The 55,509-nt window shown below is 63.2% G+C and carries 56 protein-coding genes, 5 tRNA genes and 1 pseudogene (1 of these 62 only partly in view); 29 read left to right on the forward strand and 33 right to left on the reverse strand.

Features of this window, described 5'->3' with window-relative positions:
• On the reverse strand, positions 1-216 hold a 216-nt coding region (locus AC5Y5C_RS23805), incomplete at its 3' end, for an acyl-ACP desaturase (RefSeq protein ID WP_499977053.1).
• Positions 217-431: 215 nt separating this feature from the next.
• On the opposite strand from AC5Y5C_RS23805, the gene AC5Y5C_RS23810 reads away from it, so the two are divergent.
• On the forward strand, positions 432-779 hold the full coding sequence (locus AC5Y5C_RS23810; protein WP_499977055.1) for a hypothetical protein: 348 nt from the start codon (positions 432-434) through the stop codon (positions 777-779).
• On the opposite strand, the gene AC5Y5C_RS23815 is transcribed toward AC5Y5C_RS23810, so the two are convergent.
• Positions 736-1,404 (reverse strand): TetR/AcrR family transcriptional regulator, encoded by a 669-nt coding sequence (locus AC5Y5C_RS23815; protein WP_499977057.1) that lies wholly within the window; start codon positions 1,402-1,404, stop codon positions 736-738. The two genes, AC5Y5C_RS23810 and AC5Y5C_RS23815, sit on opposite strands and share 44 nt — an antisense overlap.
• A 74-nt stretch (positions 1,405-1,478) precedes the next feature.
• Here AC5Y5C_RS23815 and AC5Y5C_RS23820 point away from each other — a divergent pair, with 74 nt between their 5' ends.
• The 3 genes from AC5Y5C_RS23820 (at position 1,479) to AC5Y5C_RS23830 (ending at position 4,336) form a co-directional block, all read left to right on the forward strand.
• On the forward strand, positions 1,479-2,495 hold the full coding sequence (locus tag AC5Y5C_RS23820; RefSeq protein ID WP_499977059.1) for an oxygenase MpaB family protein: 1,017 nt from the start codon (positions 1,479-1,481) through the stop codon (positions 2,493-2,495).
• 104 nt (positions 2,496-2,599) lie between these two features.
• On the forward strand, positions 2,600-3,583 hold the full coding sequence (locus AC5Y5C_RS23825) for an oxygenase MpaB family protein (RefSeq protein ID WP_499977060.1): 984 nt from the start codon (positions 2,600-2,602) through the stop codon (positions 3,581-3,583).
• 78 nt (positions 3,584-3,661) lie between these two features.
• Positions 3,662-4,336: a GAP family protein gene (locus tag AC5Y5C_RS23830; protein ID WP_499977062.1), complete on the forward strand. Its 675-nt coding sequence runs from the start codon at positions 3,662-3,664 to the stop codon at positions 4,334-4,336.
• Between the two features lie 24 nt (positions 4,337-4,360).
• Here AC5Y5C_RS23830 and AC5Y5C_RS23835 read toward each other — a convergent pair whose 3' ends face one another.
• Genes AC5Y5C_RS23835 through AC5Y5C_RS23845 form a run of 3 tightly spaced genes read right to left on the reverse strand, consistent with a single transcriptional unit; the run spans position 4,361 to position 7,105 of the window.
• Complete coding sequence (locus AC5Y5C_RS23835) at positions 4,361-5,230, reverse strand: 3-hydroxyacyl-CoA dehydrogenase family protein (RefSeq protein ID WP_499977063.1); 870 nt, start codon at positions 5,228-5,230, stop codon at positions 4,361-4,363.
• Between the two features lie 39 nt (positions 5,231-5,269).
• On the reverse strand, positions 5,270-6,190 hold the full coding sequence (locus tag AC5Y5C_RS23840; protein ID WP_499977065.1) for a hypothetical protein: 921 nt from the start codon (positions 6,188-6,190) through the stop codon (positions 5,270-5,272).
• Positions 6,191-6,211: 21 nt separating this feature from the next.
• Positions 6,212-7,105: a 3-hydroxyacyl-CoA dehydrogenase NAD-binding domain-containing protein gene (locus AC5Y5C_RS23845; protein WP_499977067.1), complete on the reverse strand. Its 894-nt coding sequence runs from the start codon at positions 7,103-7,105 to the stop codon at positions 6,212-6,214.
• A 261-nt stretch (positions 7,106-7,366) separates the two neighbouring features.
• On the opposite strand from AC5Y5C_RS23845, the gene AC5Y5C_RS23850 reads away from it, so the two are divergent.
• On the forward strand, positions 7,367-8,518 hold the full coding sequence (locus tag AC5Y5C_RS23850; RefSeq protein WP_499977261.1) for a PucR family transcriptional regulator: 1,152 nt from the start codon (positions 7,367-7,369) through the stop codon (positions 8,516-8,518).
• Positions 8,519-8,550: 32 nt separating this feature from the next.
• Here the strand turns inward: AC5Y5C_RS23850 and AC5Y5C_RS23855 are convergent, their stop codons facing one another.
• Together AC5Y5C_RS23855 and AC5Y5C_RS23860 are read right to left on the reverse strand one after the other, a co-directional pair.
• Positions 8,551-9,408, reverse strand: coding sequence for an SDR family NAD(P)-dependent oxidoreductase (locus AC5Y5C_RS23855; RefSeq protein WP_499977069.1), 858 nt, complete (start codon positions 9,406-9,408; stop codon positions 8,551-8,553).
• A 40-nt stretch (positions 9,409-9,448) separates the two neighbouring features.
• Positions 9,449-9,946 carry an anthrone oxygenase family protein gene (locus AC5Y5C_RS23860; RefSeq protein ID WP_499977071.1) on the reverse strand — a complete coding sequence of 166 codons (498 nt, stop codon included), beginning with the start codon at positions 9,944-9,946 and terminating at the stop codon, positions 9,449-9,451.
• Between the two features lie 102 nt (positions 9,947-10,048).
• On the opposite strand from AC5Y5C_RS23860, the gene AC5Y5C_RS23865 reads away from it, so the two are divergent.
• Entirely contained in the window at positions 10,049-10,513 is a 465-nt protein-coding gene (locus AC5Y5C_RS23865; RefSeq protein ID WP_499977073.1) for a hypothetical protein, read from the forward strand.
• A gap of 50 nt (positions 10,514-10,563) precedes the next feature.
• A complete protein-coding gene (locus AC5Y5C_RS23870; protein ID WP_499977075.1) occupies positions 10,564-11,466 on the forward strand; it encodes a DMT family transporter in 903 nt (300 codons plus the stop codon).
• Between the two features lie 10 nt (positions 11,467-11,476).
• Here the strand turns inward: AC5Y5C_RS23870 and AC5Y5C_RS23875 are convergent, their stop codons facing one another.
• Entirely contained in the window at positions 11,477-12,439 is a 963-nt protein-coding gene (locus tag AC5Y5C_RS23875; RefSeq protein WP_499977077.1) for an AraC family transcriptional regulator, read from the reverse strand.
• A gap of 111 nt (positions 12,440-12,550) precedes the next feature.
• Here AC5Y5C_RS23875 and AC5Y5C_RS23880 point away from each other — a divergent pair, with 111 nt between their 5' ends.
• On the forward strand, positions 12,551-13,246 hold the full coding sequence (locus tag AC5Y5C_RS23880) for an alpha/beta hydrolase (protein ID WP_499977079.1): 696 nt from the start codon (positions 12,551-12,553) through the stop codon (positions 13,244-13,246).
• Here AC5Y5C_RS23880 and AC5Y5C_RS23885 read toward each other — a convergent pair.
• Together AC5Y5C_RS23885 and AC5Y5C_RS23890 are read right to left on the reverse strand one after the other, a co-directional pair.
• Complete coding sequence (locus tag AC5Y5C_RS23885) at positions 13,243-14,589, reverse strand: MFS transporter (protein WP_499977082.1); 1,347 nt, start codon at positions 14,587-14,589, stop codon at positions 13,243-13,245. The two genes, AC5Y5C_RS23880 and AC5Y5C_RS23885, sit on opposite strands and share 4 nt — an antisense overlap.
• Positions 14,590-14,657: 68 nt before the next feature.
• Positions 14,658-14,733, reverse strand: a tRNA-Lys gene (locus tag AC5Y5C_RS23890).
• A gap of 140 nt (positions 14,734-14,873) precedes the next feature.
• On the opposite strand from AC5Y5C_RS23890, the gene AC5Y5C_RS23895 reads away from it, so the two are divergent.
• The 3 genes from AC5Y5C_RS23895 to AC5Y5C_RS23905 all read left to right on the forward strand — a co-directional run bounded on the left by AC5Y5C_RS23895 (position 14,874) and on the right by AC5Y5C_RS23905 (position 15,163).
• Positions 14,874-14,946, forward strand: a tRNA-Glu gene (locus AC5Y5C_RS23895).
• A 29-nt stretch (positions 14,947-14,975) separates the two neighbouring features.
• Positions 14,976-15,052 (forward strand) — tRNA-Asp (locus AC5Y5C_RS23900).
• 34 nt (positions 15,053-15,086) lie between these two features.
• Positions 15,087-15,163: transfer RNA gene (locus AC5Y5C_RS23905), tRNA-Phe, on the forward strand.
• Positions 15,164-15,201: 38 nt separating this feature from the next.
• Here the strand turns inward: AC5Y5C_RS23905 and AC5Y5C_RS23910 are convergent.
• From AC5Y5C_RS23910 to AC5Y5C_RS23945, 8 genes are all read right to left on the reverse strand, one after another.
• Positions 15,202-16,356, reverse strand: coding sequence for a site-specific integrase (locus AC5Y5C_RS23910; RefSeq protein ID WP_499977083.1), 1,155 nt, complete (start codon positions 16,354-16,356; stop codon positions 15,202-15,204).
• Positions 16,356-16,592 carry a helix-turn-helix transcriptional regulator gene (locus AC5Y5C_RS23915; protein ID WP_046362286.1) on the reverse strand — a complete coding sequence of 79 codons (237 nt, stop codon included), beginning with the start codon at positions 16,590-16,592 and terminating at the stop codon, positions 16,356-16,358. Before AC5Y5C_RS23915 ends, AC5Y5C_RS23910 begins: the two co-directional genes overlap by 1 nt.
• A gap of 4 nt (positions 16,593-16,596) precedes the next feature.
• Positions 16,597-16,953, reverse strand: a complete 357-nt coding sequence (locus tag AC5Y5C_RS23920; protein ID WP_499977085.1) for a hypothetical protein — start codon at positions 16,951-16,953, stop codon at positions 16,597-16,599.
• Complete coding sequence (locus AC5Y5C_RS23925) at positions 16,946-18,109, reverse strand: FtsK/SpoIIIE domain-containing protein (protein ID WP_499977086.1); 1,164 nt, start codon at positions 18,107-18,109, stop codon at positions 16,946-16,948. Before AC5Y5C_RS23925 ends, AC5Y5C_RS23920 begins: the two co-directional genes overlap by 8 nt.
• A 400-nt stretch (positions 18,110-18,509) precedes the next feature.
• The gene (locus tag AC5Y5C_RS23930; RefSeq protein ID WP_499977088.1) at positions 18,510-18,839 is read right to left on the reverse strand and encodes a M48 metallopeptidase family protein; all 330 of its coding nucleotides are present in this window, start codon (positions 18,837-18,839) and stop codon (positions 18,510-18,512) included.
• On the reverse strand, positions 18,839-21,784 hold the full coding sequence (locus AC5Y5C_RS23935) for a type I restriction endonuclease subunit R (protein ID WP_499977089.1): 2,946 nt from the start codon (positions 21,782-21,784) through the stop codon (positions 18,839-18,841). The genes AC5Y5C_RS23930 and AC5Y5C_RS23935 overlap by 1 nt, the downstream gene beginning before the upstream one ends.
• Positions 21,781-22,995: a restriction endonuclease subunit S gene (locus AC5Y5C_RS23940; protein WP_499977090.1), complete on the reverse strand. Its 1,215-nt coding sequence runs from the start codon at positions 22,993-22,995 to the stop codon at positions 21,781-21,783. The genes AC5Y5C_RS23935 and AC5Y5C_RS23940 overlap by 4 nt, the downstream gene beginning before the upstream one ends.
• Positions 22,992-24,833 (reverse strand): N-6 DNA methylase, encoded by a 1,842-nt coding sequence (locus AC5Y5C_RS23945; protein ID WP_499977092.1) that lies wholly within the window; start codon positions 24,831-24,833, stop codon positions 22,992-22,994. Before AC5Y5C_RS23945 ends, AC5Y5C_RS23940 begins: the two co-directional genes overlap by 4 nt.
• A gap of 117 nt (positions 24,834-24,950) precedes the next feature.
• On the opposite strand from AC5Y5C_RS23945, the gene AC5Y5C_RS23950 reads away from it, so the two are divergent.
• Together AC5Y5C_RS23950 and AC5Y5C_RS23955 are read left to right on the forward strand one after the other, a co-directional pair.
• Complete coding sequence (locus tag AC5Y5C_RS23950) at positions 24,951-25,568, forward strand: SLATT domain-containing protein (protein ID WP_499977093.1); 618 nt, start codon at positions 24,951-24,953, stop codon at positions 25,566-25,568.
• Positions 25,555-26,841, forward strand: coding sequence for a nucleotide-binding domain-containing protein (locus AC5Y5C_RS23955; RefSeq protein WP_499977095.1), 1,287 nt, complete (start codon positions 25,555-25,557; stop codon positions 26,839-26,841). Before AC5Y5C_RS23950 ends, AC5Y5C_RS23955 begins: the two co-directional genes overlap by 14 nt.
• A gap of 3 nt (positions 26,842-26,844) precedes the next feature.
• On the opposite strand, the gene AC5Y5C_RS23960 is transcribed toward AC5Y5C_RS23955, so the two are convergent.
• The 3 genes and pseudogenes from AC5Y5C_RS23960 to AC5Y5C_RS23970 form a co-directional block, all read right to left on the reverse strand.
• Positions 26,845-27,444 (reverse strand): PIN domain-containing protein, encoded by a 600-nt coding sequence (locus tag AC5Y5C_RS23960; protein WP_499977097.1) that lies wholly within the window; start codon positions 27,442-27,444, stop codon positions 26,845-26,847.
• 30 nt (positions 27,445-27,474) lie between these two features.
• Positions 27,475-27,978, reverse strand: a complete 504-nt coding sequence (locus tag AC5Y5C_RS23965) for a helix-turn-helix domain-containing protein (protein ID WP_499977099.1) — start codon at positions 27,976-27,978, stop codon at positions 27,475-27,477.
• Positions 27,979-27,993: 15 nt separating this feature from the next.
• Positions 27,994-29,582, reverse strand: a pseudogene (locus tag AC5Y5C_RS23970) (rolling circle replication-associated protein).
• Between the two features lie 174 nt (positions 29,583-29,756).
• Between AC5Y5C_RS23970 and AC5Y5C_RS23975 the strand changes: the two are divergent.
• A tRNA-Phe gene (locus AC5Y5C_RS23975) sits at positions 29,757-29,821 on the forward strand.
• Between the two features lie 92 nt (positions 29,822-29,913).
• Here the strand turns inward: AC5Y5C_RS23975 and AC5Y5C_RS23980 are convergent.
• Positions 29,914-30,777 (reverse strand): site-specific integrase, encoded by an 864-nt coding sequence (locus AC5Y5C_RS23980; RefSeq protein ID WP_499977101.1) that lies wholly within the window; start codon positions 30,775-30,777, stop codon positions 29,914-29,916.
• 507 nt (positions 30,778-31,284) lie between these two features.
• Here AC5Y5C_RS23980 and AC5Y5C_RS23985 point away from each other — a divergent pair.
• The 4 genes from AC5Y5C_RS23985 to AC5Y5C_RS24000 all read left to right on the forward strand — a co-directional run bounded on the left by AC5Y5C_RS23985 (position 31,285) and on the right by AC5Y5C_RS24000 (position 35,815).
• Entirely contained in the window at positions 31,285-31,428 is a 144-nt protein-coding gene (locus tag AC5Y5C_RS23985; protein WP_499977102.1) for a hypothetical protein, read from the forward strand.
• A gap of 572 nt (positions 31,429-32,000) precedes the next feature.
• On the forward strand, positions 32,001-33,092 hold the full coding sequence (locus AC5Y5C_RS23990; protein WP_499977263.1) for a hypothetical protein: 1,092 nt from the start codon (positions 32,001-32,003) through the stop codon (positions 33,090-33,092).
• A 44-nt stretch (positions 33,093-33,136) separates the two neighbouring features.
• Positions 33,137-35,221, forward strand: coding sequence for a hypothetical protein (locus AC5Y5C_RS23995; protein ID WP_499977104.1), 2,085 nt, complete (start codon positions 33,137-33,139; stop codon positions 35,219-35,221).
• A gap of 264 nt (positions 35,222-35,485) precedes the next feature.
• Positions 35,486-35,815: a hypothetical protein gene (locus AC5Y5C_RS24000; RefSeq protein ID WP_499977105.1), complete on the forward strand. Its 330-nt coding sequence runs from the start codon at positions 35,486-35,488 to the stop codon at positions 35,813-35,815.
• 198 nt (positions 35,816-36,013) lie between these two features.
• Here the strand turns inward: AC5Y5C_RS24000 and AC5Y5C_RS24005 are convergent, their stop codons facing one another.
• Positions 36,014-37,483: a PPE family protein gene (locus AC5Y5C_RS24005; RefSeq protein WP_499977106.1), complete on the reverse strand. Its 1,470-nt coding sequence runs from the start codon at positions 37,481-37,483 to the stop codon at positions 36,014-36,016.
• Positions 37,484-37,697: 214 nt separating this feature from the next.
• Positions 37,698-38,588, reverse strand: coding sequence for an alpha/beta hydrolase (locus AC5Y5C_RS24010; RefSeq protein ID WP_499977108.1), 891 nt, complete (start codon positions 38,586-38,588; stop codon positions 37,698-37,700).
• A 107-nt stretch (positions 38,589-38,695) separates the two neighbouring features.
• Here AC5Y5C_RS24010 and AC5Y5C_RS24015 point away from each other — a divergent pair, with 107 nt between their 5' ends.
• From AC5Y5C_RS24015 to AC5Y5C_RS24035, 5 genes are all read left to right on the forward strand, one after another.
• Positions 38,696-39,439: an SDR family NAD(P)-dependent oxidoreductase gene (locus AC5Y5C_RS24015; protein WP_499977109.1), complete on the forward strand. Its 744-nt coding sequence runs from the start codon at positions 38,696-38,698 to the stop codon at positions 39,437-39,439.
• A gap of 29 nt (positions 39,440-39,468) precedes the next feature.
• Positions 39,469-39,906: an SRPBCC family protein gene (locus AC5Y5C_RS24020; protein WP_499977111.1), complete on the forward strand. Its 438-nt coding sequence runs from the start codon at positions 39,469-39,471 to the stop codon at positions 39,904-39,906.
• 69 nt (positions 39,907-39,975) lie between these two features.
• On the forward strand, positions 39,976-40,575 hold the full coding sequence (locus tag AC5Y5C_RS24025) for a TetR/AcrR family transcriptional regulator (RefSeq protein WP_499977112.1): 600 nt from the start codon (positions 39,976-39,978) through the stop codon (positions 40,573-40,575).
• Complete coding sequence (locus AC5Y5C_RS24030; protein ID WP_499977114.1) at positions 40,572-41,342, forward strand: SDR family NAD(P)-dependent oxidoreductase; 771 nt, start codon at positions 40,572-40,574, stop codon at positions 41,340-41,342. The genes AC5Y5C_RS24025 and AC5Y5C_RS24030 overlap by 4 nt, the downstream gene beginning before the upstream one ends.
• Entirely contained in the window at positions 41,339-42,151 is an 813-nt protein-coding gene (locus AC5Y5C_RS24035; RefSeq protein ID WP_499977117.1) for an enoyl-CoA hydratase/isomerase family protein, read from the forward strand. Before AC5Y5C_RS24030 ends, AC5Y5C_RS24035 begins: the two co-directional genes overlap by 4 nt.
• Here the strand turns inward: AC5Y5C_RS24035 and AC5Y5C_RS24040 are convergent.
• The 7 genes from AC5Y5C_RS24040 to AC5Y5C_RS24070 form a co-directional block, all read right to left on the reverse strand.
• The gene (locus tag AC5Y5C_RS24040) at positions 42,148-42,792 is read right to left on the reverse strand and encodes a TetR/AcrR family transcriptional regulator (RefSeq protein WP_499977119.1); all 645 of its coding nucleotides are present in this window, start codon (positions 42,790-42,792) and stop codon (positions 42,148-42,150) included. The two genes, AC5Y5C_RS24035 and AC5Y5C_RS24040, sit on opposite strands and share 4 nt — an antisense overlap.
• A complete protein-coding gene (locus tag AC5Y5C_RS24045) occupies positions 42,789-43,574 on the reverse strand; it encodes an enoyl-CoA hydratase-related protein (RefSeq protein WP_499977121.1) in 786 nt (261 codons plus the stop codon). Before AC5Y5C_RS24045 ends, AC5Y5C_RS24040 begins: the two co-directional genes overlap by 4 nt.
• The gene (locus tag AC5Y5C_RS24050) at positions 43,571-44,725 is read right to left on the reverse strand and encodes a thiolase family protein (protein WP_499977122.1); all 1,155 of its coding nucleotides are present in this window, start codon (positions 44,723-44,725) and stop codon (positions 43,571-43,573) included. The genes AC5Y5C_RS24045 and AC5Y5C_RS24050 overlap by 4 nt, the downstream gene beginning before the upstream one ends.
• Entirely contained in the window at positions 44,722-45,792 is a 1,071-nt protein-coding gene (locus AC5Y5C_RS24055; protein WP_499977123.1) for a thiolase family protein, read from the reverse strand. Before AC5Y5C_RS24055 ends, AC5Y5C_RS24050 begins: the two co-directional genes overlap by 4 nt.
• Positions 45,785-46,261: a Zn-ribbon domain-containing OB-fold protein gene (locus AC5Y5C_RS24060; RefSeq protein WP_499977124.1), complete on the reverse strand. Its 477-nt coding sequence runs from the start codon at positions 46,259-46,261 to the stop codon at positions 45,785-45,787. Before AC5Y5C_RS24060 ends, AC5Y5C_RS24055 begins: the two co-directional genes overlap by 8 nt.
• On the reverse strand, positions 46,258-46,713 hold the full coding sequence (locus AC5Y5C_RS24065; protein WP_499977126.1) for a Zn-ribbon domain-containing OB-fold protein: 456 nt from the start codon (positions 46,711-46,713) through the stop codon (positions 46,258-46,260). Before AC5Y5C_RS24065 ends, AC5Y5C_RS24060 begins: the two co-directional genes overlap by 4 nt.
• A 114-nt stretch (positions 46,714-46,827) precedes the next feature.
• On the reverse strand, positions 46,828-47,793 hold the full coding sequence (locus AC5Y5C_RS24070; protein ID WP_499977127.1) for an ABC transporter substrate-binding protein: 966 nt from the start codon (positions 47,791-47,793) through the stop codon (positions 46,828-46,830).
• Between the two features lie 246 nt (positions 47,794-48,039).
• Here AC5Y5C_RS24070 and AC5Y5C_RS24075 point away from each other — a divergent pair, with 246 nt between their 5' ends.
• The 6 genes from AC5Y5C_RS24075 to AC5Y5C_RS24100 all read left to right on the forward strand — a co-directional run bounded on the left by AC5Y5C_RS24075 (position 48,040) and on the right by AC5Y5C_RS24100 (position 54,132).
• Entirely contained in the window at positions 48,040-49,023 is a 984-nt protein-coding gene (locus AC5Y5C_RS24075; protein ID WP_499977129.1) for a hypothetical protein, read from the forward strand.
• A complete protein-coding gene (locus AC5Y5C_RS24080; protein WP_499977130.1) occupies positions 49,013-50,062 on the forward strand; it encodes a hypothetical protein in 1,050 nt (349 codons plus the stop codon). The genes AC5Y5C_RS24075 and AC5Y5C_RS24080 overlap by 11 nt, the downstream gene beginning before the upstream one ends.
• Positions 50,059-50,823, forward strand: a complete 765-nt coding sequence (locus tag AC5Y5C_RS24085) for a hypothetical protein (RefSeq protein WP_499977264.1) — start codon at positions 50,059-50,061, stop codon at positions 50,821-50,823. The genes AC5Y5C_RS24080 and AC5Y5C_RS24085 overlap by 4 nt, the downstream gene beginning before the upstream one ends.
• Positions 50,820-51,854 carry a hypothetical protein gene (locus AC5Y5C_RS24090; RefSeq protein WP_499977132.1) on the forward strand — a complete coding sequence of 345 codons (1,035 nt, stop codon included), beginning with the start codon at positions 50,820-50,822 and terminating at the stop codon, positions 51,852-51,854. Before AC5Y5C_RS24085 ends, AC5Y5C_RS24090 begins: the two co-directional genes overlap by 4 nt.
• 43 nt (positions 51,855-51,897) lie before the next feature.
• Positions 51,898-52,989: a CaiB/BaiF CoA transferase family protein gene (locus tag AC5Y5C_RS24095; RefSeq protein WP_499977134.1), complete on the forward strand. Its 1,092-nt coding sequence runs from the start codon at positions 51,898-51,900 to the stop codon at positions 52,987-52,989.
• 72 nt (positions 52,990-53,061) lie between these two features.
• On the forward strand, positions 53,062-54,132 hold the full coding sequence (locus AC5Y5C_RS24100; protein WP_499977135.1) for an alpha/beta hydrolase: 1,071 nt from the start codon (positions 53,062-53,064) through the stop codon (positions 54,130-54,132).
• Here the strand turns inward: AC5Y5C_RS24100 and AC5Y5C_RS24105 are convergent.
• Positions 54,121-55,299 carry a pyridoxal phosphate-dependent aminotransferase gene (locus AC5Y5C_RS24105; RefSeq protein ID WP_499977136.1) on the reverse strand — a complete coding sequence of 393 codons (1,179 nt, stop codon included), beginning with the start codon at positions 55,297-55,299 and terminating at the stop codon, positions 54,121-54,123. The genes AC5Y5C_RS24100 and AC5Y5C_RS24105 overlap by 12 nt on opposite strands.
• 54 nt (positions 55,300-55,353) lie before the next feature.
• Positions 55,354-55,509 carry the 3' portion of a hypothetical protein gene (locus AC5Y5C_RS24110; protein ID WP_499977138.1) on the reverse strand. 252 nt of this gene lie beyond the right edge of the window, so the window shows 156 of its 408 coding nt (coding positions 253-408); the start codon falls outside the window, past its right edge — the gene reads right to left on this strand; the stop codon is at positions 55,354-55,356.

The raw sequence follows: 55,509 nt of genomic DNA on the forward strand, positions 1-55,509 counted from the left end.
GTTGGTGATCATCGCGACCCTGGCGACCTCGGAGAGCTTGGACTGCTCCGGATCCCAGTCCTGTCCACCCAATGCCTTGTAATTCTTGCCCTCCGACCACGGAACGTAGTCGTGGGGATTCCAGTCCTTGGTGACCCCCAGGTGGCGATGGACATTCTCCTCAACCACGGGCTCAAGCTCATGGAGCAACTCAAGGTCGGTGAATTCCTTCTGCATGGACACGTTCCTCAGGTCTCGACAGAGTTATCTGTATCTGGAAGTTGCAGTCAATATATCTGTAAACGGCGGTTGCATACAAGTGGACGGATCATGGCGCACAAATACCCTTCCGCGCACCGTCCGACGTGCGGATCAACGCCTTTCTCGCTCGGGCTGCGAGGTCGCTATACCCGCAGTATGATTGCCGACATCCCAAGGTGGAGGTGTATCCAGTGAAGTCGGTAGTCAACGCGACCATCGTGACGGTTGCGGGTGCGGGTTTCTCGTTGATGATGGCCGGGCTGGCTCATGCTGGTGGTCCGACCGATACGACCGGACAGTTCTATGGCGATGCCTCCTCCACTCTTAAGGGTGAGGGCTACACGGTCGTCGTCGCGGGCCGTTCCGGTGATCAAGTGGGCCTCGATAATTGCCTGGTTGCGCATCAGGAAGCGTTCACCGTCAAGAAGGGGCAGGACGACCGCGGAAAGATGGTCCATGTGACCTTGCGCTGCTACAAGGCTGAGGTCGCGGCCGCTAAGAAGGCTGCTGAGGAGAAGGCGAAGTCCGCAGCGACGTAAGGGGCCCAGCTGACCCAGTCAGCCCGGTTGTTGACGGCGTCGAGGTTGCACCCTGTAGCAGTATCTGCACGCAGTAGTCCACGAACCGCTGTCGGCCCACGTTCAGCTCCTCGTTCAGGTATGCCCTGAAAAGGCTTGTCAGCGCGCCCACCAGGCTGGTTGCCACCAATTGTTGCTGCACCTCGTCGGCGAGGTTGGTGCTGAGCTTTCCCTGTAACAACGCGACGAATCGCGGCAGCCAGTCATAACCGGATTCCGAAAGCGTCGGCTCAAATGTCGGCGCTATCAGGAGGACTCGCCCCATGGTGGGTTCGTCCACCATCAGTCGGACAAAAGCGTCGACACCCTCATGCGCGGATCGCGCGCCGCTGAGTGCTTCGATCGCGCGAAAGCCCACGTGGTCGTAGACCGCTCGGACAAAGGTGTCGCGGTCGGAGAAGTTCTCGTAGAAATACCGCTCAGTCATGCCCGCGGATCGGCACACCGCACGGACTGTGACGGCCGGCCGGGGGCTGAGTCCCAGCAGTCGTACGCCAGCCGCCATGAGCTCGCGCCGCCGCTCATCCGCACGTTCGGCCGCCGAGACACCCGCCCAGCTACGTCGCTGCGCTTGACCGTTCGCCACGGGCCTCCTAATCTGATGTCAAAGTTGACAACCTTGATTGTCACTATACGTCGAACTGCAACGGAGCGTTCCGAATGGTCAACGATATGTCCGAGCTCGCCCAGACGCAGCCTGTCGCCGCATCCGGCACCTTCATGACGGGCTGCCCGGTGAGCCATGGAGCGGGTCCGGCGATGCCTGTGCCGCTGGGCCCGGAGTCGTTGACCTGGAAGTACTTCGGAGACTGGCGGGGAGTGCTGCAGGGCCCGTATGCCGGGTCCATGCAGAACATGCATCCGCAGTTGGGCGCTGCGGTAGAGGAGCATTCGTTGTTCTTCCGGGAGCGCTGGCAGCGTCTCCTGCGCTCGCTGTACCCGATCGGTGGCGTGGTGTTCGACGGGGACAGGGCGCCCAGGACGGGCGCGGAGGTGCGCGACTATCACATCGGGATCAAGGGTGTAGATGCTCAGGGGCGGCGGTACAGCGCACTCAATCCCGATGTCTTCTATTGGGCACACGCCACCTTCTTCATGGGCACGATCATCGTGGCGGACTGGCTCAGCGGTGGCATCGGCGAGGCGGAAAAGCGACAGTTGTTCGACGAGCACGTGCAGTGGTACCGCATGTACGGCATGAGCATGCGGCCCGTTCCGGAAACCTGGGAGGACTTCCAGGTGTACTGGGAGCACATGTGCACCAACGTCTTAGAGGACAACAAGGCCTCGCGAGATGTGCTCGACCTGACCACTTTGGCGGTGCCGCCGTTTGCGCCCTGGATTCCTGAGGGTCTGTGGAGATTCCAGCGACGTTTGGTGGCACCGATGTTCGTGTGGCTGACTGTTGGGCTGTATCACCCCTCGGTCCGAGACCGGTTTGGGTACACATGGTCTGCGCGTGATGAGTGGTTGCACCGCAAGTTCGGTCAGGGTGTCAATCTGCTGTTCAAGTTTGTGCCCGAACGCAAGCGGCGCCACCCGCGGGCCCGGGCCGGCTGGGACCGTGCCACGGGCAGGATTACCGCCGACGCCCCGCTGGTGCAGACCCCGGATCGCAACCTGCCGCCGTTGGATGCCTGGGGCAGTTCCAAGCACTACAACCCGAAGGTCTCCTGACCCTGGCTATTTCGGTGCTTGACGTCACCACATAGGCGTCCTAGTGTCGCCTTGTAACTGAATCTAAATTCAGTTTCTGGCGATGGGCGACAACGGAGCGGCTTATGATCGACGGCGAGGTCGATTCTCTGACGGCCGGGTGTCCGGTCACCCCCGGTTCGGATCGATCCATGCCCGTGCCATTGGGGCCGGAGTCGTTGACGTGGAAGCTCACCGCGGACTGGTCCGGAATGCTGATGGGCTCGTACGCCACCGCGATGCAGAACATGCACCCCAAGCTCGGTGCCGCCGTCGAGGAGCACTCCACGTTTCTGCGTGAGCGATGGGAACGCCTACTGCGGTCGCTGTATCCGATCACCGGCGTGGTCTTCGACGGGGATCGTGCCCCGGTGACCGGCGCCGAGGTACGCGGCTATCACGTCGGTATCAAAGGTGTTGACAGTCAAGGGCGCCGCTACAGCGCACTCGACCCCGACGTCTTCTATTGGGCGCACGCAACCTTCTTCAAATCACTGTTGCTATCGGTGGAGCGATTCGGTGGCGGGCTTACCGAGGCGCAGAAACGGCAACTCTTCGACGAGCACATCGTGTGGTATCAGATGTACGGGATGAGCATGCGGCCCGTGCCCAAGACCTGGGAGGAATTCCAGGCGTACTGGGATGATATGTGCGCCAATGTCTTAGAGGACAACAAGGCGACGCGCGACTTGCTCGACTTCGCGAAGTTGCCCAAGCCGCCGTTCCTGCCGCTGATGCCGACCTGGATGTGGCGATTAGCGCTTCCCCTCTTCACCCGGTTCTCCGAGTGGGTGATGGTTGGGATGTTCGACGATCCAGTGCGAAAACGCCTGGGGTATACGTGGACCGACCGCGACGAGCGGCGTCTTGAGCGACTGGGCCGGGTAAACGCCGCGATCTTCCGCCTGGTGCCCTTCCGATGGAGGAAACATCCACGCGCACGCGCAGGGTGGGACCGGGCGGCCGGGCGGATGCCTGCCGACGCGCCGTTGCCGCAGACGTCGGCCCGCTACCTGCCGCCGGTGCCGCTGCGCGAGAGCCCCCATCACTACAGCCCCAAAGTGTCCTAGACCCCGCTCACCGGCGGCTGGCTGCCCTTCTCCACTTTTCGGCGGTGACATCGTGTTCATGGTGCGAAGATGCTGCTCATGGCAGGAAGTTGGGGCTCTGTCCTCACCGGGCTTGTTCCGCTCGGACTGGTTATCGCGCTGTCGCCGATCACGGTCATCCCGGCGGTGTTGGTTTTGCATGCGCCGAGGCCACGGCCGAGCGGTCTCGCCTTCCTCGCCGGGTGGGTGTTCGGCCTGGCCGCGCTCACGGCGGTGTGTGTCGCGGCCACCGGCCTACTCGGCGGGCTACACCGCTCGGCACCGAATTGGGCCTCGTGGGTGCGGGTGGTTCTTGGATCGGCGCTTATCCTGTTCGGCATCTACCGGTGGCTGACCCGGCATCGTCACTCCGAGTCGCCGGGCTGGATGCGATCCTTCTCCAGGATCAGCCCGGCGCGGGCGGCGATAACGGGGACGGCTTTGGTGGTGGTACGTCCCGATGTCCTGTTCATTTGCATTCCTGCGGGATTGGCGATCGGCGCCAGCGGGCTGGACGTCGCAGATCGCTGGACGGCCGCGGCATTCTTCGTCGCTCTCGCCGCGTCTTCGGTCGCCGTACCGATACTGGCCTACGCGGCCGCGGGACACCGCCTTGACGACGTGATGCGGCGACTCAAGGACTGGATGGAGAAGAACAACGCGTCCTTGATGGCAGTAATCCTGGTCGTGATCGGTGTGATGGTGCTGTACAACGGAATTCACGCCTTGAGGTGAGAAGGTCTGCTAGCCGTGTGTTCGCTACTTGTAGTCGTTGTAGAAACCTTCGCCGGACTTCACGCCCAGCTTGCCCTCGTCTACGTATTTCTTGAGAAGGTCCCGGGATCTGGCGGGGATGTAGGGGAAGTGCTTGATGTAGTTCTCTTCGATGTCGAGCGCGACGTCGAGCCCCACTCGATCGATAGCCCGGAACACACCCACTGGGCTCATACCGGATGCGAGCCAGATGCGGTCGAACTCGGGCGGTGTCGAAACGCCCTCGGCGACAACGGCTAGGGCTTCGCGCTTGATCGCGGCCCACACCCGGTTGATGATGAAGCCGACACTTTCCTTGCGGGCGACGGCGGTGACGAAGCCGTGTTTGGGCAGCTCCTCGCTGAGGATGTCGAAGATCCGTTCGTCGGTGTGTCCGTCGGTGACCAGCTCGGCCTGTGGCGCCTCGGGTGGCTGCCCGTAATGGGTGTTCAGGAATCTTTCCGGGTGCTTGACCTTGCCGATGAGCTCACTGCTCATGAAGGACGACGAGTTGGTGCCGATAATCGCATCAGGCGCAGCGATTTCGTCAAGCTGGCCGAGGATATCGATCTTGAGTGCCTGCACCTCGGGGACCGACTCGACGACATACCAAGCGTCTTTCACCGCGCTGGGCAGGTCCGTGAAGTACTCGACTGTCGCCGGTGTAGCGCCCGCATCGCTGCGGGTTTTGACCAATTCCGGGATCCGCTGATCGAGGAATCCCTTGGCTGACTTCAGCGAATCCTCGGAGACGTCGTAGAGATGCACTATGCCGCCACGTGTCGCGAAGGTGAGGGCGATGCGGCGGCCCAGTGTCCCTGCGCCCAACACGGCGACCGGGCGATTGGCGATGTTTATCGGGGGTGAGTACGTCATGTTTGGCCCCTATTCCCATTGACGATTGATGAGTTACGTTCAGATTCCAATGATTCCGGTGAAGTTTCCGTCAATCTTGGCTAACGTGCGCTCGCCACTACCGTCGAGATTGACGGCCCGAATTTCGCCTGCCATATCACTGACGTAGGCGATCCCGGCTTCCTTGTCCACCGCCAGACCGATCGCTTCCGCGAACCCGGAGGCCAGGACCGTGACGTCTCTGCCTGCCTGTCCCTGGGCGGGGATCTGCGCGCGGTTCAACGTATTTCCCGACGGGGGAGCTCCACGGTCGGTCCAGTAGATCACTTCGCCGTCAAGGTCCAGTTCGATGTCAATCGGCTCGGGCAGTCCGGACCACAACACTTCGATATCACGATTCGCCGGAGTCTGTCCCTTGGGAATTTCCAAGGAGGCCCGGAAGATTCGGCCATCTCCACCCTTGGATGGGCCTTTTTGCGTCCAGTACAGAAACCCGTTCTGCTCGTCAACAGTCAGTCCGACGCACTGATTGCGAACAATGTGACGGTCGTTGTCATTCGTGGCGACCACCACCTCGTCGCGCAGGTCGCTGCCGTCGAGCTGCACGCTGCGGATGGCCGCTCCTTCGCGATCGGACCAATACAGGCGACCGAGCGACCATGCGGCCGAAAGCTGTTTTCCGGTAACGAAACTTCCCGGCGGAAGGAGGTAGGAACGCCCACTGCCGTCGATTGCGGCTCGTTCGATGGAGCCGTTTTTAGTGTAGAAGTCGAGGTTGTCCTCGGTGGGTGGTTCGCCGGGGTGTGCGAGTGTGGGTATGCCCATGTTCGTCCAGTAAATGTGCTTCCGCGCGGGATCGACGACTATGCCATCTGGCAGTTCGTGAAGTCCGGCAACCAGTTCCGTGAATCCTTCACCCGACACGGGGAACTTCAGGATGGCTCTCTTGATCTGGTTCAGAGCCAGCAGGTATTGAAACATTATGTTCTCCTTGAGGAGTCGTTAGGTATCCAGGCTGCGGAGCGCGGCCAGGACGGCGCAGGTACGCGCGTCTCGCCGGGATAGCAGTCGTTGGTAGCTCTTTTCGCCGGTGCCGTAGACGGCGTCAATATCTTTGATCAGGTGTTCGATCACCTGCGGGTCCGCCGACGGAGTCCCGAGGGCGATCTTGCCCACTTCCGCTCCAAGCCCCTCGTAGAGGTGTCGTGCGCCCGCTGGGCCGCCTCCCAGTGCATTTCCCTCGAATAATCCCGTTGCGGCCCAGCGCAAGCCAAGTGAATTCTGCAGAGCGATGTCGAGGTCCGCGACGCTGACCACACCCTCCTCGACGAGGTACTGCGCTTCACGTGTCAGTGCGACTTGGAGGCGGTTGGCGACAAACCCGGGGACCTCCTTGCGGATCACGATCGGTGCTCGACCGAGTGCCCGATACAGCTCAAGGGCGTTCTGCAGTGTGGATTCACTCGTGTGCGCTCCGGGAACCACCTCAACCAGCGGCATCAATTCGGGCGGATTGAAAGGATGACCGACAATGACCCGGTCGCCGGCACTCAGGCCGTCTGCAATGAGGGTTGCCCCGATGGAGGAACTCGACGTGGCCAGGACCGCGTGCCCGGGTGCCGAATCGAGAATCTGGCCGAACAGTTCATGTTTGATGGCCAGGCGCTCGGGGCCGTTCTCCTGAACCAGATCGGCTTCTGCGACCACATCTGCCAGCGTGTGGCTCACGAACACGTCGGGATCCTCAGTGCCGAAGGCCGCTTCGGCCACCGCGTCGAGATCGTCTCGGGGATCGGTGATCCCGACTCGCCACCCATGGTCGCGGGCCAGCCGTGCCCAGGAGAGTCCGATGACGCCGGCCCCGACGACTGCCATGGTCTTCTGTCGATCGCTCATTGCCCTCTGCTTCCTGCGTGATTTCTTAGCAACGTCATTGCCCGACCCGATACCGCGTGGGCTACGTCCCGTGGTTGCGATATCCCGCGAGGCATAAGTTCTGGATTAATAAACAACATAGCCACTTCGAATCCGCACGTCGATGGCTGTATAGCCAACATTTCAGGTTTCTAGATTGTCCATTTGAACAATTAGGCGGGTGGAACTCGAGTTATCCTGGTACTCGTGAGCGGAGCACAATCAGGCAACGCGGGCGCAAATCTGCAGTCGGTCGGCCGCCAGCTGCTCGCCCGGGTGGACGAGCTCTGCCTCGAACAGTGCCGAATCATTCGTGAACGCGTCGCGGCATACCGAGACCCGGCGCTGGTCACCGAGGAGGACCTGTTCGCGGTGGGCCGTGACCAGACGGTGTTCCTGCTGGAGTCAATGGGCTCGGGTGCCCCTGAGGTGGGCGCAGCGGCCCGGGTCGGCAGACTTCGTGCCGAACAAGGAGTTCCGCTGGCAGACGTGATGTCGGCATATCGATCGGCAAGCCAGTTTTTGTGGGATCAACTTTCGCAGGCGATTGACGACGCCGGGCTGTCTCGGCAGGAGCTGCGGGCCGCTGCCACGCAGGCCTGGCAGAACCAAGACAGATATACCGATGCGATGGCTGAGGGATACCGCGATGTGGTCACCGAGCAGCTCATCCAACGGGATCAGGAACGTGCCGCGCTGGTGGGTGGGCTCATCGATGGCCGCCTACCTCCGGGAACGACCGCGTGGGATGCGGTGCATCTACTCGGGTTGCCAGAGTCCGGGTGTTTCGTCGTGGTCGCCATTGACTCGGCATCGCTCGACTACCGTGCGTTGCGGGCCACGGAAAGAGCCCTCCGTGACCGTGGTTTCGCTTCAGCATGGAGGGTTGAACCCGACATGCAGGTTGGTGTGGTCGCACTGGTTACGCGCTCGCGTCTCGTCGAGTTGGGGGAGGCGTTACGCGATCTCGTCCCGCAGCGGATCGGTATCAGCCCCGTGTATGAGGGTTATCCCCCGCCGGGTTCCCCACTCAACTACGCGAAGGCGGCTTTGCTTGCGGCTTCCGAGGATGAGGCGGTTGTCGCGTTCGATACGAATCCCTATGCCGTGGCGGCTGTTACCGATCCGCAAACGATGGAGCGTTACTGCAACCTGGTGTTGGGCGGCCTCGCTGACATTGGTGCCGCGGATCGGGAATTGCTCGTAAGCACGTTTCAGCAGTGGGTGCTCTGCGACGGTTCCATCCCGGCCACCGCGGGGGCGTTGTTCTGTCATCCGAACACCGTGCGATACCGGCTGCGCAGGCTGAAGCAATTGACAGGACGTGATACTGCCCGTCCCCGGGACATCGCTGAGCTCCATCTCGCTATCGAAGCCGAGCGTCGCCTGCATTGACCGTATGTGCGCTTGTCCGGCTTCAGCGTGTCCTACCTGCGCACCGGCAGCGGCTCGACACCGACGAGCTCGCAGCTCTTGGCGTAGAGATCATCCTGCGCCGCTACATTTTTTGTGTAGCGCCGCACCGGGCTCGGCTTTTGTGCGGTGAGGTAGTCCCCATTGCGCCCGTGGTGTTCCTCCGCCACTGCCATGTCCGTGATCAGCTGGCTGGGCCGCTCGGGTGTGATCAGCGCCAGCATTACCAGCGGCCGGATGGGCTGCGGTATCTCACGCCAGATCTCGGATCTGACGTTGCCCGGATGTAGCGCGTTCGACGTGACTCCAGCGGGGAGGCGGCGGGCAAGGGCATTGCTGAACATGAGATTGCCCATCTTCGACTGCGCATAGGCGGAGAAGGTGAAGTAGAAATGCCTGCCGCGCCAGGTCTTTTCATTGATCCTGCCCACGCTGTGGGCGACGGAGGCCAGGTGGATGACGCGGGCATCGCCGGTTCGGGCGGCCTGCAGCTGCGGAAGTAGCAGGTGTGTCAGCAGGAAGGGGCCCAGATAGTTGGCACCCCACTGCAGTTCGAATCCGTCCTCGGTTCTGGACTGGCGCATCGGTGAGGCGCCGGCATTGTTGATCAACACATCGACCTGGGGATGCTGTGCGGCCAGCTCGCCGGCGAAACGGCGGATGTGCTCGAACGAGGACAGATCCAGCGACATGACGTCGACCTGAGCGCCCGGCGTTGCGGCCAGGATTTCATCGCGCGCTGCCTGGGCCTTCTGCTGATTGCGGCAGGCCATCACGACGGTGTGCCCATCGGCGGCCAGCCGGTGCGCCGTGGCCAGGCCGATTCCGGCGTTCGCGCCGGTGATGACCACCGTTCTCGGGGTGCTGGGCATGTTGATCTCCTCGTCGAGACGTCCGGAACAGGGGGAAGTCTCACACGGGGGTGGCCGGGTGTCGACCGGCGGACTGCCAGACAAGGCGCAGGGCTCTCAGTGTGAACAGCAGGGCAATGGCGGTGAGGACCACCCGGATGAGGTTCAGCACATTCCACTGCAGGGCGAGCTGACGCAGCTCACTGGGTGTTTCGCCGAGGGATCCGAAGAAGAGCGTCATGTTGAGTGTGACGATGATGTAGACGGACAGGACCACGGCTGCGATCTCGACGAGGCAGGCCAAGAGCAGTGAGAGTTTCTCGGGGGCCCTGCGCGGGGTGCGCACGAACCAGACGATCAGGGTGACGGCGGCGATCTGGGTGAGGGGGATGTAGTAGTACACGGGATTGGTCACCTCGGTGAACTGCTGAAAGGCCTTCAGCTGCTCCTTGGTGTCACCGGCGATGTTCGGTCCTATCACGATGGCCTCGTAGAGGTTTCCGAAGAACCACATCGCGATCCCGAACACGGTGAAATACATCAGTATTCGACGGCCCATCGGCACATGATCCCAAGATTGTGGAGCGATACGGCCGAAAGTCGTCGAAATATGGCCAGTGCCGGACTTTCGGCACCGCGGCGGGACCGATACCGTCTGCGCGTGACCAAGGTATTGCTCTCGATTCACGTGCTGGCGGTGATTCTCGCGGTGGGCCCAATCGCCGTGGCAGCCAGCATGTTTCCGGCGTTCGCACGTCGCGCCGCGGCCTCGCCCGACGGCACTGGCGAGTTAGGAAGCCTGCGCACCCTGCATCGGGTCTGCCGGGTGTACGCGGCGGTAGGGATCGCGATTCCGATGTTCGGGCTGCCGCTGGCCGATCTGATGGGAGTCCTGGGCACTCCCTGGCTGATCGCATCGCTGGTGCTCACAGGGGCGGCAGCGGTGGTGCTGGTGTTTGTGGTGTTGCCGCGGCAGCAGCGGGTATTGGCCCAGCTGGGCCAAGGCGAGTCGCTCGATGGACGGGTGTTCGCGCGGTTGGCGATGTTCACCGGCATCTTCAACCTGCTGTGGGCGGTGGTGACCGTACTCATGATCGTGCGCCCGGGATCCAGCACCGGGGCGTAACGGCGGAAAACCGCTAGCGCCGGCGGTCGATGGTCCTGTCCAATCGATAGGTGGATACCGCGACCGTCGCCCCGGCCCGTAATCGCTGGCTTCCCTTTCAGTTCGCCGCCCTTGCCCTGGTGTGGGGTGCGAGCTTCCTGTTCATCAAGATCGGACTGCAGGGCCTGTCGGCGCTGCAGGTGGCGGTTGCACGCCTGGATTTCGGTGCCCTTACTCTCGTTTCCCTGATTCTGTTGCTACGAGTTCCGCTGCCGCGCCAAGCCAAGACATGGGGGCATATCGCCGTCGTCTCGCTGACGCTGTGCGTCATCCCGTTCGTGCTGTACCCGTGGGCCGAGCAGAGCATCGACTCCGGGTTGGCGAGCATCTACAACGCGGCAACCCCGTTGATGACCACGATGGTGACGTTCGTCGCGCTGCGCGCTGAGCGTCCCGGCCGGATGCAGCAGCTCGGATTGGCGTTGGGCTTCCTGGGTGTCTGTGTGGTCCTGGCTCCGTGGCAGTTGATCGGCCACGGCGGCCCGGTGCTCGCACAATTCGCCTGCCTCGGGGCCACGCTGAGCTACGGAATCGGCTTTGTCTACATGCGCAAATACGTCACACCGCTGAGCCTGCCCGCGCTGGCGGTCGCCGGAATCCAGGTGGGCGTGGGGGCGGTGCTGATGACCGTCGTGGTGACGCTGGCCGACCGCCACCGCGTCGACGCGACACCCGCGGTGGTGCTGAGCATGCTCGCCCTCGGGGTGCTGGGGACCGGATTGGCCTACGTCTGGAATACCCGCATCATCAACGGATGGGGTGCCACCGCGGCCTCGTCGGTCACCTATCTGACCCCGGTCATCGGGGTGCTGCTGGGTGCGGTGTTGTTGGGTGAGCACATCGGCTGGCACGAACCACTGGGCGGGGCGATTGTGATCGCCGGAATTGTGCTGAGCCGCAGGGGCAGTGGCTGACCAGTGCAGGTCATTGAGGCCGGTGTCTCATGCGCCAACGCAGCGGAGGCTCGCCGAACCGGCGCTGGAATGCCCGGCTGAAGGCGGCATCTGAGGTGTAACCCACAGCCCTGCCGACCTGACTCACCGCATCGGTACTGAAGCGCAGAAGATGCGCCGCCCGATCGAGCCGTCGTTCGGTGATGTAACTGGCGGGCGGCTGCCCCAGCAGCGCGGTGAACCGCTGCGTGAAGGCCGAGCGTGACTGCTGCGCGTGCTTGGAGAGCTCTGCGATGGACCAGGGGTGCTCCAGGTTGTTGTGTATCGCGGTGAGCACGGGGGCCAGGCGCGGGTCCATGGCCGCGGTGAGCCAGCCGGGTTCGGCGCGATCGGATGTCGACCACTCCCGCAGCGCATGGATGAACAGCAGGTCCAGGATCCGCGACAGCATCACCCAGGATCCAGGGCTGGGCGTGACGACCTCGGCCAGTACGAGCTGAAGAGACAGGGAGAGCCATTCATGGCCGGGCTGGTCGGCCCGAACGACGATGGCCGGCGGCAAGACCGACAGCAGCGGGTCGGCGGCTGTCTTCTCCGCGGTGAACCGCCCACTGACCCAACGCGTTGCGGTCGAGGTGTTGCGCGCATCGACGTGCCGATCCGCCGCAGACAGGCTTCGCACGCAGCAGGGCTCGCCCTTGGCGAGGCGGTGTGCGGTACCGCGTGCCAGGAGCACCATGTCTCCTGCGCCGAGGGTGTACTCAAGATCTCCGTCGATATGTACCCGGAGCCCGGGGGTCTCTGCGATGTGGAGTACGCGATCGCTGGACGGAAGGGCGATATCGAAGGGCGGCTCGGAGGAGCAACGCATCACAGTTTCGCCCCTCAACCCTATGGCGGCGAGGACGCTGGAGAAGGCGTCGATATCTGTCGAGTCTGAGAACCAGCTGTGCGATTTTGGCCGATCGGCAAAATATTCAGGATGATCGGTCATACCACTTGCTCCATAGTCCAAATATGTTGGAGGAGCCCCGGTAAGTCAACAGTGCCGCCGACGGCGGACACGACGGGGTTGAGCTCGTCCAACATCTACTGAGAGGCAGATATGTCCAGCAAACCGGCCATCGTCCTGGTCCACGGATTCTGGGGTGGCGCCGCACATTGGGGGAACGTGATCGTCGAGCTGCATAAGCGCGGCTACGAGGAGCTCTACGCGGTCGAGAACCCGTTGACGTCACTGGCCGATGACGCTGCCCGCACGCGGCAGATGGTCCAGCAGATCGACGGGCCGGTGCTCCTTGTCGGGCACTCGTACGGCGGCGCCGTGATCACCGAGGCGGGCGATCTTCCGAATGTGATCGGCTTGGTCTACGTCGCGGCGTTCGCCCCCGATGCGGGCGAGAGCCCCGGACAGCTGACCGAGCAGCTGCCGCCCGCCGCAGCCGCCAATCTGGCCCCCGACAGCGATGGCTATCTGTGGATCAAGCAGGACAAGTTCCGTGAGAGCTTCGCCCAGGACCTGCCCGACGAGGCGGCCCTCGTCATGGCCGTCACTCAGAAGGCGCCGCTGGCATCGACATTCGGGGACGCCATCACCGCGCCCGCGTGGAAGGCCAAGCCCTCCTGGTATCAGGTATCCACGCAAGACCGGATGATCAACCCGGAGAACGAACGCAAGATGGCGCAGCGGATCAACCCCCGCAAGACCATCGAACTGGATGCCAGCCACGCCTCGCTGGCGTCGCAGCCCGTCGCGGTTGCCGACCTCATCTCCGAGGCGGCACAGGACGTTACCGGCTAAGGGACACGTCGGATGGGGGCATCGGCAGGTGCTGCCGATGCCCCCATCGGCGTGAGTTGGCGCGCCAAGTCTTCAGTAAAGGCCTCGTCGGCAAGGTCTTCGAGCTCCTTGCCCTTGGTTTCTGGGCCCAGCAGGTATCCGACAATCGTCAGAATCCACAGGCCGCTGAGCGCCAGATAGGGCGTTTGGATTCCGTAATGCGTTATGGCCCAGCCCACCAGGGTTGGCGCGGCAATGGAGACGACGCGGCCGCCGCCGACCGCGATGCCGAATCCGGTGCCGCGCAACACGGTCGGGAAGAGTTCGGCGACATAGGTATCGCCGACCCCCCACAGCCAGCCGAGCGTGGCGATGGAGATGGCGCCGAACACCAAATACTGCGAGAGCGAGTCTGAGGTGGCTCCCAATGCGGTGGAAGCGATTTCGATGACTGCGGCGAGGATGGCCGAGGGGCGTCGCCCTATCCAGTCGGCGAGCGCGGTGCCGATGAAGACGAAAACGGCCTGCAGCAGAAAGAAGATCAGCGCATAGCGGATCGCTTCTACCGAGGTGGCGTGGAATTTCTTGACGATGTAGGTGGTCAGGAACAGTGTCATGCCCCAGTAGCCGACCGCATTGGCGGTGTAGACGAGCCAGCCGACGATGAGGCGCCGTCGCACGCCAGGCAGATGCCACAGCCTGGGTTTGGGGGCTCCGCGTTCGACCTTGGCCTGCGTCGCTGTGTAGCGGTGTGATTCCTTGATGCCTTGCCGGGCAAGGAAAAGCACGACCGCCGGGACGATCGCGACGATGAAGGCCGCTTGCCAGCCGAAACGGGGAACCAGCACCAAGGCAACTCCGGCGGCCAGGACGTATCCCAGCGAGAAGAGTGAAAAGATCACGCCACCAACGCCTATGGCTCGGGTCTTGGCCGGCCATACCTCGGCGGTGTAAGGGGCCCCCACCGCGAGTTCACCGGCCCCGCCGACACCCGTGAGGAACCGCAGCCCGGTGAAGGCGGCGACGTTCGTGGTGAGACCTGCCAGGGCGGTCGTGATGCCGTACAGCAGGATCGAGGCCCCGAGTGTTGTTTTGCGGCCCCATCGGTCGGCGGCGAGGCCGAATCCGATGGTGCCGATCGTGTAGCCGAGGAGAAAGATCGAGCCGATGTATCCGGCTTGAGCCTCGGTGATGTGCAGGGTCTTCTTGATCTCGGGCAGCACCAGACCGTAGATGTTCACCGCGTACGAGTCGAAGCCGTACCCCAGGCCCGCCGTCACGGCGACGAAGAACGCCTGCCGGAACGTCACGGGCTGGGACTGGGGCGCTGCGGTCTCGGTGGTGCTCTGGGCCGTGGACGTCATTTCCGAACGGTATGCAGCGATGGAGGGCCTGATAAGGCTCCTGCTCCCGCTGATCGCAACCGGCGCGCTGGTGCCCCCACCAGGGCTCGAACCTGGGACCTGCGGATTAAAAGTCCGTAGCTCTACCAACTGAGCTATAGGGGCGTGCCGAGACAGAATACTGGTCGCGCCGGTGAGCCAGCACCGAGGTAATCCGGTTTGGGTTCTGGGGAGGTTGTGCCCTAAGCTAGGCGAGCTCCCAACGTGACCACGTTGACGAGTACCCCGGAGTGATTCGGACATGGGCCCCCATCGTCTAGTGGCCTAGGACGCCGCCCTTTCACGGCGGTAGCACGGGTTCGAATCCCGTTGGGGGTACGCAACCAGGCATACTGGGAGCAGAGTAAGGCCCTGTGGCGCAGTTGGTTAGCGCGCCGCCCTGTCACGGCGGAGGTCGCGGGTTCGAGTCCCGTCAGGGTCGCCAGTACGGCGAGGCAGTTTCTGTGGATCTGCCGTCCGGCCAGGTAGCTCAGTTGGTACGAGCGTCCGCCTGAAAAGCGGAAGGTCGCCGGTTCGATCCCGGCCCTGGCCACCATTCTTCACCTGCATCGACACGGGTCTTGCACTCGGTTGTCAGTTGGACTCGTCCGGTTCTTGTCCGGTCGTCGTTGTGTGAACCTCATTCGCGTGAAGCTGATCGAGGTTGGTAGCCACCTGGTCCAGTTCGTCGGAATAGAGGTCGCTGTAGATATTCGCGGTCACGGTCGGCGTCGAATGGCCCATCGTTTTCTGCACATAGCGCAGGTCTGCACCGGACTTCCTGGCCAGGCTGGCGTAGCTATGCCGCAGCTCGTGAATGGTCAGCGGTGCGAGGTGCGTCTTCTTGAGGGCTGTGTTCCAGTGTGTGTGCCTGGGCCAGTTGTTGGATCGCAGCATTGCCCCATTGGGTGACGTGACGGCGGGCTCGTCCGGAGCACGGCCGCTGATTCGATGTTTCAGGATGTCGACCACGACCAGCGGGAGCGGGACGGTTCGGATGCCGGCCCGGGTCTTCGGCGGTCCGATCACGATGCGGCCCTCGACTTCTGGTGCCGCCCTTCTGACGTAGAGGCGGCGGGCCGCGAGGTCGACGTCCTTGACTCGGAGGCCGACGAGTTCGGACCAGCGCAGGCCGGTGTAGGCGAGGATCGTCACGACGTCGCCTTGGTCGCCGCACGCGGCAGTGAGTGTCTGGACCTCCTGCGCGGTGAGATAACGATGACGTTCCCGCTCGGGAATGCGCCCTGCTGACACGCTGATCGCGGGGTTGCGGTGGATGCGGCCATCCTGGTGGGCCACGTCGAGGATCGAACGCAGGAGCCGCAGCGTCGACACCTTCGCCCAGGGTCCGACCAGCAGGCCGTCGACGAATGCCTGAACGTCGGCGCGGGTGATCTCGTCGACGGGCACATGACCGAACCGCGGTGCGATGCGCAGCTCCCAGTGCTGGGTGTATCCGCTCCATGTTTTCGCCGATACCGCGGGCTTCTTGGATTCAGAAAACTGCGTCCAAATCCGGCATAGCGGTGTGCGGCCGAGGCGAGGATCGAATTGACGCGCGCCGAGCGCGGATTCATTGTCACGTTCGGCTTTGAATGCCTTCGCCTCGCGCAGGGTCGGGAACGTGGCCGACGTTTCGACCCAGCCTGACGACGCGTCAGGATCGCGGATCAGGTAGCGGACTTGGTAGCGGGGTTCCCTGGCTGCATTGAGTCGCTTTCGGATGCCGCGTGGAGTGTTGCCGGCCATTACCGACGCACCTGCTTCAGCCAAGACCGGACTTCAGCGCAATCCCAGCGGCGTACCCGCTCTGACAACGTGTAGCAGGGCGGGCCGATCTGTTCGCCGGTCGTTTCGCGGATCGCCGCCCAGCGGTTGAGCGTCGCGGCAGAGACGCCGAGCAGCGCCGACACCTGGTCTGCGGTCAGCAGCTCAGGGAAGTTGCCGGCGGCGACTAGAGCCTCCCGGAGGCCGTGAGTGACCATCGCTTCACCTCGTAGTCGGTCGCAGGTGCGTAGGCGGCAGATCGATGCCGGCACGGACGGAGTCGAACCAGGCTCGTGTACTTGGCAATCCGGCGTCGGTGTCGGCTTGGCCACCGGTGATTCCCCATAGATCGAATGCCCAACGATCCAGCGCGGAGATCGTTGTCTCACCGCATCGCTGGAGTTCGGCACCGTCGCCCAGTACCAGAGCGGTGCCGATCACCTCGCCGCGTGACCAGAGATGCCGGTAGTCGTCCCACCCGTATCTGCGGACCAGGTTGGCACGGTGCATCAGATCGTCTGCATGCCGAGCCAATTGATTCTGGTCGGGTGGTTCAAAGATGGCCCAGTCGTCATTCATTGCGCTGCCCTCCGACGGTGCGCGACCGTCCGTATTGCTGTGCAGTGGAGCGGATTTGGTCATCGGTCCAGAAATCGGAGCGCACCTTGGTTACCTGTCCATCCTCGGCAACGACGTAGCCGGTGCCCGGTCTTTCTGGACTGATCCGGTGTGCGGGTGCGGCATCAGCCAGCCCGTCGCCGAGGACCATCGTGACTTCGTCGCGGGACCGCAGTCGAAGCGCGACGGTCTGGGTAAACAGCCCCCGCATCGGCAGGACTTCTTTGCGGGGATCCTGCAGAAACGCGGCCACCACGATTCCCAGCGCGCGACCTTTGGTGAGGATCCGCGACAACGAGATAGCGGCTTCTTTGCGCAGTGCTGGATCGCTCATGTACGCGGTTACGCCGGCCAGTTCGTCGATCAGCAGAACAACGAGGGGAGAGGCCTTGGTCGGACAGTGTTCGCGTGTGTGACCTGCCATCGCATTGCCGCGTTCGTTCATCAACTTCTCCAGCGCGGCAAGGGTTTCCACGGCATCGGCTTCTGTCGTGGCGATCTTGGTGAACAGGCCGGGGCCGACCGACAGTTCGATGCCGTATTTCAGGTCGATTCCCACCAGGCGAACCACGCCGGCGGCAACAGCGGGGCCGAGCCCACCAGCGATGCCCCAGAAGACGGAACCTTTGCCTGCACCTGAGCAGCCCACAGTGAGGGTGTGCCGGCCGCTCAACGGCAGGGTCCACGCAGACCCGTTCTCGCATCGCCCGAGCGTGACTCGCGCTGTCGCAACTGCACCGCCCCGGGGAATAGATGCGTCAATCTGGTCCAACCTGTCGGCGAGCAGTCGTTGTGACCGTGCATCGACCGCGAGGACGGGTGCGAGCCCGATCAGTTCGCCAGCGGCCTTGCGCGCCAGTTGCGCGCCAACGTCCTCGCTCGCGTCGACGAGCAGGATCGGCAGGAGGCGTCCCTCTGCGGACAGCGCCTCCCACACAAAGTCCGAGTGTTGCGGGTTCACCCAGTTGAACCGCTCGTCAACCCGACTGGGTCCGGACCAGTACTGCAGGTCGCGGTCTCGAAGGAGCAAGACAAGGAGATACGGCCGGCGAAAAAAGTCGATGCCTGTCGGCGCAAGGACGCCGTCCAGCGACTCGCGCCCCAGCTCAATCCTCACGGCAGTCCCGTCGCCTTCCGTGAAAACCGTAACGATACAAATGAAGTCCGCTCGGCCACTACGACTGATCTCGGTTCTCACCGCGACGACTAACGCTGTTACGTCAGGAGTGCCTTCGGTGGACCAGGAGACACGACTGTCGTTCCGGTCCTTGTGGTCGCTGACGAGAGTGATCGTTCCGTCGGTTTGGAGAGCCTCGGCATCCAGCGTCGGAGTGTGCTCGAAACTCAGCCACTCCGCGAGGTGGCGCTTAACGCGGTTACGAACATCCGTCGGCGTCAGTTCGGAACCTTCGCTGGGACGTACATCGACCTCAACGACGTACAGTAGTTCCACTACCCTGCCCTTTCACGAGTCTCCAACCAGGCGTTAGCGGGGAGCTCCAACAACTCCGCGGAAATCATCCGCGTACCTCCCTGATTGGGCTTGATGCTTCCAGCTCGCGCCAGCCGGGGACGAGCGCAGTCATCATCGCGGTGAAGGCTTTTCCGTGGGAGCGGTAGCGCAAGTGGAGCAGTTCATGGACGACGACGTAGTCCTGGAAAGCAGCTGGCGTGTCAACGAGGTCTTCCGCCAACGTGATCGCGCCGTCTGGCGCACATGAGCCCCACTTCGTCGTCAGCTCGGCGATCACGATGCGCGAGGGATTCACTCGAATCTTGGTTGCCCATGTCATCGCCTTGCGGGTGAGCAGTTGGTCGGCGGTGAGTGGCATCTTTGGCTTCGCCATCAGACTTTCTCCAGCACGTTCATGACATTGTCGATGATCTCGCCGCAGGACTTGGCAGGGACGTGGCTATCCAGCAGCGGTTTGTAGAGCCCACTGCGTAGGCGGCGCCGCTCATCGGGATTCTGGCGCCAGTGGGGGAATTGATCCACCGCCACATCGATGTTCACCGCGACCCACTGGATGTCGACCTTCAGCTCACTCAAGGAACGCTCGGTGCTCAAAGCCGAGTAAATGCCGAAGGCGCGATCCGACAGCCCGCTCGCTTTGGCAAACTCACGCAGGCGGTCCTTCTCCTCTGCGATGGCCTTGAGCTCATCGAGCGCGGCCAGACCGTTGATCTTGCGCTGTTCGAGATTCTCAATGACGCGGTCGGCCTTCTCGCTGATGCTCTGCAGCGCCACCGCGGCGACCGGATTATCTTCCATCTCCTTGCGTAAGCCGCGCAGCAGATTGTAGACCTTCTCCTCGGGCGGTCCGTTGTCCCTACCCAGTGCCTCCAATGTTGGGACATCGAACGTGGCAACCTTAGTGAACCGACCGAGGCCTTCCTGAGTTGCGGTTTCCTCGATCAGGCGCTTGGTCTTGTGCTCCAGATCGGCGGTGAAGGTGGTTGCCTCCGAGTAGGCGTTTCGCACGGCCGCGTAGAGAACAGATAGGCGCTTGTATGTCGTGATGTGATCGCGCAACTCTGCTGATGGCGAGAGGATCTCCCACAATGACTCGATGTCGCGGTAGTCGTCGAAGAACTTCTTGCGCTCATCCTCCGAAATGAACTTGCCGTAGACGATGCCCTCCAACTGCTCGTCAGCATCTTTGCTACCCGTGACCTGCAGGTACTCGCTGGAAGCGGCGTCGATCTTTACCAACAGGTCCGCCATCAAAACATCGAGGTCTTCGAGTGCCCCTTCGACGTCGGCAGAATCGAACCGCAGTGCCTTATGAAGTTCCTTCAGGATGCCAACGAAGTCGACGACGAGACCGACCTTCTTCTGCACACCATCGCCGTCAACATACGGTCGGTTCACGCGCGCTAGCGCCTGGAGGAGGACGTGATCACGCATCGGCTTGTCGAGGTATAAAGCGTACAAAATCGGCGCGTCGTAGCCGGTCAGCAACTTGTCGGTGACGATTAGGATCTTGGGCCGCTGATCGGCCTTCTTGAACTGCCGCCGCATCTCTTTCTCGCGGTCGTCGGAAAGCTGGAGATGATGTACGTCGGGACGGTCGACGACATCGCTCGCATTCTTGCTGTACACCACCTCGGACCAATCGGACGGCAGCAACTCGTCGAGCGCGCGCTTGTACTTCGCGCACGTCTCCCGGTCGACCGCAACCAGAAACGCCTTGTACCCCAGGGGATCTACGTTCTCCTCGAAGTGGTTCGCGACAAACTCAGCCACCTGCTTCACCCGGCTATCAGAGCCCAGGAAGGTACGCAGTCCAACTGCTCGCTGCAGTACCTTGTTGAGTTCATCGATGTCGGTGACAGCCTCATCGGACGCCAGGGCGTAAAACTGGTCGTCCAAGTCCTCTGGTGCCATGGACATCGACGACGGTGCCAGCATGTATTTGATCGGCAGAGTGGTCTCGTCGTCGATCGACTCGATGATCGAATACTTGTGTAGATAGCCCTTTTCGTCCTGTGATCCGAAGATCTGGAACGAACCTGAGCCGCCACCTTGCGTCCCTCCGACCGGCGTGCCCGTGAAGCCGATGATCGTCGAGTTCGGTACCGCCGCCATGAGGTACGAGCCCAGGTCGGCGGCAACGGAACGGTGTGCCTCGTCTATGAAGACGAAGACGTTGTCCCGATTCGAGCTGTCCTTCCGGATCGCCTCGAACTTGTGGATCATTGACACGACCAGCCCACGGAAATCGGAATCGAAGATGTCCTGAAGGTCGTCCCTGCTGTTGGCACGCCGAACCGGGATGTCATTGGCCTGCATCTCGCCGAGCAACCTGTCGACCCACTCCTTAAGCTGTCCCTCAAGCTCGGTGCGGTCAACAACGAGGATGACCGTCGCATTCTTGAAGCGGTTCTTCTGGCTGAGGATCAGCTGCGCAGCCGTCAACAGGGTGAAAGTCTTACCGGAGCCTTGTGTGTGCCAGATCAGCCCCCGGTTCTTTGCTGGGTCGGCGCACCGTTCGACCACCGCATCGACTGCGCCGCGCTGGTGCTCGCGGAGGACAGACTTCTTAGTCTCGCCATCTTCGATGTAGAAGAGCACCCACTCGCGCAAAGTACGCAGGAAGTCACGCGGCTCGAAGAACGCCTGCACGGCATCTCGGTAGGACTCGTCGCTCGTGTGCTTCCACTTAAAGAGCATGCGGCGGTTGATGTTCCACGTGACTCCGTACCAGTAGTCGATCAGGTGAGTCTCGTTGTGGAGCTGAGCCTGAGCCAAGAGCTCCGGCGTCTCCTTCTCATAACGCCGGAGCTGGGTCACCGCTTTGGTTAGTGCGTCGCGGTCCTTCGGGTTCTTGTGCTCGACGATGGTGACCGGGATACCGTTGACGACGAACATGACGTCCGCGCGGTTGCCCTTCGCCCGTGCCGGCGGCTCGATCTTCCACTCCCACGTGACGTGCAGAGCGTTCTGATGAGGGGCTGCGAATTCGACGACTTGGACGGGACGCTGGCGCTTCTCAGTTGCGTCGTTCCACTGACGTTCGCCTCGGAGCCAGCGCAAAACCTCTCGGTTGCCCTCGATAGTGGCGGGAAGCGCCTCAATGCTCTCGACGATCGCGCGAGCCTGGTCCTCGGTGAGCCATGGATTGAACTGCTGAAGCTTGTCTTGCAACACCTCGGTGAACAGCATGTTCGCCCGGCCGCGACGCATGCCTTCGGCCTCCTCTGGTGTGAGCGGCTCCCAGCCGACTCCTGATGCGTGCTTGACCATCGGAAACTGCACTGACTTGGCTTCGGAGATCTTGACCTGGCTCATGGTGCGCTCCCATCGATTGACGGCAGTGCGCTCAGATCGAGGTCGTGAACCGCAATCTCGCCGGTCATCAGTTTATGCAGCAGCGAATTGAAGAGCTGGTCGAGAACCTCACGCTTTCGTCGATGCAGGTCGATCTTTCTGTCAAGGGTATCGAGGACGCCAATGATTTCAGCCTGCTCATTCAATGACGGGGGCAGCGGAAATGCGATGGTGCGCAGTTTCGTTGCGTTGATGTTTGCTTGTCCAACCGCCCTGCTAGCAAGACGCTTGATGTCGTGTTGGACTTCCCTTCGGTTCATGTAGTAGTTGAGGAAGCGCGGCAAGCATCGGAGCGCGTCTACTTTGAGTCGGACAAGATATGACGCGAAGACTGCTTCCGCGGCGCCCTCGAAGATCGCCGTCCGTCCAACGTGCTCGATGCTGTTTGTACGGTTGAAGAGTAAGTCACCATCTTCGAGGCGGAACGCCGAGAGCGTGACTTCGTCGAGGTCAACGTACTGCAAGTCTCGGAACCGGACGCGGCCTTTATCTTGGCAGTTCATTCGAAGGATGGGAATTTGTCCCTGCACTTGACCGCGCATCGAAAGCCCGTACTGGGTCTTCAACGCCACGTCGTTAATCGTCAACACATCCCAGCTGTCCGGCACCGGACCGAGCTCGGTCTCTTTCTGTTTCTCCCCTCGCAGGCCCCGAGTGAATAGCTGGCGCATGGAGGCAGACTTTGTTTCCTCCAGCATCTCTACGAGTTTGTCTTGAAGTGCGACCGCACGCTCAGTTCGTTGTAAGACGAGTGCTATCGATTGCTGGACCGCCAAGTCTCTCGGGAAGGAGATCTCTTTCTCCTTGAGCAGGGTGAAGTGGCGGTTGTAGCCCCGAGACGGCAGGTCAATCGCACGGCAGGCGTAGAAGAAGAACAAGGGGGATATCTCTTCAACTGGGCGAAGCAGCTGGGTACCGTCAGCACCCCGGGCGAACGGTTCGTCAACATACTTGAAAGTCCTGCTGTGATCACCAAAGACGATCAGCGGGAGTGGACTTTCGATAACCGCGTTGAGCGAATCCGTCCACCCTGCTGTGCGCGGTTGTCCTTGATCCACGATCGGGTACGAACCTGCGCTCTTGTAGTCCTTTGTTGGGACCTTGGGCTTCCCAGCAGTCGACACCGGCAATAGGCATGCCCCAACTGTTGCTGTTTCCCATACGGGGCTCATCTCTCCACCCCGGCGTCGGCCAGTGGTAGCACGAGTCGCTGCAGCTGAGCGGTAAGTGTTGCGTCCTCGGCCACGAGTGCGTCCAGCAGTTTCAGCAGTTGCGGAATCTCGACATGATCAGTCACTGCTGTTTGACGCACCCACCTGCTGGGGCTCAGGTTGTAGTCCGACTCGGCGATCTGCGTGAGGTCGGCGACCGCAACTTCACCATCGACGGCCTCACCAGCGTTGTAGAGCTTCGCGAGGTCGGTGATGTCCTCATCGACGAGATGGTTCTTGGGCTTGCCCTTAGTGAATCGCCTGCCTGCGTTCAGCAGCGTGATCTTGCCCTTCTTGGACTCAGGCTTGCGCTTGTTGAGCACGACGATGATGCCGGCGGCCGGCGTGTTGTAGAAGAGGTTGTCAGGCAGCAGGATGACGCCCTCGATGAGGTCGCGGTCGACGAACCATTTCCGGATGTTTCGTTCCTTGTCCTCGTTCTTCGAGCCCGAGCCACGGGTAACGGCGCCCGTGTCGAGGACTACCGCCGCACGACCGGTGTCCTTCAACACGGATAGCGAGTGCTGAAGCCAGGCCCAGTCACCCTTGCCTGAGGTCGCGCCACCATGCTTGACAAAGCGATCGAATGGGTCGTCCTCGAAAACGCTCGGGTCAAAAGGCTGGTTCCACATAGGGTTGGCGACGACAAGATCGAACTGGTCGAGCGATCCCGACGACGTGCGGAACTTGGGATTAATCATGGTGTCGCCGCGACGAAGGTCGACGTCCATGTCGTGGATGATCGCGTTCATTTGGGCGACGGCGTAACTCTCGGCTTGCAGTTCCTGGCCAAACAGCTTGAGCGGGATCTTGGCAGTCGGGTCGAGCTCGCGCGCAATAAGCTGGAGTTTGATGAGCAGGCCAGCGGAACCGCATGCGTAGTCATGGCAGGTCTGTCCGGGCTTCGGCCGTAGGATGCGCGCCATGAGGAAACCGACTTCGGTTGGGGTGAAGAATTCGCCCGCGCTCTGACCCGAGCCTTCTGCGAACTTCCGGAGGAGGTACTCGTATGCGCGGCCGAGAAAGTCGGGCTGGACGTCGGCGAGGCCCAGGCGATATCGCGGGTCGGAAAAAGTCTCGACGACGCCGTTTAGCTTGGCGGGGTTGATGTCCCGCTCGCCGTTGCGCTCGGCCGCGAAGTCCACGACGTCGATGACTCCGGCGAGGCTGGGGTTGAATCGGACAACGGCTCGCACCGCCTTGGTGAGGTGTTCACCGATGTCGCGTGGTCGCGTCGAGCGACCACGCTCGTCGTCAGGCCAGTCGTATTGTGCGCGTCCGCTGATGATCGCCCAGCGCGCTTCGGGGGGCAGGTAGAAGCGGAGCAGGTCGTGGTCGTTGTCCGCGATGTCCAGGGCTACGTCACGGTCGCCGTACTCATCGGCGAGTCGGTCGATCTCGTCGTCGAAAACATCGGATAAGCGCTTGAGGAAGAGCAACGGCAACAGGTAGTCCTTGAATTTCGGTGCATCCTTCTCACCTCGGATCGAGCACGCGGCATCCCACAGCATCTGTTCCATGGGCTTCGTAGTCGGAGTCGCCGGCTTAGCCTGGCGGCCGCGGCGACGGGTGACGACTGCTCCACCAGCAATCGGGGCTTCGCTGGCGTCGACGCCAGCTTCCTCGGCGAGAGCATTGATCTTGGCAAGCTGGGCCCTTTGTGGCTTGCTGCTACCGCCTTCCCACCGGTTCACCGTGGCGAAGGAGACACCGAGTCGCTCGGCTATCTCTGCCTGAGTGAGGTCGAGTGCACCGCGGGTGGCTTGAAGGAGTGTGGGGATGGTCGACAGTTCCGTCATATATGTTATGTTTGCATAGTGATATAACAAAAACAACCCCGCATCCGGCGAGTCGACGGCCAAGGTAGCCGGGGAATCCTGCGCGCCGCCGGCGATAGTTCAAAGGAGAGGGGCTACATGGCAGAGTCAACGGAAGAGACTGCAGCAGCGGAAAGCAACCCCAAGCTGTTGCTCGCACAAGTCCGTGAGTTGTACGGACGCGTTGCGTACACGCACAAGACCCACGAGAAGCAGGCAGATATCTGCTACCGAAAATATTGGTGGCAGCGCCGAGGGCTAGTGGCCCTGACAGCCGTCAGCTCGACCACGTTCGTGGCGTCACTCCTCGGCCTTGCAAACGGGCAGCAGTGGGCGCCACTAGTCACCTCGTTCATCGCGTTGGCCGTCACCGCGATGAATCTTGGCAACAAGAACTTCAAGCACGGCGAGGAGATGCAGCAGCACCGTGACACGGCGGCAAAGGTGTGGGATGTCCGCGAGTTCTACCTGTCGCTCATCGTTGACCTTCAAGCGGGAGCGTGTTCGGTGCGGGAGGGAATCGCACGACGCAACGATTTGCAGCAACGGTATTTTGCCATCCTTGGTGATGCTCCCCGCACAACCCCAAAAGCATACGAGGCTGCGCAGGACGGTTTGAAGAATCGCGAAGACTTGACGTTCTCGGAGAGTGAGATCGACCAGATGTTGCCAGTCCAGCTTCGACAGGGAAAGTCGGCAGCCGATGAAGACAAGTGAGATTTTCGACGGTCTGCTCACGAACCTTCAGGTCGACAATGCCGGCACTATCGGTGCCCGCCGCGATGAAATCACCAGGGTTCTGAATAAGGAGTTCCGGAACCTCGACAGCTCCAAGGACAATCAGCTCATGGTGGGCTCCTATGGGCGCTTCACGGCAATACGCGGCATTTCGGACCTTGACATGCTCTACGTCCTGCCGTCGTCGCTTTGGGACAAGTACGAAGGAGAGAACGGACCCTCGGATGTCTTGTCGCGCATGTGCGCCGCTATACAAGCGCGCTATCCGACATCCAGCGTGAAGGTTGACAGTCCGGTGGTCGTCGTGACATTCCAGAATTTTATGTTCGAGGTACAACCCGTCTTCGAGCAAGGGGACGGCTCGTTCAAGTACCCGTACACGAAATCGAAGTCCTGGAAGGTCACCAAGCCGCGCGACGAGATCAATGAGACCCGAGACTGCGACAGCATCACCAATCGCAATTTCCGCAAACTATGCAAGTTGGCGCGTGCGTGGAAGAACAAGCACGGCGTAGTCATGGGTGGGCTGTTGATGGATACCTTGGTGTACAACTTCCTTCAGAAGAACACCGAGCACCATTCCGCGACCACGGCGACTTATGCCTTCATGGTTCGCGACTTCTTTGAGTTTCTGTCCGAGGAGGATGACCACGATCACTACCAGGCGCTGGGAAGTAAGCAGGATGTAAAGGTAAAAAAGAGGTTCCAGCGTAAGGCAAAGACTGCGTATGACTTGTGCCTCAAAGCGATTGACGCTGAAGGTAAGACGACGGTCAACGCGAAATGGAGGAAGGTCTTCGGCAAGCCCGTTCCTGCAGCCGACACCACCGCGAAGACTGCGAGCGCGTATCCGTTCGACAACACCGAAGAGTTCATCGAGGATGGTTTTCCAGTGGATGTTCGGTACAGCCTGACCATCGACTGCACCGTGGCCCAAAACGGCTTCCGCCCGGACACACTGCGCAGCATGCTTGCCCGACAGGTCTGGCTCAGACCACAGAAGACGTTGGACTTCACAGTCACGGAATGCGATGTGCCACAACCGTACAGGTTCAAGTGGAAAGTCTTGAATCGCGGCGAAGTTGCTGAGAAGCGAAACGAGATTCGTGGCCAAATCATCAACGAAGACAGTCGAACACACCGCGAAGCGACAAAGTTCCGGGGCGAGCACTACGTCGAGTGTTACGCCATCAAGAACGGCGTGATCGTTGGGCGGGACCATATCGAGGTGCCAATCGCCACAGTCACATAAACCTCACTCGGGTCGCCGGGCGTCGTCCGAAAGCAGCGGGAGCAAGATCTCGGCGACCTCGGTCATTTCGTGCCGTGTCACCAGCAACTCGAGGATCTGTTCCGGGGTCTGTGGTGGGTTGGTTCGACGATTCGACATCTCTCGCAACGCGCGCACTCCTGCATGCGGGTGCGCTGACACCGTGTTGGCCGCAAACTGATGTGGGTAGACGGTCTCGACGTCCGCCTCCACGAGTGCGTGTGCCGAGCTGAACCCTGCGCGACCATCGTCGGTGACGATGGCGTCGGCTTTGCCGATGATCGCCGCGTGGGCGACGTGTCCGTCGTCAGGATCGTTGAGTCCGTAGCTGTACTCACGGTCCTTGGGTGCGTGAACTTCTGAGCCCGGAAACGCGCGCCTCAGCTGGTCGAAGAGGTGCTGTCGGCGACTGGCGCTATCGCTGATTCCACGCTTGGCGTGCAGGCCGGCGAGTACGTAGTCCAGCTCGAAGAGGATTCCAGATCCCCACACGGGCGCGTAAGCCTCCTCGGTGGCCAGTTGCAGCAGGAAGTCGCGCTGAAGGCTCGGCACAAGGGCACAGGTGTCGAGGACGGCGCGATACACGTGGGCGAGTCTTTCAGACGGCGCGGACGGTCAGCGCTTGCGTTTCGCCTCGGCGAGCAGGTCGGCGACTTCGTCGGCGTCGGTATCCGCGAACTCCGCCGAGCTCTCGGTGATGTAACGGTTGCGCCGGGTGTGAAGCTCTTCGCGGTAGGCGAGAACATCGGCAAGCCGCAGCTTGCGTCGGACCGCGCCAGGTACGTGCGCGTGCAGCTCGCCGTCCTGGATGAGGCGAACCACCGTGGGGCGGCTCAGGCCGAGGATCTCCGCGGCCTGCTGGGTGGAAATTTCCTCGTCGCGGGTAAGGATGCTTATCGACTGGCCGTGGCTGAGTGCGTGGGCGACCCGCTTGAGGACCTCGTATAGCTGTTCGGTCAGTTCGACACGATCATGTTCGCCAGCACCGGACAGGAAGAAGGCAGGCTCAGGAGAGCTCCCGTGGCGGACCTCGTGCGCCTCGATGAAGCTGAGGACATTGGCAAGCCCATCGGCATCGGCCGGAACCGGGCTAACAATCTCCGCGGAGGCGGTGCTCATGGGTCTCGCTTCCTCTCATTCCACTCTTGGAACCCGACCCATCGTAGCAAGGTTACGAAAGTTACGAAAGGGTGGAACGTCAGCTCTGTGGGCCTGCGACGCGGCGGCCAGCAGCGATGCGAACCCTGGGCCATCGTTCACAAGGGCGTAGCCGCCGGCCAACCCGCCTTGGCTGCAAAGGGCTCGTCGTCGCCGCATGCGTCGATACTCCACCGTGCCGGTGTCGCGATCGACGCGAGGAACCCGAAGTATGACCGTGCGCGGAACGACTGCAGTGGGAAAGCGGCTTGATGAGTCGCCATGTACGGCCTGGCTCCGGGACCATCGGCGCACGATCCGGCGCGCAGCCATGTATGCGTCCTGAGCGATCTCGACCACAGCAACTGCCTTCTTGAGTCCGTACACACCCCAGAACCGGCCCGGCCCTCGTCCCGGCTGCCGCCACAGTTCGGGCACTATGTGCTGATATTCTTTGTCGCAGTGCAGATTTGGTGACGAGTGCTTGGTGAAGTAGATGGCCAACCGCTTCGGGTCGCAGGCTTTGAGACCGTTGCGTACGTCGATGGCGGTGCCAGCCAGCTGATGCCGAGACTTGTGCGCAGCGTCGGGATGGTCGACAACTTGGGCCCAAGTTTCGGACAACCACTGAGCGAAGCTACGCCCCGAGCGGCCCGGCGACGTCGGAGGCGCCATCCACAAGTGAATATGCGGAGCGCCGCGCCTCTGGAACTCCAGCTTCCAGATGTATCGTGCCGACTCTCCGCGCTCACGTTGAAAGCGCTTGCGCCACAACACCATGTGACGCTTCACGCTGGCTCCGTCCGGGGCGACGACTTCCCAATCTCCAGGGTAGGTGAGTGCGACCATGGCAGGGACGCGGCCAGATTCCACCAGCGGACTGTAGTCGAGTTCGGCGAAGGTGCGGCACATCGCCGACCGTGATTTCCGGGACCACTCGGTGATGACACCGCCAGTTGCGCATTTGTCGTTTCCCGTAGTACTCCGTCGTGTCGAAGACACGACGGCCTGATCGCCGTGTCTGGTATCGCGTTCGAGGTCACTTCGGACATGCAGCTTCGCATCGTCGACGTCACGTTGGTGATGACTGACTGCCCGTTCGCGGCCTTCTCGGCTCGGACGGGGTTCGTCCAGCCGAGTCGCACGACACCGGGGCCGATGAAAATGCGAAACCGGCCTGATTCAGGTTCGACACCGCGGCGTCCAGGACCACAGGCCCAGGGTGGTGCCGCTTCGAACAACGCCGCAGCCGCGGTGACCATCTCGGGGCTCGGGAACCGCAGCCCCAATGCGTCGATCGCCCGAAGCTCGCCGGTCGCGCACCCGTCGGAAGCCGGGTCGCGGACATTTTCGGCACATATAACAAGCCCGCCAACCCCTGGCCGGTCTGATGCCGGTAACGCGGTTGACGTCCGGCCGAAGGCTGTCGCTCTCCCGCCCTGCGGCCTGGCGGCCTCGGGCGAACGCGACCTACCGTCAACCGAGTTACCGGCAGATGCGTGCCCGACTGGCGGGTGCTCTGAGGCCGAAGTCGAGCCGTTCGCCGATGGCGTCGACCCTGTAACTGATGATGCGATGCTGGGCATCGGGATGCCTGCTCCCCAGAGCCCCCGAGGCTGCCCACAGCGCAAGCGGCAGCGCGGAAGCTCCTGGTCAGGAGCGCAAGCACCGTGTCCGGTTTATGTCCGTTCGTCGGACAGACTGAATATGTCAGCGCAGCTCAATGCGGCGAATAGGACGCACAGAATCAAATAAACCGCAGGTCAGTGGCTATCCTGTCCGCCTGAAAAGCGGAAGGTCGCCGGTTCGATCCCGGCCCTGGCCACTTCAAGAACCACCTGGTAACGGGTGGTTTTTCTCGTTTCTGGGGTCGGTCGCCCGGACTCCGAATCTGACACATGTGACACATCGGCTTCCTTATTCTCTGCGGCAGGCTACTTCGCGTCCTTCTTCTTCCTCGCCGTGATCGTGCCGAGCATGGCTGCAGCTTCGGCCAACGCATCGTTCGTGCTGTGGGCATATGTGCGGAGTGTGAACCCGGTGGCCGAGCCATGCGGCGATCACCACGACCGGCACCCTGTTTAGGTGCATCAGCGTGGCGCAGCTGTGGCGCGCGTCGTGCAGTCGAACGTGGGGGAGTCCGGCGTTTGCCAGAGCTCTGGGCCAGGCCGCCGTGAGCGTGTCCGGGTGAGGCGGGTTTCCGAACTCGTCAACGACGAGCAGACTGGTGTCGGTCCACTTCGATCCAAGCAGCAGCTTCAGCCCTGCGTGCCGCCTGCGCTCGCGTCGCACTGCGCGCGCCAGATTCTCCGGCATCGGCAACGTACGGGTGCTCGTCACGGTCTTGGTTGCGCCGGTCACGCTGCCTCCGGCGACTGCGATCCGTGACTCGTTGACGTGGATGGTGTTCGCATCGCGGTCAATGTCCTTGTCGATGTTGACCGCGAGAATCTCACCTCGGCGCAGTCCGTACACCGCGAGCAGCCGAGCAATCGCGAACGGGTCACCGGCCGTCGCGTCGAGGAGCGTGACGACCTGGTCGCCGTCGAAGGTGTGCATCTCGGCCTTCTCGACCGGGAGGCTCTTCACCAACGCTGCGACGTTCCGCACCACGGTGCCCTGGTTCACCAAGTCGTCGAAGATTGAGCGTGTTCTGGCGAGTATCGGATTGATCGATGCCGCGGCCCATTTCGACCGCGCCTTCTTCGCGCTCTTCTTTAGCCTGGTGGGCGCGTTCCAGGTACCCGTCTTCGACGTGCCCGTGCGCAGTGCCTGGACCACGGCCTCTATGTCGTCCTTGGTGATGCTCTGTACCTGTCGCTTGCCGAGGTGTCCACGATCGGCCGCAGCGAGGTTACGTACGCCGACATCGTTTTCGGTCGGATGTGTTGGCCGAGGAGCCAGCTATCCACGGCCTCCTGCACGGTGAGTTCGCTTGGCGCGACATGGATGCCGCGATCTCGGTCCCCGGCGATCGCGGTGTAGTGGTCCACCGCCTTCGTCAGTGTCTTGAACCGCTTGCGCTTCTGCCTCCGCTTGTCACCGGTACTGGTGACCTCCGGCCGCACTTCGTATCGGCGCCCGGAGGGTAGATCAATGACCTTTACGTAGTCGGGTATTCGTGCCTTCGCTGGAGCATGTCAGGCGCCGCGGACATGCGCCCTGCGTTCAGCACGACCCATCGCTGCGGTCCAGACTCCTGAGCGCGCTGGGAGAGACACGCTGAAGAATCGGCGGAATCCGTTTCGCTGGACATTGCGGAGATGCGTGGTGAGCTCATATGTATGAGTGAGAGCACCCCCCGAGCTGGCCGCCGCGATTGCCGCGCTGCTGACCGCCGTCGGACAGGCCAGGTCAGCAGCCCCGGCCGTACCGCAGACGATGCTGACCGTACGCGAGGCGCGGAGTGCCTGCGCTGCTCTGAATCACTGATCTACGCGCAGATGAAGGACGGCAGGTTGCGCGGCGTGAAGGTCGGCCGCCGCTGACTGATCCCGATGCGCGAACTGGTGCGGATCACTGAGGGGTACTGCGGCATAGATACGAGCCCGAATTGGAACCGCATTTTGGTCGCTGAAACGGGGCCCAGACCGTGATCGACGACTGGAAAGTCGGGTGCAGCGGTGATCGGCTACGTTCGGTCTGGGCTATCTTTCGCTGGCGTTAAGCGATTTCGCCGGCGGGCACCGTTAGTACTCAGCCTCCTGCCGAATACCGCTCTGGAATGCAGAAACATGAGGGCAATACTCTGTGACCCTCTTCATTTGCCACCCTGACTAGATATGCTGGTATAGCTGATATATCCTCGTCGCTAAGAGGTCTGAGACGTACGGTCACATGTAGGGGGATTCATGGGCGGCGATACCTACGCTGGAGGCACGCCGCGTCGGCCGCTGACAGTGGTCAACTGCCGTGCGCTACCTGCGCGTAGCGAATCTTCAAACGGATATTCCGGCGGGCGAACGCCGCGGTGGTTCCGTGTCGGACCGGTGTCGGCCGCGGCGATGATGTTGGTTGCCGGATTCACGCTATTTAGCGCGAGCCCAGCCGGCGCGGACCCGAATCAGCCGGGGCCTCCTGCTCCGGCTCCGCCACCGCTGGCAGTTCCGCAACCCGATTCGCTGCCCCGCGATGCGTTCATCGGAGGGGCGCGCACCAGCACAAACTCTGGGCTGGGCATGGGCAACGGGCTGGGGCGGCCCTTGGCCGAGCCGCGCGAGCGCTCCGTAGCCGCGGTGCCTCCGATCGCCTCCGATGGCGTGCACGCCGCCACCGCCTGGCCAGGTAAGCAAGTCGTCATCCACCTACCCAACGAACGCGCCCTGACGGCCGCCAACTGGGGTGAAGGCGGCGCCGCCGCATACGGCTCCGGACCGGTGGATTATGTCGTGATTCCCGATGCGGGAGGCGGTGCCGATATCCGCATGATCCGCAAAACCTTCATCTCACCCAGCGACTTCTCGTTAGGGGTCAGATACCCCGACGGCACCCATTTGCGCCAAGCCACTCAAGCGGTGGTCGTCGAGACTGACGCTTCACCGGGTAAGCCTGCAGCGATCGTCGGGGCGTTCAGCATTCCCGAGGCCAAAGATGGCGCTGGGAGCGCCATTTCAGTGGCCCCGTCCATCGGCCCGAGCTATCTGTATCAGCAATCGGATCTGAACTTGAACGTCGGCGATGTCGGGTTGCTCAATTTCCCTGTCACCATCACCGTGGCCTACCGCGCCACCACCACTAGCCCAGTCGTGTCTCAAGGTGATCCGGGACCTAAGCGTCCGCCGGTCGCTGAGGGTGGCCGGTGCGTGTCCGGGCCGTCGCAATTCCGGGGTGCCGGGGATGGTCAAAATCCCGGTGGTTCTGCTGATTTCGTGCCGTCATGTGCTCGGCTGGCTGCCTGCATGAGCGCGGCTCCCGCCCGCACCAGTGCGCTTACGTGTGAGAACACGTTTATGGCCGATTTGACGAATGCGTGTGTCACCGCGTTTGGGTACGACGGCGACGACTACGAGGGCTGCCAGGCAGCGGCCAACGGGCACACCCGCTGGGCCAAAGAAAACATGGCGCCAGGCCCCGCTGCCGCAGGAACGGGAGCCTGACATGTCTACCTACACAACGCTATTTCGGGGAAAAGGATCTGTCGATGAATGATGATGCACCCACGCAAACCCTGCCCACCGCACCCAGTCCGCAGGCGGCGCTGCCGTTGAAGGGTTTTGCCGCCGGGATCACAGGAGCCGCCCTGGTGACTGCGGGGGTGTGGGGCCTGCACGTGCTGACTCCCGGTGGCGGCGCGGTGGGGTCGGTCGGCTGGGTTGTGCTGCTGTGCTTGGCGTTTACCGCCCTGGGTAAAGGCATCACTCTGCTGCGCCGGGCACTGGCACCGGTCACCGTCGCAGTCTTGGCGCCGCTAGCCGGTGTATCTGCCCTCGTGCGGGCCACGACTGGAATCGTCATCGGTGCCGCCGGCATCTGGTGGGTGATGCGCGGGCAGGCGGCCACCTGGTGGACACAAACCACCGGAGCGGGAACTGGTACCGGCTGGGCTCTGCTGGCGGCGCTGGTGCAGGTGGCGATCATCGCGGTCGCGGGGGCGTTGCTGTTCGGCGGGGCCAAAACCCTGGCCGCCGCGATATTCGCCAATTCAGGAACACGCCACCGCGACAACAACACCCACAACACCACCGAGGAGCGGTGGGCGCTGTTTTGGTCTAGCCACCCCGGCCTCGGCTTGGCGATGTTGGCCGGTGCCGCCGCGCTCGTGTTCCTATCCGGGTATGTCGTCCCGCGGGTCTCGGGGTGGCTTTCCGGTGATGATCCGATGGCGGCTTTGGCGGCCATCACGGCGATTCTGACTGTGGCCTTTGCGGCGAATACCTGGTGGTGGAAAGCGCTATCTGAGTGGTGGCAGTGGGCCCACACCTACGGCAGCGGCGGTGGCGGGGCCAGCCCGCTGGGACAGATGCAGGCCGGTGCCGCCGTGATCGCACTCATCTGGTTCTCCGCCATGGGATTTGGACTGGCGTCCCCGACCGATTACACCGGCCCGGGCGCTGCGCCTCTGGCGCGGGCTGCCTGCCCACCTGACTGCGGCGGTGGGGGTGGTCTTGACGGTCCGCCTGGGGGCGGCAGCCAGTTCAGACCACCGGACATGCCTGCGCAGCAGCCCGACTACTCCGGCGGGCTTAACCAACCGCCCCTCGATCAGAACTCCGGAATTTCCATCTACAACGAAAGCCCTGGTCAGGCTGGCCCGCAACAAGGCTCCCAAAACATAGGCCCGCAAATGTCCGGCCAACGCGCAGCGCATGGCGAACCGCTACCCAACTACGGTCCCTGGCAACCCGACGCACAACCCCCTGCACAAGCACCTGCACAGCAGGCACCTCAGGCTCCGCAGCAACCAGCCCAAGCTCCGCAGAACCCGGCTCAGGCGCCGCAAAATCCTGCTGGCCAACAGCCCGTGCAACAGGCACCCCAACAACCTGGTGCGCAACAGCCTCAGGGCCAGCCCGGCCAGCAGCCACAACAAAGCCCGCCGCAGCAGGCTCAACCTGGCCAGCAGCAGCCACAAAACCCTGCGAATCAACAGAATCCGCAGCAGGCACCTCAACAGCAGCCGCAGAAGGAACCTGACGCGCCGAAGAAGAGTCCGATGGATCCGACGGACCTGGCGACGGCGGCCACGCGCCGTGGCTCGCAACAGGCTGCACAGCAAGGAGGCCAGCAAGCAGCGCAACAAGGCACTCAGCAAGCGACTCAGCAGGCCACCCAGGCAACGCAACAGACGCAGCAAGCTACACAGCAGACTGCAGAAAAAGGCGGCGAGCAGAGTGGCGAGAAGTCAGCGACCCTCAAAGATGGGGCGTTTAAGAGCGCACAGGCGGTGAACGACACAACTGAAGGTGTCGTCAAGGCAAACGAATGGGCGGTCAAGCAAGCTGAGAAGCAGGGGCTGACCATCGCGGAGGATACGACCAAGGTTCTTTCAAAGGTGGGAAGATTTACGCCATATGTTGGTCCGGTACTCGATGTTGTTTCGGCTGGCATCGACGTAGCCAATGGTGAGCCGGTGGGTGATGCGGCCGCGAAAGCTGCTCTAGGTATCGGAGGATCACTTATTGGAGGCTTTGTTGGCGGCTTGACCGGACCTCTTGCGCCCGTTGCGGTCCCGCTGTTTGCAGCAGCGGGGGGTTTCCTCGCTGAAAAAGCATTCGATTGGTTCTGATTGAGCATGAGACAGACGAGGAATTCCTATGAATAATATTGGAATGAAGGCCATGCTGGTTGTCGTGCTTGCATTAGCGGTATTCTTGTTGTGGTTGTACCAAACTCGGATACGCGCCAGTGTGCGCAACGTCGACAGTTTAGTGAAATTTGTAATAGCGTTGCTGTTCGCAGCTATTGCCGCATGGGCTCTCTTTCCGGGGGGTATGCCGCGCTACTCTATTGTGTGTATCGCTGCGGTTCTGCTAGCCCAAACGGGATATGTATGGGCGAAAAATTCTGGAGAGAAGTCGGCATGACCGTCTTCGCGGCCCTGCTACTCCTAATCTGCATGTTGGCGATGGTTGGCGCGTTGATGTGGAGACGGTATGCGTTATTCTCCCTTTTCTTCGTCTCGTCGACGGCGAGCATGGTATTGCTGCTCTCCCACAGATACGGTTTTACTCTAAAAGTGGTCTTGGGTGCCACCGGCGGCATCTTAGCTGTGGTCCTTATTGGGGCGGCGAACTACTGGCTTCGCCGCCATAGCGTCGACTGGGTTAAAGCAAATTGGAACAAAATATTCAACACGACACCACCTAGCGCGAAAGACTGAAACGGGACCGTAGCTGACAACGATCCGCGCCTCGGAACTTATGCAGTAGCGCACGGTACACAGTTCGCTTGGAGCAACGAAGCGACGCGGCGATCTCTTCGGCGGAGCTGCCGCCGCTCTCCCCGTGGGTGCCACCTGCGACATCGAGACTATTCTGCGTCGAATCGTTCTCGATGACCGTGGTCGCGTTGATGGTATTCAGCGCGGATCACTGCCATCCGGATCCCAGGTGTTCGGAATCATCGGTGCCCGAGCCCCCTCGCTGAAGTCATCATCGCGGCCCAATCTCGCCAATCCCGCCGCTGCCGTGTCCTGTCTGGATGCAGTACCGGTGAACCCCATCGGTCCGGCACCGCGGTGTGAAGCCGTCGCGGAAGGCTCGTTCTTGCCGACGGCCACGGCGGCACCCATAGCCATGTATTCGACAGCGCGGCCTTCCTGCTTGCTCCGGTCGCGTCGTCGGCGTGCCTGTCGTGCCGCCGCTGTGGCAGCAGTAGCGGCTCGTTCTGATACTGAGTTCCTGTCTGCCGCAGTGGATCTCGTGTGAACTCGGCTCGCCAATGCCAATCCGGCGCCGATGCGCGGGCCGCCACCCACGGCATAGGGGAAGGAGAAGCCTGGATCGCCGACAGGTGGTGGAGGCGACGGCGCGGGTGCGGTGCTGGTGACGGTTGACGCTCCGGCTCCAGCGGGTGCCGGAGCCGACGGCGATGGACTGCTCATCGGGCCCGACCCCGCTGCCGCTGCCGTCGGGGGTTCCTCAATGGGAGCCTGTTCCGCGGCAAGAGCATTCGGAGGCGGTTGGATACCGGCCAGGCCCGCCAACCCGGCCACCGAAGCAAGGCTGGCGATCGCCAGAGCCAGCGCGGGCTGGATCAGGGCGGGGGCGAATTGTCCGATGGTGGAAGCTAATTGAGCGGCGTGGAACGCCACGTCCGCCAGCACCAACGGAAGATTGGTCAACAGCGCGGCCGGATCGGTCAGCAGGTTGTTCCACAGCAGCTCGATATGTTCGACCATCTCGCCGGCGACATGTACCCACCACTCCGGGTTGGTGGGGTCCAGGTCCCCGTGGCCATGGTCGTCGTCGTGCTCGTGCTCGTGCTCGTGCTCGTGATCGTGATCGTCGCCGTGCAGGATCGGCGGCGGTGGCGTGGAGGGCGGTGTGGATGCCAGCGCGACATCGGAGGCGGTTTGGTACGTCGCCATCGTGGTGGCGGCCTGCACCCACATGCGGACGTAATCGGCCTCGGTGACGACGATGGGAATGGTGTTGATACCAAAGAAGTTTGTTGCCACCAATGCCGCATGCGTGGCGTGGTTGGCGGCCAGCTCGGCAAGGGTCGGCATGGTCGCGAGTGCGGTGCTGTAGGCGCCTGCGGCGGCCCCGTGCTGAGCTGCTCTGGCATTGCTTTCAATGGCGCCTTGGGTGAGCCACTCCAGGTATGGAACGTGCGCCGCCACGTACGCATGCGCACTTGGGCCCTGCCACGCTGCCGCATGGGTTCCGGCCAGAATTGCGCGGAGCTCATCGGCGGTCGCGGTGTAATGCGCCCCCAGCGAAGACCATTCGGCGGCAGCGGCGAGTAGTGGGCCCGGACCCGGACCGCCGCTCAGCAGGGCCGAATGCACCTCCGGCGGCGACGCCATCCACACCGGCATAGCCATTCCGCACCCCTCCAAGCACTAATGACAACGATAACGATAGTCATTTACATTAGCGTGCGAAAATGCGGAGCGTGCCGGTACCCCGTAGGCGTTAGGTGTATCGGCCCCGCATTCAATAAAGTCGACGCCGAAAAACTTAGAGAGCTGTTGTCGGCCAGCTATATTCAGAAAGCCAGTGCGCCATTCTCGACGCTGAGAGCTCGGCGAACGCAGTTCAGAGGAGCGCCTGCTGCAGGCTTCGGCAGGCCTTGGCCACGAAGTCCTTCGATACTTGGGCCCACGGCGCGAATCTGTCGAAACCATGGAAGGCGCCCTCGACCACTTCCAACTCGCACGGCACGCCGGCGGCTCGCAGGCTTTCGGCGTAGGTGAGGTCCTCATCGTGGAACAGGTCGGAGGTTCCGATGCCGAGCCATGCCGGCGCCAACCCCGCCAGATCGGAGCGGCGGCCCGGCACCGCGACATCGGGGTCAGCGTCGCCGAGATACGAATCCCACCCAAACCGGTTGCTTTTGTTGCTCCACATCCGCAGCGTGGTTTCGTCGACATCGGTGCGCGCGGCGGTGCGATCGTCGAGCATCGGGTACACCAGCAGTTGCATCGCGGGGGCCACTTCGCCGCGATCGCGTGCCAGCAGCGCCAGTGCCGCGGTCAGTCCACCCCCGGCACTGGCACCGCCGATGGCGATGCGGGTCGGGTCGATCCAGCCCTGCACGGACAACCAGCGCAGCGCGGCGTAACAGTCCTCGATGGGGGTGGGGTAGGGATATTCGGGCGCGAGGCGATAGTCGACGGATACGACGGGCAGCCCCGTCTCCCGCATCACCTTGCGGCAGAAGAGGTCGTCCTGGCGGGCGGTGCCCATCACATAGCCGCCGCCGTGAATCCACAGTAGAGCCGGTGATGGTTCGTTGAGGTCCTTGGGAACGTGCGCGCGCACGGTCACGTCGTCGTTGACCGCCATGGTCCGTACCCCGAATCTCGGGAGCAGCCCCGAGGCGCGGATAACCGCGCGCAGCGTCGGCAGCGTTCGCGGAAGGCCGACCTGCCGTGGAAAAACCTTGGCGGCCAAGCGGAGATTGGGATGAATGTCAGGGGACGACACACGGCGAGTATGCCGGGGGTCTGGACATACCGTGGACGAATCGGGCAGCTGGGAATGTTTCGGACCCCGGTCCTCTTGTTTTCTGAGTACCGATCGAAGGGATCGACATGACTCAGCCACTCAAGGGCCGCCGCGCGTTCGTCACCGGTGGATCGCGCGGAATCGGCGCGGGCATTGTGCGCAGGCTTGCCGCCGACGGCGCACGCGTTGTTTTCACGTTCTCAAGCTCAGCGCAGCAGGCTGCGGGCGTCGTGGCTGATGTCAAGAAGGAGGGCGGGTGGTCGCTGGCCATCAAGGCCGATGTCGCCGACCCAGTCCAGCTGGCGGCCGTCGTCAAAGAGGCTACGGAACACCTTGGCGGGCTGGATATCCTGATCAACAACGCGGGAATTGCCACGTCTGGTGATGTCGACACGGCCACCTTGGAGGACTTCGACAAGATCATCGCGGTGAATGTGCGGGCCGTCTTCGCCGCTATCAAGGCGGCCTCCCCGCACCTGCAAGATGGCGGCAGGATCATCAGCATCGGAAGTATCGGCGGTGACCGTTCGCCTACGCCGGAAATGTCGCTGTACGCCATGTCGAAGGCGGCCGTCGCCGGTCTCACCCGCGGGTTGGCGCGGGAGCTTGGACCCCGCGGTATCACCATCAACACTGTTCAGCCCGGTCCGGTGGCCACCGATATGAATCCCGAGGACGGTGCGCTGGCCGAGATTCTCCGTCCCAACATCGCTGTCGGGCGCTATGGCCAACCACGCGATATCGCGAGTCTGGTGAGTTACCTGGCCTCTGCCGAAGCGTGGTTCATCACAGGTACCGCGATCAACATCGACGGCGGATTGACCGTCTAGGACTGAGCGGGCTCGCTAGGGTCAGACCCATGGCCACTAGCGATACCCGGGAAATCGTCATCGAAGCGACCCCTGAGCAGATCATGGACGTCATCGCCGATTTTGCGGTGCTGCCGAAATGGTCTTCGGCGCATCAGAGTTCAACGGTGTTGACGACGGGCGAGGACGGGCGTCCGCATGAGGTGAAGATGAAGGTGAAGACGGCGGGCATCACCGACGAGCAGACCGTCGCCTACAGCTGGGGGCCTGACACTGTCAGTTGGACCTTGGTGAAGGCCAGCCAGCAGCGCCGTCAGGACGGCAAGTACACCTTCACGGCCAAGGGCGATAAGACCCACGTCACGTTTGAGCTGACGGTCGACCCACTGATCCCGCTACCTGGATTTGTGCTGAAGCGGGCCATTAAGGGCGCCATGGAAACCGCGACCGACGGACTGCGCAAGCAGGTTCTTGCCACCTACCGGTAGGGCCTTTCCCCCGCCGCGCCGCCCTAGTATCGTTATTTCTAATATCGAAACTAGTGGGACGGTCGGATAGTGGATAGACGTCAGGGCGGACGCCCTCGCGACCCCGATAAGGACGACGCGGTGCGCGAGACGGTGCGCCAGATGCTGGCCACCGAGGGCTACCAGGGCACCACCATTCCCGCGGTGGCGCGCGCCGCCGGAATCGGTGCACCCACCATCTACCGGCGCTGGCCCACCCAGGCCGACATGGTGGAAAGTGCGATCGCCGACCGCCCCTGGCCCGCGGCGCTGGCCGAACCCGCCGAATTCGATGACCATCTGCCTGTTCTGGTGCGTTCCGTGGTCGAATACTTCGCCGATCCGGCCACCCGCGCGGCGATGCCGGGACTCCTTGTTGAGTACTACCGCGAACCGAGCCGGTATGCGGGTCTGGTGGAGCGCACTGAAATACCTCTGCGCGAGGCATTTCGGGCGTCACACGGCGAGGCCGTCGCCGCTGGCCGGTGTGCGGACCAGCCGGGGGCAGACGCGCTCTTTGACACCATCGTGGGCACGGCCGTGTACCACGGCGTGCTGCGCGGCACTGCCGACGATGCGCTCATCGAACAGATCCTGGGTGTGGTGCGTGCCGCGAGTTTTGTGGACCAGCGAAAAGTTAGGGAACGATGAACCGGGAAACCTTCTCCAACCTGTTCGACCTCACGGGACGTACTGCGATCGTCACCGGCGGTACGCGCGGGATCGGACGCGCACTCGCTGAAGGCTATGCCTGCGCGGGCGCCAATGTCGTTGTCGCAAGCCGCAAACCAGAAGCATGCGCCGAGACCGTCGAGCACCTGCGCGCGCTGGGCGGACGGGCGCTGGGCGTGTCGACACACACCGGTGACATCGAGTCTCTGGAACATTTAGTGGGCGCCACCGTCGAGGAATTCGGCGGCATCGACATTGTGGTGAACAATGCCGCCAATGCCCTGACCGAGCCGGTCGGTGCTTTCACTGTCGACGGCTGGGATAAGTCCTTCGGTGTGAACCTGCGCGGGCCGGTGTTCCTCGTGCAGGCCGCGCTACCGCATCTGGTGGCCAGTGAAAACGCCGCCGTGCTTAACGTAGTATCAGTGGGCGCCTTCATGTTTGGGCAAGGCGTCGCGATGTACTCGGCGGCCAAGGCTGCACTGGTCTCGTACACCAGGTCGGCGGCAGCCGAGCTTGCCTCGCGGGGTGTGCGTGTGAACGCACTCGCCCCCGGCGCGATCGATACCGACATGGTGCGCAAGACCCCGCCCGCGGAGGTGGAACGCATGGCGAACGCCAACCACCTCAAACGGCTCGGGGTGCCGGACGAAATGGTGGGCACCGCGCTGCTTTTGACATCCGACGCGGGCAGTTACATCACCGGCCAGACCATCATCGCCGACGGCGGGCTGGTAGCCCGATGATCCGCGCCGAACATCGCGATAGCGGAATCTTGGTGGTCACCATCGATCGTCCCGAGCGCCGCAATGCACTCGATCCGCAGACGGTGGCCGAGCTGCACTCCGTGGTCGAGAAGGCGGACGGCGATCCACAGGTCCGTGTGGTGGTCCTCACCGCTGTCGGTACCTCCTTCTGCGCCGGAGCCGACCTGAAATCGCTGCCCGCGGACTTCACTAGCACCGGTGTCACCTCGACGGCCGCGCTGCTCGGCGCCACCGACTCGGAGCTGGTGCGCACGCTTGCGGCTCAGGAGTTGATGGCCTCGCTGTTCGAACGGATTCACCGGATGCGTCAGCCGGTCATCGCGGCAGTCAACGGGCATGCGGTCGGCGGCGGGTTCGCGTTGGCACTGGCTTGCGATATCCGGTTCGCCTGTCCGGAAGCTTCTTTCGGTGCCGTGTTCATTCGTCACGGGGTGTCCAATTGCGATATGGGCACCAGCTATCACCTACCTCGGCTGGTCGGTGCGGCCCGCGCCGCCGAGCTGATGTTGACGGGACGGGTGTTCGGCGCCGAGGAGGCCCTACGGATCGGCTTGGTCTTCGACGTGGCACCTGCCGAGAACCTACTCGACGCCGCACTGGCGAAGGCCGAAGAGATCGCCGCGCATTCGCCCTTGGCAGTGTGGATGACCAAGGAGACGATGTGGCAGACGGTGGATGCGCCGAGCCTGCGCCATGCACTGGATCTGGAGAACAGGACTCAGGTGATGTGCACTGCCACAGGGGAACTGCGCCGGTCCTTCGACGCATTCCGGGAGGGGCGCTCCTAGTCCTCGGTGGGAGGTCCGGCGAGGATGGCAGTCACCATGTCGACGAGCTGCGCGTTCATCTGCCCGTTGTCAAGGTAGGTGCCGCTCAAGGACATCAGACGATTGGTGTGTGCGATATCGCCGAGAACCACACAGGTCAGCGTCACGGCGTGGGTGACTCCGAAACGGATCGAGGGCAGCGATGCGTCCGGGCGCAACCGCACGATGAGTTCCTGCAATCGCGCAGCCTGAGGCTGGAAACTCACGCTCATCGGGATCAACGCGGGATGGCCGCTGATGAGGAGCTTTCCGAGGGTGGAAAGCCATGCAGTTCCGCCGCTTTCGCCGATCTCCGCCAGCGGGACGACGATCGCCTCGGCGATGGCCCGCAGTGTTTCGGCCTCCTCGGCGATATCCAGCAACGCGAACCGACGCTTCTCCAGTTGGTTCAGGTACTTGTCGAGCAATGCCTCGATGAGGCGTTCTTTGGATCCGAAGTGATAGTGCACCGACGCGACATTGGTGCCGGCCGCTGCCATGATCGCGCGCAAGGATACCGCGTCCACACCGCGCTCGGCGAACAATCGCTCAGCGGCGCTGAGTAGTCGTTGGTAGGTGGAATCGTGTGCGATACCAGAAGTTTCAGCTGCAGTATTGGTCATTGCCCGCTGAACCGTGCCTCTCGCTTCTCGCGGAACGCCGCCAAACCCTCGCGCGCATCGGCGGAGGTGATCACCTGGCGGGTAAGCCGCGCCTCCATGGCGCGCGCGTCTTCCTCGGCGATCCAACCGCTGCGCACCACGGCCTCCTTGGCATTGCGCACGGCCAGCGGGCCGTTGCGGACCACGCGCTCGGCGAGGCTGCGCGCCTTGTCCAAAGCGGTGCCCGCCGGTGCCACGTGGCCCACCAATCCGAAATGGTATGCCTCCCGGGCGGTAAGTGGGTCGCCCGTAAGGATCATCTCCATGGCCTTGGTGTAGGGAATCTGTCGCTTGAGCCGGACCGTGGACCCGGCACCGGGCACCAGGCCGTGCTGTACCTCAGGAAGACCGAAGGTGGCGTTCTCATCGGCGACACGGATATCGGTCTGTTGCAACATCTCACAGCCGCCACCGAGGCACGCGCCGTTGACCGCCGCGATGAGTGGTTTGGTCAGGGTATGGGTGAGCAGCAGACCCTTGCCTATGGCGGTAGGGTCCAGTGGCGGCGCCGAACCGTCGCGGACCATCCAGCCGTCACCGAGATCGCCCCCGACGCAGTAGGCAGCACCGGCTCCCGTCAGTATCGCCGCCCGGATTCCGTCGTCTGCGTCGATCTCGTCCCAGGCCTGGGCGAGCTGTCCGACCATAGTGGTGGACAGTGCGTTTCGCCGATGCGGGCGGTTCATGGTCACAACGACGATCGGACCGTCACGTTCGACGAGGAGTTCTCGCTCTGTGCTCATGGTCTCTGGCTTCCCACCACCCAGAGTGCATGAAACTGCGATGCGCCGCCCATGGCGTGGCCTATCGCGCGTCTCACGCCCTGGACCTGATGTTCCCCAGCCAGTCCGCGCACCTGTAATGCCGCCTCGGCGAACCGGAGTAGACCGGTCGCACCGGTGGGGTTGCCCGAGAGCACACCACCAGAGGGGTTGATCGGATGTCTGCCCTCGAACGCGGTGTGGCCCTCATCGACGGCGCGCCAACCCGCGCCCTCCGGCGCCAGCCCGATATTTTCCATCCACATCGGCTCGTACCAGCTGTAGGGGATGTAGAGCTCGGAGACGTCGACCTCGGTGGCGGGATCGGTGATCCCCGCCTCCCGGTACGCCTCGGCGGCGCACTCCTGCCCGGCACGGGGGTTCACCTCGTCCCTGCCTGCGAAATGACCTGTTTCGGTGCGCCATCCGGTGCCATGGATCCAGGCGGGTGGTCGCGGGGAATGCTTGGCGAACAGCTCGGAGGAAACGACCACGGCGCACGAGCCATCCGATGATGGACAGGATTCCAGGAACCGGATGGGATCCCACAGCATCGGGGAGTTGCGCACCTCCTCGACGGTGATGTCGGGTTTGTGGATATGTGCGTACGGGTTGCGAGTGGCGTTGAGTCGGTGATTTACGGCGACCTGCCAGCCGATGTGCTCGGGTGCCTGCGAGCGGCGGATGTACTCGCGGATCACCGGCGCGAAATGCCCGCCCGCGCCGGCGCCCAGCTGGGCACTGAAGGGCAGCGGCCGTGACAGTGCCCAGGTGAAATTGCCTTCAGACTCTTTGGAATACGCGACTACCAGCACCCTTCCGGCAAGTCCGGCCTGCACCAGATGTGCGGCATAGATGGCGGCGTGCCCGCCTACACTGCCACCGGTGAACACCCGCGTGACCGGTAGGCCACGCGCGCCCATCGCGTCGGCGAGATACAGCTCGGGATTCATCACCCCGTCGAAGAGATCGGGGGTCTTGGCCAGCACGATCGCGTCGATATCCGCGAACGTCAGCTCCGCATCCGTCAGCGCGCCGTCCACCGCCTCGCGGACCAGCGTCGCGATACTGACCTCACGTTTCTTGGCTTGCTTGCTTTGTCCGACACCGACCACCGCAACACGGGCACTCATGCGCCTGCCTCCATCAGGCACACCAGATTGTGCTGCAGCGCAGGACCGTTGGTGGCGTGGGCAAGTGCCCGGGTGGCTCGCCCCTGCATGATGGTGCGGGCCGATTCACCGATGCGAATCAAGCCGGTGGCGGTGGCGGGCGCACCAGCCAGCGGTCCACCGGATGGGTTGACAAGCGCGTTCTCCATGCCGAAGGTCTTGGTGAGCAACGGTTCCGCGTAGCTGTATTCGGTATGCAGCTCGGCGACCTCCACACTCGCGGCAGTGAAACCGGCGATGGCGGCGGCCTTCTCGGCGGCGATGCGTGCCGAATCCAGCACCGCGAGGTCTCGTGAGCCGGGATGGTGTGTGTCCATCCGGTGATCGATTGCCCGAATCCACGCCGGTCGCCGGGCCAGGCGCCGTGCCACGTCGCCGGTGGCCAGGATGAGCACCGCCGCGCCGTCTCCAACCGGTGCCGCATCGTGTCCGCGCAGCGGCGAGGCGATGTACGGCGCATCCAGCAGGGTTTCGACTCCTGGCGCACCCGCCTTGAGAGCAAAGGGGTTTGACAGGGCATCGGTCAGCGATTGGTTCACCACATCGGCCATCTCGCGCTCCGTGGTGATACCGGCATCGATGACTGCCGCCGCTTGTAGCCCGGCGATGGCATGCCGGGGCGGATGGAGGGGGGTCAGGTAGTAGGGGTCCAGTGACGAGGGTGCCACCTGGTCGAGGTCGACCGGCAGCGCGCCCCGGCCGACGCCGTACACCAACGCGATATCGCCGTGCCCCAGCTGGAGCCATGCCCACGCCTCGTAACATGCCCACGCGGCGTCCATTTCGACATGGGATTCCGATATCGGCGGCCAGGCGCCGACGGCATCGAGGGATTCGATGTACGCGAAGGTGCGGCCCTCGAAGAAGTCATGGCTGCCCGATGCGTAGAAGTCGACGTCCTCGCGACGCAGCTCCACCTGTTCAAGGGCCTGGCGGACCACCGGGAGCAGGATCTCGGCCATATCATCACGCAGATTCGCTGCGGTACAAGGTGATTGAGCAAAGGAGATCACGGCAACGTCACGCATGGGCGCCCTCATTCGATACGGGGCGGAAGTAGCGGATACTCTGCATGGTGGCACCGAGATCCTCGTCGGCCACCCAGACCGGCTCGACCGTCATGCCGATGTGAACCCTTGCCGGCTCGGTATCCCCGATCATGTGCATGAGCCTGGTGTCGGCCCCGTGCAATTGGATGTGTGCCACCGCGTACGGCGGGGTGAACACCTGTCCCGGAAAGGGGAAGCTGACGATGCAGAAGGTCTGGATCGTTCCGGTTCCCGCAAGTGGGTACGGTTCGCCAAGCTCGGTCAGGCATCGCGAACAGAATTGCGGTGCAGGACAGTACGCGCGTTCGCAGCCCGGGCATTGACGCGCCAGTAGATGCCGGCGCGCCAATCCACGGAGGAATACCGAACGGCCGATTCCGGCGACGTACGTGTAGTCCATGCGAAACGGACTGGCGATCGAGGTGACCGGTTCGGGCAATGTGGTCACTGCTGACCAATCGGTTCAAAGCAGGCGATATCGGTGATGGCGCCGATGCGGTCGGGGCGCCATCGCGGGGCGACCGGAAGCCCCACCCTCAGCACCGCGGGATTTCCGCCGACATCGACTGCGTGGAACATCGCGTTGACGGTTCCGCCGATGCGGATGAGGGCCCACGCGAAACTTGTTTCGAGCTCATCGGCCGGACGCGGAGGCACCCAGGTCCATTGCAGGACAACGCCGGTCGGCTCCAGCTCGACCAACTCGCCGGTGGCACTGGCATCCGTTGGATCGAATTCGAGCGCCGGGCACAACACCTGTCCACTGGCCGTCCGCACTCCGAACAGCCGCGCCTCGCGCAGACCGCCGAGGAAGGCGCCGATCTTGGGGCCAACGGTGCGTTCAAATCCGAACTCGATCGTGTACGGAGCGCATAGGGATTCGGCGGATTGGTCGGTCACAGCCCTCCCGACAAGGTGTCTATCAGTTGATTCAATCGAGCGATAGGACCGTAACATGACAGTGATGGGGGCCACAGATCTACGTCGATACAGATGCGACGAGGAGGGCGGCGGCTATCGGGGAGAAGGTGGCTTCAATGCCTTTTCAAGCTGGGGTGTCAGCTGTTCCAGGGCATAGATCCGGGCCAGCGGCCCTCCCAGCCGAAGCGCGTTCACCACGGGGCTGTCTGCCGGGATGTAGATCGCGCGCCCCTCGGTGACGGCACGCAGATCGCCGAGAGCGCCCGTGGCCTTGGCCTGCTGTTCGGTGGCGCCCACTACGACCAGGAGGTCCTCGTCGGCTTTGGCTTTCAGTTCGCTATCGGGCACGGGGCCTGAGTACCGCTGGCTCAAGAAGCCCAGACCGTCGAAAACTGCTCGTCGTGGATCGCGGAAACCCAGCAGAAAGGTGTCTTGTCCGTCGGCCACCCAATCGACGACGGCGGTGCGGTTGACCCAATGCTGGTGGCCGGTGCGTATCTGGTTGTACCGAGTGCCGACCTCTTCGGATCGCATGCGCGCCTGATCGGACTTACCGAGGGCTCGCCCGATGGTGAATAGCTGTGTATACCAAGGTGTCTCGGCACGGTCGAGCCGATCCTCCGAGATCACGGTTGGTGCGATCTGGGTGAGCCTGTCATAGGTGGGTCTGTCGATATCGGCGCCGGTGGCCAGGATGACGTCGGGTCTAGCGGCGGTGATGGCCTCGAAATCCAGCTCCGCGCCGGAGACGACGGGCGGATGCGAGACCTCCGGAACCACCCACGGGTACATGGGGTACTCCGGCAGCGTGGATCGGACACCGACGGGTTTGGTGCCCAGCGACTGCGCGAGGTCCTGGTCGTTCCATCCCAGTGTGACAACGCGGTTGGGTCGCGTCGCGAGGAATGCGCCGCCGTATCTATGGGGAATGCTGAGTGGGAATCCGTCGGGAGAGAGTGTCGGCGTGGTGGCAGGCGGCGGACTTTGGTCGCGAGAACATCCGGTGAGTGCCAGCAGCATCAGAAGCGCGGTAATAACACGCCGTCCGGCTGTTGCCATGCCGAGCAAGCTACCACCGGCCTGCGGCGACAAACGAATGTGATCCAAATCCGCTCGGGGTGAATCGAACGACTGCCCATCGAGTTGCACGCCTACCACCTGCGGGAACGCCACCAGGCAGGATGTCGTTTGCTGGGCGTTGCCATTGACGCGTGGTCGGGTCCTTCATACGTTTGCGCCGTTCCCAGCTCGTGCTACGGGTCAGAGCAACAGTGCAATAAGCATGCAACATGCAATAGGACACCGATGATTAAGCATCTCACCCGCCGCGCGACGGTCGCCCTGGTTGTGGCAGCCGCGGCGATGTCGCCTGCCGCCTATCCGGCGGTGGCCGATACGGCGACGCCTCTCAATGGCCTGTTCGCGTTGGCGCCCGGTAGCTGCGCGGAGGGTCGCGCCACAGGCTCCTATTTCCGCATGATCTTGCCCGCCGGCGACGCGTCCGGCCCTTACCTCGCCAACGGCGATTCGACGTGCTCGGACAACACGGTCACTCTGCTGGCGCCGGGTACCGACGGTGGTCTGAAGTCGGGCGAGTATCAGCCGCAGCCCGGCAACGCATTCGACGGAAACGGAAATGCGGTGTCCGGCAGTATTACCCAGCCGGTGAAGTTCTACGGTGTGGGGTTTGCCACCGCGTCCAACCAGACGGACCCGCAGACTGGCCAGGGCACCGCCACGCCTCAGATCACGGTGAGTGGCAACAAGCTTGGCGGTGATCTCAGCGCCTTCGGCGTGACGTGGAACAACCAGGTCTTCAACCAGGGATCGCCGAAACCCGGTGGCGCATTTCCCGGGAAGACCACGCCGGTGACCGGCACCTACGACAGCAACACCGGAGCCTTCATCGTCGAGTGGACCAGCCAGATCGTGGGCGGTCCGTTCAATGACTTCACCGGGCTGTGGCATCTGGTGGGCAAGGTCGGGGGCGGCGCCGGTGGCGCAGTGGCCGAACCGCCACCCCCTCCTCCGCCCGGTGCCCCGCCGGCGGCGGATGCACCGCCCGGCGTGGCCGCGCCGGCGGCCCCCGGGCAGGTCGTTGTGCAAGCCGGGCAACAGGTGGCGGCGCCGCCACCGCTGTCAGCGGGCCAACAACTCATCGCGTTGCCTGTTGACGACAACCCCCGCACGATAACTCCGCCGTGGGTCATCGCATTGCTGGTCTTCGTGGCCATCGGTGGCGGAATCCTGTTTGTGGTGGGGGAGCGGATCTTCAGCCGTGGCCGCTGAGGCCCCAGCACACGGGACGGGCCGCCAGCCGGCGGAGGCGCCGACTCCGGCCCTGCCCTCGTATGCCGACATCGTCGGTGAGGAAGCCGTAGTCGCCGAGGCGGGACCTGCTCCCAGGCCCCGGTGGCCGTTCATCGCGCTCATCGTCCTTGGTGTGCTGCTGTTCGTCTTGCCGGTGGTCACCGGGATGTTCACACGCGCCGCGGGCGGTCAGCAGATGCTCACCGAATTCCGCCCCTTCGTGTCGTCGGAGGTGCTCACCAAGTTCCGCAGTTACCTCGATACCGTCGACGCCGCCCGCGCCGATGTGCAGGCGACCCAGCCGGTCGCGGGCGGGCGCTACGAGCGACTGGATGCCTTTGTCGCGCAGTACCCGTCGATTCGGCAGGATATGAACGGTCTGCTCGATGCGGTCGATGGCCAGATAAGCAACTACGGGCAGTTGCGTGCCGTGGGCCCGTTCGACGTGTTGCCGTTTTTGCTGGCGGTGCCGGGACTGGTCCTGGTCGGTGCGGGGGTGTGGGGCCTTCGGCGCACCCGCGACAGTGAAAAGGCCTTCGGTGCACGAATTCTCGCGGTCCTAGCAGCGGCGGCGCTGATCGCCGTGCCATTCGCGGACGGTCTCTTTACGCGCGCCCCGGCGGGGGCCCAGCTCATTGACGCGTTCCGTCCGATCATGACCCACGAGCGAGTGGCGGCGGTCCAGCGGCATTTTGTGGTGCTGGTCGCGGCGGAAGGGGAATTGGACACCCAGTTCCTGGGTGATTTGCGGCAGCACGATCCGGCCCGCGCGGTTCCAGGTATCGACGCCTTCGTCTCCCAATGGCAACCCATGACAGCAGATTTCGCTTCGTTGATCGGAGTGATGGCCGACAACGTGGACAACTTCGGCAGGGTGGTAGCGCTCGATCGGATCACCGCCCCCCTGGGATTCCGATCTTTCGACTATTTCGGATGGTTCTTCCTCGTGCCCGGTGTACTAGCGGCCGCTGCCGCTGTCGACGTGAAAGGAGCCGCACGGTGGCCCAGAAAACGATGATGCGCAGCACGCTCGGGGCAGTGCTGGCGGCCGCGGTGCTGATGACGGCCCCGGCCTGTGGGTCGGAGAAGCCGACTGAGTCCCCGCTCACCGGGCTGCTGGCCTTGCAGCCCGGCACGATCGACGGGAACAAGCTCAGCGGGACCTGGTTCAAGATGGTGCAACCGGGCGGCAACCCTCAAGAGGGACCGTTCATGCCGAATGCCAATTCTCCTGTACCGCAAGGGGCTGCGACACTACTCTCGCCGGGCGCGGACGGCGGCCTGATTCTGGGCGACTACCAGGGTGAGCCGGATCCCGCGTTCGATGAGGCCACCGGCTATTCCCTGGCTGCCCGGGTAACGCAGCCGACGAAGTTCTTCAACATCGAATTCGGCATCTCCACCAACAAGATCGACCCGCAGACACAACGCGAGCTTTTGGCACCCTCGGCGACCGTGTCGGGCGACAAGATCTCGGCCGACGTGTCCGCGTGGGCCGCGTCGTGGAACCGTCAGGAGTTCAATCAGGGCGCGCCCAAGCCGAAACCCAAGGAGCAGGCGCAGATTCCGGGAGAGGCACGTGCCAAGCAGGTATGGGAGTTCGTCGCGGGGCGCTGGGTCGGCCGCGACTCCGTGGACGGCGAAAGCCCTAAGGCCACCGGCACATACGACAAAGGCACCAAGAAGTTCACCCTCGATTGGACCAGTCTCATCGTGGGTGGTCCGTTCAACAGCTTCACGGGAGTCTGGCATCTCGAAGGCGTGGTGAAAGACCGATGAGTCCGACCCCCGCAGAAGAGACGGCTCCGATCGCTTCAGCGCACCAGAGGCCCACCAGGGAACGCGTATTCGGCATCGCGGTAAGGACATTCGCCGCCATTACCGTGATCGGCAGCGTGGCGGCCATTACCCAGCTGTCGTATTCGCCTGCGCGCGCACCCATTGTCGGGTATCAGATCGTGAACCGGGACGGATCGATTCCCGAAGGCGCTATCCCGATCCCGGTGCCGCCACCGGGACCGCAATTGATTGCGCCGCTACCTCGTCCGCAGGCGCCCTCGCATCCACCGGGCCAGGCCGCCGGACCATTTGGTGCACTGCCCTCGGTGACCGACCGCGGACTTCCGATATCCGTCGCCCAGCCTTGCCCCTTCGGTTGGCCGGCGCCTGGCCCGGACGAGCAGGGCGGATTGGCCTCGCTGATCGACGTGGCACCAGCAGCGGGCGTGTTCTCCTCGGAAGCGTTCGCCCCGGCCACAGCCTACGAACCGATCCTGAAAATGATGGGACCGGTACTGGCCCGCATATCTCCGCTGCTGTCGCGGCATCCATGGGCGATCGACCAGTTCGTCACCCGATTCCAGACCGTCATGGTGCGGGTCCTCGAAGCGATCCTGCCGTATTACGGCCCCTATCGGAACGATGTCCTCAAGGCCGAGGGGGATCTCGCAAAGGCGTTGACCCCCTTCCTGGAAAGCCTGTACAACACGCCGACGGCGCAATGCCTGGTCGCCTGGGAGGCGCAGCGCATTCGTGACGCGCGTGGGGGGCGGCCACCGGCCTTGCGGCTACATGACCTCGGCAAGGTGATCGACCTGTACCGCTCCACGCACTGGCGTGAGGGCGACGACGATCCGCCACCTGCTCCGCTGCCCGCCTACGAGTTCACACCGCCTCCTGCGCCACCACCGGCGTCGGACGTCCCGGCGGCACCGAGCACGTCGCGACCGGTGATCCCCAACTTCCCGACCCCGACACCGGCCCCGGCGCCCGCGCAAACCTCGTCACCGGCCATCTCCTCGTCGCTCTAGCCACACTTCCCAACCAACGGGTTGACTGGTTAGGGTGACCACCATGGCTGACACTGGCGTCAAGACGGGCCCCCTTGCGGGCGTAAAGGTGATCGAGCTCGGTGGCATCGGCCCCGGGCCGCACGCGGCGATGATGTTGTCCGACTTGGGGGCAGACGTCATTCGGGTCCGTCGCCCGGGCGGGCTTGCGATCCCCGCCGAGGAGACCGATCTGTTCCATCGCGGCAAGCGCCTGGTCAACCTGGACGTCAAGAAGGACCCCGAAGCGCTGCTCGCGCTCGTCGACAAGGCCGATGTCCTGCTGGACCCGTTCCGGCCCGGGGTGTGCGAGCGCATCGGGGTCGGCCCCGAGGAGTGCGCCAAGCGCAACCCACGGCTGATTTTCGCCCGGATGACGGGCTGGGGCCAGCACGGCCCGATGGCCGAACGCGCGGGCCACGACATCAACTACCTGTCGCTGACCGGCGCACTGGGATCTATGGGCTACAAGGACCGCCCGCCGATGCCGCCGATGAACTTGGTCGCTGACTTTGGCGGTGGCTCAATGCTTTTGGTGCAAGGCATCCTGGCTGCGCTGTACGAGCGTGAGAAGTCGGGCCAGGGACAGGTCATTGATGGCGCGATGGTCGACGGCGTCAGTCAGCTGGCTCAGATGCAATGGACGATGTACAACAACGGCTTGCTGTTCGACGAGCGTGAGTCGGGTCTGCTCGACGGTGGGGCGCCGTTCTATGGCACCTACGAGACCTCCGACGGCAAGTACATGGCGGTGGGATCGATCGAGCCACAGTTCTTCGCGATCCTGGTACAGGGCCTGGGGCTGGATCCCGAGAGCGTTCCGTTTCAGCTCGACAAGGCGCGCTACCCCGAGATGCGCAAGATGTTCGACGATGCGTTCAAGACCAAGACCCGCGATGAGTGGACCGAGATTTTCATCGGCACCGATGCTTGTGTGTCGCCGGTGCTCACCTGGGGCGAGGCCAAGCAAAACGCGCACCTGCGCGATCGCGGCACCATCGCCGACGTCGATGGGGTGACGCAGGCGGCGCCCGCCCCGCGCTTCTCACGGACGCCCAGCGGGCCCATCGAGGCGCCGCCGAAGGACACAACCGAGCTCTCCGATATCGGCTGGTGATTTAGCTGGGATCACCAGTACTAGGTACTGGTAGTCTCTCGCTTCAAAGCAATGACGCTACGAGGAGGCTCGATGACCAGCGCCCGACATGCCGCCGAATCCCGGCTAGCCGCCGTCACTTATGCGGGACCGGAGTGGATGGGTAAGGCCAATTGGCATTCGGTGGCCGAGACCTACCTGTTCAAGGCAGTGGGTAAGCCGGGTCTGTATGCGCTCACCCGGCTGATGCTGGCCGTCAATCGCCGCTTCCCAGATGCGCTGCTGAATCGGCGATACGACGGGCTGGAACGCCTCATGGGCTGGGTCCCGGGAGTGTCCGGAACCCGCACCGAGCGCGTTCAGCTGCCGAACTGCGAGGCCGAATGGACGTGGAACGCCAAGGACGAGCCGGGGCCAGATGCGCCGGTGGTCATCTACTTCCACGGGTCGGCGTTCATCGCGTTGGGCATCAACAGCCATCGGCCGTTGGTGAGCCATATCGCGCGTGACTCCGGGGCGCGGGCGCTGAGTGTGGGCTACCGGTTGTGCCCGCGCAATCTGGTCGAAGATGCCGTTGCCGACGGCGTCGATGCGTACCGCTACGTGCTGAGTCAGGGGGTCGATCCAGACAACGTCGTGCTGGCGGGAGATTCGGCCGGAGGATTCCTGGCGGCCATGATCGCTATCGCGGTGCGTGACGAGGGCCTGCGGCCGCCTGCCGGGTGCGTGCTGATCTCGGCAGCCACCAACAATGACATGGAGCCGAAATGCGCTGCCGCCAAACGCATCGGCGATGCCATGTTCCCGGTGAACTTCCTGAAGATGATCAACGATGTATTCCTGCTGCGCAACGGCGCGCGCGAACCGGGCCCGTGCCCGGTGGACGCCGACCTGACCGGACTTGGCCCGTTCCTGCTGCAGGTCGGTTCGCAGGAGGCGCTGCGGCCCGACTCCGAACTGTTCGCGGAACGTCTCGTCGCGGCAGGGGTTCCGGTGCGGTTGCAGATCTTTGATCGCGCGATTCACGTGTTTCAGGTGTTCGCGGCGACCAACCCGGACGCCCGGCGCGCGGTGGGGGAGATCACCGAGTTCATCAAGATCCTGCCGGGGCTGGCCAAGACGCGGCAGCGTCCGGGCACGATCGCGGCGGGCCTAACCTCCTAGTCGCGCCAGGCGGGATATCGCCTCGTCGATCACCGCATCGCGTTTGGCAAAGGTGAACCGCACCAGGTGATTCCATTGATCGGCTGTGCCGGTATTGGGATCGCAGAAGGCGCTTACCGGAACCGCTGCCACGCCAACGGTTTCCGGTAGGCGCCGGCAGAGTTCGGCGCTGTCACTGAACCCCAGCGGCCGAGGATCCGCGCAGACGAAGTACCCACCCTCGCTGCTGTGTACCTCGAATCCCAGGTCGGCGAGCGCCTCCGAGAGGCGATCACGCCTGCGCTGCAAAGACTCTCGCAGGTTCTTGACCCAAGTCTGTTCGGTATCCAGGGCCACCGCCACCGCAGGCTGAAACGGCCCCCCGCCGACATAGGAGAGGAACTGTTTGGCGGCGCGCACGCCCGCGACCAGCCCCGGTGAGCCACAAGCCCAGCCGATCTTCCAGCCGGTGCAATTGAACGTCTTGGCAGCGCTGGAGATCGTGACCGTGCGATCGGCCATCCCGGGCAGGCTGGCCATCGGGGTCTGCGTGCGCCCATCGAAGAGCAGCCGCTCGTACACCTCATCGGAAATGACCAGCAGATCGTGCTCGACCGCGAGCTCGGCGACTCGTGCCAGCTCGGCGTCGGTGAACACCTTGCCCGTCGGGTTGTGCGGGGAGTTGATGACCAGTGCCCTGGTCCGGGGTGTGACGGCGGCCGCGAGGGCCTGGGTATCCAGTGCGAAGCCCGCACCGTCGGGAATGAGCGGTACCGGGACACGAACGGCGCCTGCCATGGCCACCACTGCCGCATACGAGTCGTAGTACGGCTCCATCAGGATGACCTCGGAGCCGGGCTCGACCAGGCCCAGGAGCGCGCCCGCGATTGCCTCGGTGGCGCCCACGGTCACCAGCACCTGCGTTTCCGGATCGAGCTCCTCGCCGTAGCGGGCGAGCCGATCGGCGGCGATGGCTCGGCGCAGTTCGGGGGTGCCGAGCCCGGGGGGATATTGGTTGAGGCCGGAACGGATGGCTTGCTGCGCCGCATCGAGCATGGATGCGGGTCCGTCTTCGTCGGGGAAACCCTGGCCCAGATTGATCGCGTCGTGTCGGACCGCGAGGGCCGACATCTCGGCGAAGATCGTTGCGCCGAAAGGGCGCAACCGGTTGACGGTCTTCGGGTTCACGCTGGTCCGTCTTCGGTGTTCCCCGGCTTCATGCCGGGCAGCCTACCGCCGGACCTAGCAGCTGGGCGGTTCGAAGGATAGGTCGGTGCCCGGGATGGGGCAGAAGTAATGACTGAGGCCGGGATTGCCCCGGTCGCGGTTGTCCACGAAGACCTCCACGTCCCGGTCCGCGCCGTACACCCGGTAGTACGTGGTGGTGTCCTCGAGGAA

This window comes from Mycobacterium sp. NGS15 (assembly GCF_059813245.1).

Coding starts and splice junctions, on each gene's coding strand:
- AC5Y5C_RS24000 (WP_499977105.1), top strand. CDS start 35,486: ATGGGCGAAAAATTCTGGAGAGAAGTCGGCATGACCGTCTTCGCGGCC.
- AC5Y5C_RS24020 (WP_499977111.1), top strand. CDS start 39,469: ATGGCCACTAGCGATACCCGGGAAATCGTCATCGAAGCGACCCCTGAG.
- AC5Y5C_RS23935 (WP_499977089.1), bottom strand. CDS start 21,784: ATGAGCCAGGTCAAGATCTCCGAAGCCAAGTCAGTGCAGTTTCCGATG.
- AC5Y5C_RS23945 (WP_499977092.1), bottom strand. CDS start 24,833: ATGACGGAACTGTCGACCATCCCCACACTCCTTCAAGCCACCCGCGGT.
- AC5Y5C_RS24015 (WP_499977109.1), top strand. CDS start 38,696: ATGACTCAGCCACTCAAGGGCCGCCGCGCGTTCGTCACCGGTGGATCG.
- AC5Y5C_RS24055 (WP_499977123.1), bottom strand. CDS start 45,792: ATGCGTGACGTTGCCGTGATCTCCTTTGCTCAATCACCTTGTACCGCA.
- AC5Y5C_RS23940 (WP_499977090.1), bottom strand. CDS start 22,995: ATGAGCCCCGTATGGGAAACAGCAACAGTTGGGGCATGCCTATTGCCG.
- AC5Y5C_RS23835 (WP_499977063.1), bottom strand. CDS start 5,230: ATGACGTACTCACCCCCGATAAACATCGCCAATCGCCCGGTCGCCGTG.
- AC5Y5C_RS23830 (WP_499977062.1), top strand. CDS start 3,662: ATGGCAGGAAGTTGGGGCTCTGTCCTCACCGGGCTTGTTCCGCTCGGA.
- AC5Y5C_RS24100 (WP_499977135.1), top strand. CDS start 53,062: ATGACCAGCGCCCGACATGCCGCCGAATCCCGGCTAGCCGCCGTCACT.
- AC5Y5C_RS24050 (WP_499977122.1), bottom strand. CDS start 44,725: ATGAGTGCCCGTGTTGCGGTGGTCGGTGTCGGACAAAGCAAGCAAGCC.
- AC5Y5C_RS23820 (WP_499977059.1), top strand. CDS start 1,479: ATGGTCAACGATATGTCCGAGCTCGCCCAGACGCAGCCTGTCGCCGCA.
- AC5Y5C_RS24045 (WP_499977121.1), bottom strand. CDS start 43,574: ATGAGCACAGAGCGAGAACTCCTCGTCGAACGTGACGGTCCGATCGTC.
- AC5Y5C_RS23930 (WP_499977088.1), bottom strand. CDS start 18,839: ATGGCGAAGCCAAAGATGCCACTCACCGCCGACCAACTGCTCACCCGC.
- AC5Y5C_RS24005 (WP_499977106.1), bottom strand. CDS start 37,483: ATGGCTATGCCGGTGTGGATGGCGTCGCCGCCGGAGGTGCATTCGGCC.
- AC5Y5C_RS23880 (WP_499977079.1), top strand. CDS start 12,551: ATGTCCAGCAAACCGGCCATCGTCCTGGTCCACGGATTCTGGGGTGGC.
- AC5Y5C_RS24085 (WP_499977264.1), top strand. CDS start 50,059: ATGATGCGCAGCACGCTCGGGGCAGTGCTGGCGGCCGCGGTGCTGATG.
- AC5Y5C_RS23875 (WP_499977077.1), bottom strand. CDS start 12,439: ATGACCGATCATCCTGAATATTTTGCCGATCGGCCAAAATCGCACAGC.
- AC5Y5C_RS23995 (WP_499977104.1), top strand. CDS start 33,137: ATGAATGATGATGCACCCACGCAAACCCTGCCCACCGCACCCAGTCCG.
- AC5Y5C_RS24040 (WP_499977119.1), bottom strand. CDS start 42,792: ATGACCAATACTGCAGCTGAAACTTCTGGTATCGCACACGATTCCACC.
- AC5Y5C_RS24090 (WP_499977132.1), top strand. CDS start 50,820: ATGAGTCCGACCCCCGCAGAAGAGACGGCTCCGATCGCTTCAGCGCAC.
- AC5Y5C_RS24070 (WP_499977127.1), bottom strand. CDS start 47,793: ATGGCAACAGCCGGACGGCGTGTTATTACCGCGCTTCTGATGCTGCTG.
- AC5Y5C_RS23855 (WP_499977069.1), bottom strand. CDS start 9,408: ATGCCCAGCACCCCGAGAACGGTGGTCATCACCGGCGCGAACGCCGGA.
- AC5Y5C_RS23910 (WP_499977083.1), bottom strand. CDS start 16,356: ATGGCCGGCAACACTCCACGCGGCATCCGAAAGCGACTCAATGCAGCC.
- AC5Y5C_RS23825 (WP_499977060.1), top strand. CDS start 2,600: ATGATCGACGGCGAGGTCGATTCTCTGACGGCCGGGTGTCCGGTCACC.
- AC5Y5C_RS23950 (WP_499977093.1), top strand. CDS start 24,951: ATGGCAGAGTCAACGGAAGAGACTGCAGCAGCGGAAAGCAACCCCAAG.
- AC5Y5C_RS23965 (WP_499977099.1), bottom strand. CDS start 27,978: ATGAGCACCGCCTCCGCGGAGATTGTTAGCCCGGTTCCGGCCGATGCC.
- AC5Y5C_RS23840 (WP_499977065.1), bottom strand. CDS start 6,190: ATGTTTCAATACCTGCTGGCTCTGAACCAGATCAAGAGAGCCATCCTG.
- AC5Y5C_RS24030 (WP_499977114.1), top strand. CDS start 40,572: ATGAACCGGGAAACCTTCTCCAACCTGTTCGACCTCACGGGACGTACT.
- AC5Y5C_RS23990 (WP_499977263.1), top strand. CDS start 32,001: ATGATGTTGGTTGCCGGATTCACGCTATTTAGCGCGAGCCCAGCCGGC.
- AC5Y5C_RS23885 (WP_499977082.1), bottom strand. CDS start 14,589: ATGACGTCCACGGCCCAGAGCACCACCGAGACCGCAGCGCCCCAGTCC.
- AC5Y5C_RS24035 (WP_499977117.1), top strand. CDS start 41,339: ATGATCCGCGCCGAACATCGCGATAGCGGAATCTTGGTGGTCACCATC.
- AC5Y5C_RS24075 (WP_499977129.1), top strand. CDS start 48,040: ATGATTAAGCATCTCACCCGCCGCGCGACGGTCGCCCTGGTTGTGGCA.
- AC5Y5C_RS23915 (WP_046362286.1), bottom strand. CDS start 16,592: ATGGTCACTCACGGCCTCCGGGAGGCTCTAGTCGCCGCCGGCAACTTC.
- AC5Y5C_RS23845 (WP_499977067.1), bottom strand. CDS start 7,105: ATGAGCGATCGACAGAAGACCATGGCAGTCGTCGGGGCCGGCGTCATC.
- AC5Y5C_RS23955 (WP_499977095.1), top strand. CDS start 25,555: ATGAAGACAAGTGAGATTTTCGACGGTCTGCTCACGAACCTTCAGGTC.
- AC5Y5C_RS24095 (WP_499977134.1), top strand. CDS start 51,898: ATGGCTGACACTGGCGTCAAGACGGGCCCCCTTGCGGGCGTAAAGGTG.
- AC5Y5C_RS23860 (WP_499977071.1), bottom strand. CDS start 9,946: ATGGGCCGTCGAATACTGATGTATTTCACCGTGTTCGGGATCGCGATG.
- AC5Y5C_RS23920 (WP_499977085.1), bottom strand. CDS start 16,953: ATGAATGACGACTGGGCCATCTTTGAACCACCCGACCAGAATCAATTG.